The following is a 57,671-nucleotide window of genomic DNA, read 5'->3' as shown; positions in this document are numbered from 1 at the left end:
CATTATTCACTATCATTAATAGCCCCATCACCTTGTTATAGTCTTTTCGAGCAATGATCTCCATTCTTCTGGTACGTATATAAATATTAAACATGCCATCAAACCCGAGTATGAGCATGGCGCCAATTACAAAGAGTTCGAAACTGTTGGCAAAACCTGAGATAAAACCGCCTAAACTTACACAGATGAAAGCAATGATGCCAAGTTGGGTTGGTGTTGTACGATCAGAGAGCCTAACTATCATGATAAGTACTAGGATAGAGGCGAGGGCGCCAGCCGTTTGCAAACTTGCAAAACTGGCCGCCTCTTTTCCAAAGTATCCAATGACAGCAGGCGCACCAATGGCCAATAAGGTGCCATAGATAATATTTAATAAAAAAGTCGACAAGACAATTCGCTGTAGTGGCTTGGATTTAAAGAGATAGCTTTGTCCGACGCTAAAGTTAGCGGCAAGTCGTTGTTTTAATGAGAGCAAACGATCTGAAGGACCATCAAGTTTATCTTGTTTCACACCTTTTATTAACGCTAAGTTTGCAATAATAAAAATGAAGATAAAACTCGCTAAAACCCAATGAAACTCAGCAATACTTAAGGCTGCAGCAAAAATGATGGGAGCTGTTACCAGAGCGGTTTGCTCTAAACTTTGCACCTTGGCTTGAACCTTAGCGAAATATTTTGGTGCTATTAATTGGGTTAATAGGGACTCTTGTGCCATAAAATTGATGGCAAAACCAAGTCCATTGAACACTGATAAGAGCACCACAAGAGTAAAAATTACCTGGCTATTTTGTCCATCAAGAATGAATAAGCCTGTTGCGACAAGAATACTCACAAAAGCTCTAGTGATATTAACTAGGCTCATTAGTTTGATTAACGGATATCTATCGATTAATAACCCCGCAACTGGGCTAAAAAACACCTTAACTAAATACTCAATCGTGAATGCTAGGCCTGCTAGTTGTGCACTTTGCGTGGTTTGAAAAACAAATAAGGGGATTAAAAACATCAGACCATAGTCTGCTAAAGCTGTCATGAAACGATTAAGGTACAAATAGATATTCACTGACAAATCCTTGCTATAAATAAGGTTGGCAAGTCTATTTGATAACTTAAAATAGTGTAATACACTCAAGATCTAATTCACTATTAGCTTAAAGGAATTAATAGGGCGATATGTCACGACATGGAGATAAATTTCAACGGATGCGAATATTCGTTACCTTGGTTAAAGCGGGTTCTTTTGCTAAAGCGGCTGAGCATTTGCAACTTAAAAGCCCCACGGTGACTAAAGCGATACAGCTATTAGAGCAGGATTTACAAACTCAATTGGTGATAAGAAGTACTCGTACCATGTCTTTGACAGACACAGGGCGGCGCTATTTTGATAAGGCAGAATTTATTCTGAATGAACTTGAAGAGCTAGAGAACGATACAAAGCAAGCACAGGGTACGCCAAGAGGTAAATTAAAACTAACGGCACCTGTTTCGCTAGGGCAGCATTTATTGGCACCTATTATTCCTAAATTTATGAAACGCTATCCTGAGATTGAAGTGGAGCTCGATCTATCTAATCATTGGCGTGATTTAAAGCGAGATGGTTATGATCTAGGTATCCGCTCTAAAAAGCCAGGCGCTGATTTAGGCTTATATTGTTTGCCTATTAAACCTTTGTTACCTATTTTGGTGGCAAGCCCAACCTATCTTAGTGTCAATGGAACACCGACACATCCAGATGAGTTAAAAGCACACAGTGTTATTTTACATAAAGGCGGAGACAAGCTTTTTAATCAATGGAAATTTTCACATCCTGATTTGGGAAAATTTGCCTTTGAAGCCAGTAGCCGTTATATCAGTAATCATATTCCTGTCTCTATCGAAGCTGCTTTACAGGGTTTGGGGGTATTAAATACTTACTCTGTTTATGTGGAGGAGGCTCTGAATAAGGGGGATTTAGTTCAGTTATTACCTGACTTTGAACAACCAGATATTGATCGTTTTGCTTTTTACCACCAAAAGCGTGCTCTTTCGCCTAAATTGGATGCTTTTTTAAACTTTTTAGAAGAAGAAATAGGAGTGGAGCAATAACCATTTCGTTGTTTTCATCACATACTCTATTTGATTAGTATTAGGCCAACAAGGAGAGATAAATGTCATCAAGAGCTGAACTGGTAACCCGAGAGCTAACGCGTATTGATGGGGTAAAGATTACAAAAGAGGAAGCCAAGTATCAGAAAATGGCCCTGTCTCCTTTTGTGTTTTATCGAGGGTCCGCTCAACTTTTTTATGCGGATATTGCTTCTGGTACCTTACTTATCCCAAATGCTCTAAAAAACCTGCCGTTAACCTGTGTAATGGGAGATTGTCATGCGTCAAATTTTGGTTTTTTGACAGAGGAAGGCTCCCATGGAGGGCGTGTTATATTCTCACCAAATGACTTCGATGATGCCTGTATTGGGCGGCCTGAGTGGGATCTATTGAGGTTTAGTATCAGTTTGGCTTTAACGACTCAGCATTGTCGTTTAGAAGCAGATGCGACAGATGAAGTTGTGACTCAATCACAAGTTGAACAAGGGATTGAGTCTTTCTTAAAAGGCTATTTATCTATTTGCGAACTAGGTCTTAATGGCCAAGAGCATCGACACATGGCCATGGATAGAAGTGCCCTTGAAAACTTTTCTATCTTGAGTAAGCCCTTTAAAAAAGCACAAAGGCGAGCAATTGGCGGAGAACAATTTCATCTAAAAAGCACATTAGCCAAAGCGATTAAGTTTGAAGGCACGTCTTTATCTTTTAAGGATTTAGAGGACAAGTTCCTACCTTTGGATGACGCGCTTTATCAAGAACTGGCGGATACCTTTGCGCCTTACATGGATGATTATATCTGGGATATTGTTGCTCGTAAAAATGCAGGCACAGGCTCGGTGAATATGTCACGCTATTACTTTTTAATTGGCCCAAAAGGCTATAAAGGGCTTGAAGATTTAGCCTTATGTCATCTTGTTGAAGTTAAAAAGCAGAGAGAGGCTGCTCCTATCTATTTTTTTCCGGGATTGAGTCCGAACAACCGTTTAAATCCTGCTCATCTAACGATTATGTGCCAGCGTAAAATGCAACGCTATCCGGATTTAGTATTGGATGAGGTTGAATGGCAAAATGAACATTGGTTAATTCGATCTCGACATCATGCAAAAGTGGGTATTGACCCAGAAGATATTGCTCTAGGTAAAAAAGCAGCTTTAAAAGGCGGTTTTGTTGATTACGCTGTCGCTTGTGGTAAAGCTTTGGCCCTGGCTCATTGTCGCAGTGACAAGCGCTCTTTGGCTTTTGAGGAGAGTGTGGTCTTGTCTTTACCTACTTGTATTGACGAGATAAAGCTATCTAGTCTTGCTTACGCAAAACAGGTAACAGAAGACTGGTTATGGCTAAAAGACCAAATTCGAACCTAGGTTTCTAGGGCTAACGCTTCTATATATTTATCAATTCTAATGTGCTTTTTTATTAGCTCTCTATGCTTTTTAGGACTGATATTTTTGTATTAATGACTTTTTTATTCATAAATTGGCCCTGTTTTATTAGTCTGAGCTAAGTATCTCATCACCTATTCGGTCAAATGATTGGCTGTTATATTTATTATTAATTAAACGTATGGGGCGTAATATTTATATAAGTATTTGTAATTTATAGAAAAATAAATATTATGTGCTTGTCGTGAATGTTTCTTTAACTATGAAAAATCATGGATTAAAAAAGTTTTCGATCAGATGGGTATTTAAAGTCATTACTTTTGATCAGGTAGATCAGAATTAAGTTAAATCATTGAGGGAACAATGCAGATTAAAAGAGCAAGAGACGCTTATAGCCTTTATTTTCGATTTAATAATAAACGTAGCTTATCGACTATGCTTCCAAGTGAGCTAGCTATTATCGAATCATCTGGATTATTAGCTTATATAGACAAAACACGGGAATTTGATAATCAAATTTTAATTTATCAGTCTTGTGATCTGGACTATTTAACTAGTATTTATCGTTTATACGGCCATGGCTTCCAGCCTGAAATTAGTATTGAAGCAGGTTTGATGAACGACGATTTGAAACATTGGTTAGATGAAAAAGGTTATCAGCCAGAATACCAGCATGCTTTTTTGAGTTTAAATCGCTCTCGAGCAAAATTTAACCATATGAAACTGAATAATGTGACAGTTGAACGCTGGCAAGAAAACAAAGTGGATGACTTTTTAGCGCTTTTGAAAACATCAGGTGTTACTTGTACTGACCAAATTTGGAAAGAAAAAAAGTCGTTTTACTGTGCTGAATCATTCCGTACTTTTATTGCTTACTTTCATGGTGAACCTTGTGCCTGGGCGACATCTTATGTGAAAAATGATGTTGCGATTTTAGCTAATGCCTTTACGCAAGAAAGCTTGCGAGGTAGAGGTTGTCAATTGGCGCTTTTAAATGCTCGAATTGAAGATGCGCTTACGCTAGGTTCCGAATTGATTTTAACGGATGTCATCCCAGAAAGTGTTAGTCAGAAAAACTGTTATAGTATGGGTTTTAATTCCGATGGCACCCGACAAGTTTGGGTGAAAAGCTAGTCGGCTTAACTAGTTTATCTACTCTTTTTCCTGCCATTTTGTATACGAGGAGTATCAGTGGAAATACGAGCTATCAATTGGCAAGACGCTCTGCCCTTAAGACAAGAGGTCTTATGGCCAGATAAACCAATAAGCTTTTGTCAGGTTGATGGTGATGAGGACGCGCAACATTATGGCGTATACAAGGCAGGGAGTTTAGTGTGCGTCGCTTCTGTCTATAAAAATAAAGATGTGGCAAGGCTTAGAAAGTTTGCCACATTAGACGCATTTCAAGGGTTAGGGATTGGTTCTCGCTTGATAAAACACATTATGAGAGAGCTTCAACACGAGGGGATAAGGCTTTTCTGGTGTGATGCTCGTATAACGGCTGCTGGGTTTTATGAAAAGCTAGGTATGGAAAAACAAGGTGAAGAGTTTAATAAATCAGGTGTTTTATATTTTAAGATGCAGATACACCTCAAATCACAGGTTCCCTAGGGAACCTGTGATTAAGTCACCTCTTCTCAGTCTGTTTTTCTAAGGCATATGGGGAAAAAATATCACACAAGACGTTACTTTGCGTTTATTAATAGAAAGTCTGTGTAAGTACCTTTCGAGAAGTGACAACACAGGGTGTTACTTTTTCTGAAATGCCGTTTAGACATTCTTCAAAGACCCGAAGGGCGTGGTCTAAAAGCCCTATCTTTACGTTAAGGGCCTTATCAATAGAATGACTATTAAGTTGCGACCCTCGCCATAAATCTAACGGCTTTTATTCACACGCTGAGGCGGGAGGACTTATTCGCAGGTTCCCTAGGCTTTGTCACATTTTATGCCCGCCTTATGTCAACGCTTCTGTAAATAAATCAAAAAATTAACACGTTTGTCGCATTTGCAGTTATAGTAGCCCGCGCTAAAGTAGGTTCCCTTTTTTAACTGTTTGGTTTTTTGAGGGAAAAGCTTAGTAATTTGAACAAAATAATAACACTCAAGTCGTTTTAGGAGAGCAAACAGGGGAGTTTGACTACCTTTAGTTGCCAGAGACTTGTTCACCATAGACATCATTAATTTTTAGCAAGGAACGCTGTAACCATGATTAATCGTTAGATTGGACTCAAATGAAAAATAACTCTAAAGCTTCAAAACATACCGGCATTTTTAAGTATAAAGAAGACCGCTGGCCCGTTACTATCATCCTTTCGCTTACTCTCTTAGATTTTATTCTCTATTTCACTCTTGAAAGCACAGTTTTACTCATAGGTTATTACCTATTAATGATTATTCCAAAAGGGGTTATTTGCGCTTGGAATCACCACCATCAGCATTTATTTACTTTCCGATCTGATGCTTTAAATCGTGGTTTGGAGTTCTTTTACGCGCTGCATACTGGTGTGACAACAAACCTATGGCGATTACACCATGTATTAGGTCACCATATTAACTTTCTTGACCAAGAAAAGGACGAGAGCCGCTGGCAACGTAAAGACGGCACTAAGATGGGGGTAATTGGCTATACACTTGAAGTGGCTATCACTGCTTACCCAAGAGGGTATTCAGTGGGTAAACGCTTTCCCAAGCAACTTAAGCCTTTCTTAACTTATCTAGCGCCTACTTTTTTGATTGTGGGGCTACTTGTTTGGTTTAACCCTACTGCGGGCTTTTTCTTATTTGCCTTGCCTATGATTACCAGCTTACTTTTCACGGCTTATGTTACCTATGATCATCATTCTGGCTTGAGCACAGAGAATGAGTTTGAAGCTTCTTATAACAATTTAAATCGTGTCTTCAATCTATTGACAGGTAACCTTGGTTATCACACAGCTCATCACCACAGACAGGGTGTACATTGGTCTAGATTGCCTGAGTTACATGCCACGATTGCGGATAAAATTCCTGAACATCTCTACTTGCGTTCTTTATTCTCTCATAGATAGAGGTCTTCCTGTTTAACCATTAAAAGCTAACTCGGTGTACCAAGTAACAGGGTACACCGAAATCTTTAGTTAGATTTTATGAGCTGCTTTATGCAATATTTTAGGCTAAAGCTAGCCTAAAATGAGTTTATTAAGTTGTTCGTTATTTGGCAGTTTTTCCCCAATTAAATTTCCTGTTTCTGCATGATAAGCTAAGCCAGTCATTACTTTTTTAAATACACCTTTCATCATAGGGCGCATCAAAAGGCTTCCCATTAGTAAGCCAAGCGGCCCGCCTTTTACAACGAAATCTGCCGACATAAAAATCTCACAGGAGTTTGCATCGATAGCTTTAACGCTCATTTTAGCTTGCATGCTTTTAAGAGGAAGTGAGTGATCAGAAAGTAGTATGGTATAACCTTGGCCTTCCTGATATTCGATGATCTCTTCAACTAGACTAGATCCATCTTTAAAGGTGCAGTGACGTTTGGCACCTAATCCTCGATGAATATCATTGATGATAGGGGAGGAGGTAATTGTGGTCGCAAATTTCTCAACACTGGCATAGTCATCAAGTATGTTCCAAATCTGTTTTGCGGGAAGGTTAACTTTTATTGTGTTTTCTGCATGATGTGCCATGGTTATTTACCTTTCTATAAGTGAGTTTAATTTTTAATAAGTACATTATTTCGTTAAAACATTAGGTTTTATTAAGTTTGCTCTGCTTTTATGCCATTAATAATAATGACAATAGAGCGTATGAGGTTGCGCTCGAAATCAGGTTTTAACATTTGAAATTCTTCTAAGGCATAGACCTGATTAAGCGCATCGTTTTGCCTGCTACCTGCCCAATAGTTAGCGGTTGCTGCATAACTTAATGTGAGAAATTGAAATGCATTCTCACCTTCAAGAGCGGGATAAATTCTGCTAATTTCAAGCGCTAACTGATATAAAAGCCCTTTAGATTTACGTTTAAACTCAATTAACTCTTCATAGGATGAATTTGCTTCCAGTGCAATAAACATAAGGGGAGTCAGATCTAAAAACTCTGGGTGTTTTAATAAGATCTCAACCCAGGCTTGTGCAAACTTGAGACTATCTTCTTCTTGGTCAAAAGCCTTTAACTGGTTAATACAATCGTTAAACCAGTTTTCAAATAAATCCCCAAACACGTTTAAAAAGACTTCTTCTTTAGAGGTGAAATAACGGTACATATTGGACTTGGTAAAGCCTGCTTGAGCTGCAATGCCGTTAAAACTTACACCTTCGTAACCTTTTTCTTTAAAAAGTGTGAAAGCAGCCTGATAGATGGCCTCTTTCCTTTCACTTTTTTTGTCGTCTGTTCTCGCTCTTTGCCAATTCATAAGGTGTTTATCCTGAGTTGAAATATTTAAGTGTCTGTCGGTCTCTTATTTTAAGATTAAGAGACTGATGGTCTCTTGTCAAATATTTAATCTAAAATTGATGATTTTTATTATGGGGGGTTGTCGGTTTCTTCGCCTTACAGGCTTCGTTTCAGGCTGTTTTAGGTAAGATTTGCCTTGTAATCTTGGTATCATGTTTCTAAGGGCGTCTATGGAAAGGCAGGGAATGAAATGAAAGCTGAAATGGTGAATCAATTAGTTAGGATTTTCTCAACAAGAGTAAGCTTCACGCAAGATGACTGGGATAAGTTGTTAGCGGAAATGACTTTTAAGGTTTATCAGCCAAAAGATTTTATTTTTTCTTTCAATGATAAACCAAACAATATTTATTTTGTGATTGAGGGGATTGGTCGATATTTTTATATTGATCAAGAAGGAAGAGAGAGAAATAAATCTTTAGTAAGGGCTGGTGGGGCTTTTGCCAGTATTAGTACCTTAGTTGAAAATAGCCCTAGTCCTTTTTATACGCAAGCCATAACCCCATGTCGGGTTGCGGCAATAGATTATGCTTCTCTCGTAAAACTTGCACAAGTACACTCAAATATAATGGCTTTTCTTCTACAGCTTTTTGAACGCCTTGTGTTAAAGAAGGAGAAGAGAGAAGCCAGTTTTTTACTTCTATCGGCAAGAGAGCGTTATCAAATATTTTTAAAGGAATTTGAAGGTGAAAGCCATTTGATTCCCTTAAGGCATGTGGCTATGTACCTTGGTATTACAGATGTGAGCTTATCTCGGATTAGAAAAGAGATGGACTTAACATAGGTAAAGGTGAAGCCAAATATTTCCCAGTAAAGTAACTGAACACTTTATTGGAGAACGGAATGAAAAAACTACTGCCACCTATATTATTTTTACTTTTTATTGTTTTGATATTAGTTAGCTGCTGGTTATTAGGTTCGCGTCATAATTTAGCTTTCCCCTACAATTTGCTAGGCATACCTTGGATCTTGATTGGCTACTTGATGGCGATAAAAGGAAAAAACCTATTTAAAAAACGAGATACCAACATCATGACATTTGAGCGGCCAGATAAGTTGGTGACAGAAGGGCTTTATCGTTTTAGTCGAAATCCTATGTACCTTGGTTTTGTAATCGCCTTATTTGGTGTTGCACTAGTAAGTGGTGCTGCCATTAGCTCGTTCTTATGGGTAGTCTTATTCGTTATTATTACCAATACGTGGTACATCGCGTTTGAAGAGAAGGTGATGGTAGAGATCTTCGGTCAGGAATATGAAAATTACTGTAAAAGGGTAAGGCGCTGGATATAAGGGGTTGTTATCTAGCCTTTTACATTTATATGAATAGATTTTTTTAGAGGAAATATGGATATTTCATTGTTAGTAGATCATCAACAAGATGCACACCTTATTGCTAAATGGTATTTGGCAGAATGGGGACACAGTATGCCAGAAACAGTTAAAACGACGTTAACTGAGAAGGTTTTATTAGGTGCTAATAAAGACACTTTCCCTATGACTATTCTGGCACATATGGATCAAGCGTTAGTCGGTGTTGCTGAGCTTAAATATCGTGAATTAGAGCAATACCCCAACTGGCATCATTGGTTAGATGGCGTGTATGTACCGAGTGAACACAGAGGTAAAGGTGTTTCTAGCAAATTGATTCTTGAGGCCATAAAAAAAGCAAAACACTTAAAAGCTCAATCGTTATATTTGCGCTGTGAAGACCATAATATCGCACTGTATGAGAAGTATGGATTTGTCTCTGTTAAGACAGAAATGGATAGGGTTGGGAATAACGATGTTAGAAAAACTGTGATGGTGTTAACGGTCAGCGAGAATGCTTCAACAGCAAATATCGTAGCAGCTAACTTATGAGTATTTCACTGGGCCAAACTTCTTTAAGTCATGTTGCGATTAGTTGCACCGATTTAGAAAGATCGGTTAGGTTTTATACTCAGGTGTTAGGCCTTGAGGTGAATGAATCTCTTGGTCGTAATAAAGGAAATATAAAAGTAGCGATAGGTGCTGGCACCTATATTGAGTTATTCCCTTTTGAAATGTATCAGGCGCGCAACCAAGGTTCTTTAGTGCACTTTGCCCTGAATGTCAGATGTTTGAAGACTGCTATGGCATTTCTTGAATCTAAAGGCGCTCCCATTCTTAGGGGGCCTTTTGATATTAAGGGGCAAGATGAGCAAACAATTGCAAGACGTGTTGTTTTTATTCAAGGGCCTGATGGAGAAGAAATAGAATTAGTGCACAATATTTAGCTTATTAAGCATGATTCTTAATTAGCTAAAATAAGCTTTTAGTCTGATTTTCATTTGAGTTAATAAAAAATAGATTTTTAATATCAGTACCGCCTTATATAATGCCATCATAACCGCTTATGCTTTTTTGATTTGGAAAGCCTCTTTTTGGGTTTTTATATGGATGTATTATGCCCCGTTATCTCTTAATTTTAGTCTTAATGCCATGTTTGAATAGCCATGCAGATGAGAGCTTCTCTGAAGAAGGTTTTACGTCCGCCACAAGGTTTGATGTACTTTTAGGGCCTTCATTCAGTGATAGAAGTATCACTATCACTGATAAAGATAGCTCTGAGGAAGCGGCTAAATTCACAACGGATGGTATTGAGCTCGTACCCAGTATTTCACTTCGTACCAAACCTCAATATATCTGGGATGATAAGAATTGGTCCTATACTTTTTCCGCGAACTTTGTCTCATCAAAACTCGACAAACAAGTACAAACAGAGGGTTCAGCGTCCTCAAATTTAAATAATTTAGGTACAGAAATAGAAGGGTTATCCATCTATTTAACGCCCATCCTCTATTATCAGTTTGCTCGTGAAACGCCTGATACTTGGCAATATAGGGCGGGTGTAGGCATGGGGATAGGTTACCAGGATCATGAAGGCAGTTTTGTTGTCTCTAATTCTGATCATGCTAATTTTGGACAGACAGAAAAGGTGAACTACTCTGGCGTCAGTTTATCCGCAGGTATTTATTTAGAAGCCAGTTATAAACGTCATCATATTATGTTTAATGGTGATCTTATCGCAACATCGCCTTCAAACTCTGAGTATCAATACTTAGAAAACAATATCTCGTTAAAATATCAGTATCGAGTGCATTCCTTTATGCTTGGCTTTTAATTAGAGGTTAGCTTCTCATCAAGGCCTTACTTTCTAATTAAAGGTTACTCTGCTTATAGCCTGTACGATGGCTATAAGCGCTTTGATTTGAATATTAATAAATTTTTAGAATAAACCGTCAGGAAAACACTCAATATGTCCCTACTTTTTAAAGAAATTGATAGCCAAGCATCGCCTATCGGTGAAATCTCATTGCGCAGGCGACGTATTCCTGCACTTGGAGATCGGGATATTTATGAGGTGAAGCTTGGTGAAGAGTTTTTAATGTCGAGCATGTTTGTGGACGCCGAAGAGGCGTTATCAGAACTTGGACTTGCAGCAGTAAAAGGCGATGATTTAAGCGTCGTTGTGGGTGGCTTAGGCCTGGGTTATACCGCCGTCACAGCGCTTAAAGATTCACGTATTAAGGAACAGCTCGTTGTTGATTTTCTTGATACTGTGATTGGTTGGCACAAAGATGAATTAGTCCCTCTTGGTAAAATATTAAATGCAGATCCACGCAATCGTTATATTCATGGCAGTTTCTTTGATTTAGCAATTGATCCTGACAATGGCTTTGACCCTGAAGCGCCAGGTAAAAAGTTTGATGCTATCTTGTTAGATATCGACCATTCGCCAACTGAGTTCCTTGCCGCCACTAATGCCTCATTTTATTGTACTGAGAAACTAGCATTGATGGCAGAGCAGCTTAAACCACAAGGTGTGTTTGCCATGTGGTCACAAAACCTGCCTGAAGAAAGCTTTGAAACCTTGTTAAAAACGGTGTTTGATAAGGTTGAATCACATGTTGTGAAATTTGATAATCCGTTCCAAGGTGGCGTAGCGACAAACTCTGTTTATGTTTGCGTGAAGGGCTTATGAATAAGCATGCTAGTGTAAATCTTCATTTTTATAATATTTGAGAGAAAAATTTAAACGATGAAAATACGTTTTGAAAATGCAGCTGATTATAAAGCGATTGAAGCTATTACTTATCAAGCGTTTGAAAATCACCCACATCACGAACCTGGTGCCAAACCGAGCGAACACCTTATTGTTAATGGTTTAAGGAATAGCGGTGCTTTGACGCTTTCATTGGTGGCTGAAAATGAAACCGGCATAGTAGGGCATATTGCATTCTCACCTGTAAAAATTGCAGGTGAAGCTAGTCCTTGGTTTGGATTAGGACCCGTATCTGTTAAGCCTGAGTATCAAGGTAAAGGGGTTGGTAGCCAGTTAATCTTAAAAGGTTTAAATGAGTTAGTCACTCAGGGTGCACAAGGCGTTGTTTTATTAGGAGAGCCAGAATATTACGCTCGTTTTGGCTTTAAGGCAGACAGTAAGCTGACTTTAACGGGTGTACCTGCTCAATACTTTCTCGTTAAGGCGTTAACCTCATCGCCTTTACCAATGGGTGAAGTAAGTTATCACCAAGCATTCAATGTTTAAGGAACCTGCGAATAAGTCCTCCCGCCTCAGCGTGTGGATAAAAGCGCCTAGGTTTATGGCGAGGGGCGTAACTTAATAGTTATTCTATTGATAAGGCCCTCAACTTAAAGATAGGTCTTTTAGACCACGCCCTTCGGGTCTTTCAGAAAAAGCGTCACCCCGTGTTGTCCCTTTTCGAAAGGTGCCTACATTACATCAAAGTGACGCCTTGCTTGACGCTTTTTCCGAAAAGACTGAGAAGAGGTGACTTAATCGTAGGTTCCTTAATCTAATTTGATTATCTTGACTACTGTTTATATAAACAGTATTTTTTACTCATCTGTATTTTATGAGTAACTAAGATGATTGAAATTAAATCTTCCAAAGATATAACGCGACTTCGTCGTTTAGCTTTATCTGCTCAAGGTTTATTGCAAGTCCAACCATTTGGAAGTGGTAAGTTAGGCGCTTGTAATGCCATCAATCATCTTGGTTACGTGCAAATTGACACTATTTCTGTGGTGGAAAGAGCACATCACCACGTTTTGCATTCTCGGGTGCCCAAGTTCAAAGCAGAAATGACAAATGAACTAATGCTTAATGGTGACATTTTTGAGTATTGGTCCCATGCTGCTGCTTTCTTACCTATGTCTGATTTTCGTTATTCATTACCTTATAAAGAAGCAATTAAATCAGGCCAGACCCACTGGTATAAAGACCCTGATACCGCTTATATGGCAGAACTCTTAGCACGTGTTCGCTCTGATGGGCCGCTACGTTCTCGTGATATTGAGACACAAACTAAGAAACAAGCAGGCTGGTGGGATTGGAAGCCGGCAAAAAAGGCTTTAGAGCAGCTTTATATGCAAGGCGATTTGATGGTGAGTAGCCGTGAAGGATTCCAGAAAACCTACGACTTAACTGAACGTGTTTTACCTGATTATGTAAATACGAGCTTTCCTAGTCTTGAAGAGTTTGCTGAGCATTTATTGTCACAGCAATTAAGGTGTCATGGTTTTGTGTCTCTTAAAGGGCTCACTTATTTAAGACGCAATACTGGTTTGCGTAAAGCAATGAAAGTCTTGTTATCCGCAAGATTAGATCAAGGCCTTTTAGAGCAAATACAATTGCTTGATGGTGAGATTTATGTGATCGAAAAGGGGGCTTTAGAAAGTAAGCTTCCAAGATTACCAAAACGATTTAAAATATTATCGCCTTTCGATAATAGCCTTATACAAAGAGAGAGACTGAAAAGTATTTTTGGTTTTCAATATCAAATCGAATGCTATGTGCCAGAAGCAAAGCGTCAATATGGCTATTTTAGTTTACCTCTTTTGTATCAAGATGAATTTGTCGGTCGAATGGACTGTAAAGCACATCGTAAAGATAAACATTTTGAGATTAAGTTTTTACACTTTGAAGACTCTTTTATGGATAAAGTGTCAAAACAAAAAAAAGGTTATGAAGCTGAATTCGTGGTCTCTAGTTTCGCAGAAGCGATTCAAGCATTTAGCCATATTCAAAAGTGTGATAGTGCTTCTCTTACTAAAATGCAGCCAGTGCACCTGCATAATGATTTTGTTAAGGCGCTAGACATGCTTAATGGGAATCATGAAGTCTGTAAATAACAGTATTCATTAAAATAAGTCAAAAGGACTAGCTGAAATGCGAGATACATTTAGGGATAAAATTATCCAAGTATGTAATCAAAAAATAGAGAGTAAAGGAGAGAATGTTGGCTTATCGTTTTATGCCTTTTTCAAGAATAAAAATGATGATCCTGATTTGCTAATGGAAGCGGCTACATGGTGGATTCAAACCCACAAACTAGACCATTTCGAGAAGGCGACTAAAATAAAAAGCATGGTCGAAAAAGCTGATTAGCTTTTATTAAATAGGCCTTGAACGAAATTGGCTTAGAAATAAATCAAGTTGGAACGAAATGAATAAAGTGAATGCTAAAAAGCTACGCCATACTAAATGGACTGCGATTCAGCCACAAAATAAAGAAAAACACTTTCTTGTATCAGATGTTGAGTTTGACGAAGAGGGCAATGTAATTAGATGCCAGCTTGAAGCGATTATGACAAAGCGTTTGTTTGACATTAATTGGCAAGACTTAAGAGATAGTCAGGTTTGGCAGCAGGGCTGGTGTTAGAAGCCCTTTATCTTATATCAATTAAATACAGCTAGATTAAAACTAGATACAGGCAGCTTAAGCCGCCTTTATCTAGCTTATTTAAAGAGAAGTCTTAAGAGCCTTCTTTGTGTAAATGAACATCCATTTGTGGGTAAGGAATGCCAATGCTATTTTTATCAAAAGCGTATTTAACGGTTTCAAGCAGATCTGCTCTTACATTCCAATAATCTTCTGATTTAACCCAAGGTCTTAGGTTAAAGTTTACTGAGTTATCAGCAAGCTCAGCGACAGCAATAACGCACTCAGGATCTTTTAAAATACGCTCATCAGCAGCAACAATTTCTTCCATAATCTGTTTTGCTTGACGAATATCTGCGTCATAGCTGATCCCTACAACAAGGTCTAGACGACGTGTCTTTTCACGGGAGTAGTTGATAATGGAACCATTCATCATGGAAGCATTAGGTATGATAACAACGCGATTATCGGGTGTTTTAAGGTAGGTATGGAATAGCTCGATTTTATCCACTGAGCCTGACTCACCACCACCTTCAATATAATCGCCGCTTTTAAATGGTCGTAATAAGATAATAAGTACACCAGAGGCAAAGTTAGATAAGGAGCCTTGTAAAGCCAAACCAATGGCCAAGCCAGCCGCACCTAAAATAGCGATAAAGGAGGTCGTTTCAACACCAACTTGATCTAACGCCATTAAAATAACGGCAGCAAACAGAAGTGCATAGATAATACTGGTAGAAAAGCCTACTACTGCTTTATCAACGGAAGATTTTAGCATGAGGTGCTCGCACCATTTTGCTAATTTTGCTGCAACAAATTTACCTATAAAGAAGATGACAAGGCCAATGACTAAATTAGTTGCCCCTTCTGTGATGAGTGGCATCCACTGAGCGCTTTGATCAAATAAGTCCTCTATGTCCTTCATACTTTTAAACCTCAATTCCTAGAATTAATAATGATTGGTGAATTGGTTTGAATAGTAAGGCTTATACGTGAAATAGTCTTCATTAAGTTTGTTAGCAAACAATCAATTATTGTTATCTTTAAGTTAACTAAAGCCGATAAAACTTTAAATTAAGCCGTTCGAAAAATAAGGTGGGCGAAAAACACTCATTTGAATGATTTGTTAGTCAGGATATTGAAAAGACATTTAAAATTAGCTTTTTTGAATTAGATAAGTGGTTTAATACTCGTTAGATTCGATTCGTTTTCTCAATGAAGACCTAAGTTCGGGGAAAGCATAAAGGTAACATGGAATGCTAATCTAAGTTATTAATTTACAAGCAGGGATGCAAATGATTAGAAAAGCCAATAAAGATGATATAAAAGCCATTTGTTTTTTATCAAATGAAATAAATGCCGAGCACCATGAAGCTATGCCAAACACCTTTTCTGCATTAGGTGAAATAGCGCGTGATGCTGATTTTTGGCTCGCTCATATGGCAAGAGAAGAAAGTGATATTCTACTCATTGAAAGGCGCGATGAAATAGTTGGAATGGCCGCTGTGTCGATTCCAACAAGTCTCAAACCCTCTTTTCTGAAAGATAAGAAAACCTGTCATTTGACGATTATTGTTGTTGCCTCTTTTGCAAGGCGTCAAGGTTTAGGTAAAAAGCTGATTCGTGCGGTGGAGGAGCATGCTCACGAGAACGGCGCGTCTGAAGTGCTGTTAGAAGTGATGCAATTTAATCAATCTGCCATAAATTTTTATTTGTCTATGGGTTATGGTGACTTCTCAACGAAGTTGGTGAAGCCTTTGAAATAGTCTGGCAGGCTATTAATCTATTAATCTATTAACCAAACTGGATTGGATATGAATATATTGGTATATGGAGATTCACTTTCTTGGGGGATTATTCCGAACTCCAGAGACCGTTTAGTCTTTGCTAAGAGGTGGACTGGTGTTTTACAGCAAAAATTAGGGGATGAGTGTCGAGTAATAGAAGAATGCCTAAATGGCAGAACAACTATTTTTAATGATGTTACTCGGCCACAAAGAAATGGACTTGAGACAGTGAAAATGGTTCTAGAGTCTCACTCACCGATTGATTTAATGATCATTATGCTAGGAATTAATGATTTTCAGGATGTCATAGGTGCGAATGCTAAAGAGAGTGCTACAGGGCTCGCTAATCTTATTCGTACAGTACAGAGTATAAAGCCAGAACCAATGGCGAAACCGGTTCAACTTTTGGTCATTATCCCCCCAGAAATTAAACAACCTTTGGGGCAGATGGTGGTTAAGTTCTCAGGTTTTCAAAAAGGGAAGGGGTCGGAAGCTGAATACTTGAAACAAATTAAAGCGCTCAAAGTAGATACATTATTAGCTTCTGACCATGTTTCATTAAGTCAATTTGATGGTATTCATCTAGATGTGGAAGAGCATTTTGTTTTGGGACAGGTGATCGCTGAACGAGTGTTATCAATACCTAAAACACTTTTGTGAAATTCTAGAGCTAAGGAACAAGTATTTAATGAATAGAAAAACTGGAGAAGAAACAAAAATGAATTGGATCATTAGACCTGCAACCTCTGATGATGCTCAAGGGGTGATTAATATACTTAACCCTATTATTAAAGAGGCTAAATATACTATCTTAGACATCCCTTTTTCTTTGGAAGAGGAGGTGGCTTTTATCGAAAACTTCCCTGTAAATGGCATTTTTAATTTAGCGATCCATCCAGAAACTCAGCAAGTAGTGGGTTTTCAAGTGATAGAACCCTTTGCAACCTACACCCATGCCTTTGATCATGTGGGAGTCATTGGTAGTTTTGTTGATTCTGGATTTATGCGACAAGGTATTGCATCAAGTTTATTTTTAGCAAGTTTCGAAATAGCGAAAACAATGGGTTATGAAAAATTATTTGCCTATGTCAGACAAGACAATAAAAGGGCACTTGCCACTTATTTAAAACAAGGCTTTGAGCAAATAGGGCTTGCTAAAAAGCACGCAAAAATACGTGGCAAGTACATTGATGAAGTCTTAATTGAGAAGTTTTTGAACGCTAATAAAAAGTAATTGAAGCGAGTGAGGGATAAGTTAAATGTCGATACGACCCTTTATAAAAGATGACTATTCTAAGATTCTAGAAATATACGCCAAATCAAAGTTAGATGAATTACGATTTGAGAAACAAGAGTTTGATTTGTTGCCTCTTGAAAATGATGCGACAAGGTTGGTCGAGTTAACTGAGTCGGATATTTATGTATATGAAGAAGCAGCAGAAATTATTGCCTATGGGGCAGTATATGGTAATGAAATAAGGGCCTTATTTGTAAGTCCTGACGCAAGAGGTAAAGGTATTGGAAAAAAGCTGCTGGAGTATCTTTTATCTGTCGTTAAAGAGCCTATCTCTCTTTATGTGGCTAAAACAAATCTGGTAGCTAAATCATTATATAAAAACTATGGCTTTAAAGTAGTAGAAGAGTTTAAAACTGATTATAACCAAACCCCAGTTATTGCTAATAAGATGGTAGCTATTAACAGATATGAGTCTGTTGATTTATAAATATATGATTAGATATGCTAGAAAAGAAGATGCTAGTAATTTAGCTGTCCTATCTCTTAGAGTCTGGCTTGATACCTATGCGATAGAAGGGATTAAAGCGAACTATTCTGAATATGTTCTTAGTCAGTTTACGCCTGCATATTTTGAGTTATTGATTAGAGCTGATTCGCCTTGTATGGATGACAAGTTGATTGAAAGTCCATATAGAATCTTAGTTTTTGAGCAAGAGGGCGTGCTTAAAGGATATATTCTGATTAACCTTGCTTCTCATTTTGATGATAATAGTCAGTATGGATTTGAAATCGAAAAGCTCTATGTGGATACGAAATTCAAAGGTTTAGGAATTGGTCGAAGTTTAATTGACGCTGTAAAGCAAAACTTTGGACACCTTTTTTGGCTCTATACCTGGGTAGAGAATGAATCTAACCGTTTTTATACTCATCTAGGCTTTAAGCAAATTGGTCAGTTTAGCTTTAGTTTTAGTGAGCAGCTAATTGAAAACAATGTTTACCATTATTCTGAAACAGCAGATATAGCCAAAGGATAAAAATGATACGTAATCTTTCGGCCATCATCTATTTATTGATTGCTTCATTTAATTTAAATGCAGATGAAAGGCTAACTTTTCATCATCAAAAAGATACCTTATCAGGTGTATATTTTCCTCCGTTAAATCAAGACAGCGCAAAAGCAGTGATTTTGTTTGTTCATGGTGATGGTCCTCTTGCATATGATGCTGAGGGTTACTATGAGTTTGTTTGGCAACCCTTAAGACAATTAGGGTATGCAATATTTAGTTGGGATAAAGCTGGTGTCGGCAGCTCTTCTGGTAATTGGCTTAATCAATCTATGCTAGATAGGCAATCAGAAGTGAATACCGCAATTCAATTTATCCAAAGTAAATATGGATATACCAAGGAAACTACAGGGCTGTTGGGTTTTAGCCAGGCTGGATGGGTTCTTCCTGCAATTGCTGCACAGTCCAATGACATTGGATTTATGATAGGGATAGGTTTTGCTACTAACTGGAAGCAGCAAGGTCGGTATTATTCAAAAGTTAAACACACACTTGCGAATAAGACATCTACAGAAATTGAATCGGAATTAGCTAATTATGAACAAGATTTTAGCTTTTTAAAGACTCAGCCTAGCTACGATAAATATGTTGAAAGCAATGAATACGTTAAAGGCGATGACAAGCAGGCAATGTCTTACGAGCGATATCAATTTGTCTTAAAAAATATGAACGCTGATGCGTCAAAGGAATACAGCAAAGCCTCTGTACCTAGCTTATTTATGTGGGGGGAGGATGATTTAAATGTTGATGCAAAGTATGAATTTGGGTACTTAGAAGGGATTGATAATAAATGGTTAACCTTGAAGCTTATTCCAAACGCAAGTCATGGCATGCTAGATTCATCTATGTTTAATACTCAAGCCTTTGGGTTAACCCAGTGGTTGAAAATGATGTGGTATGAAGAAGACTCTTTTGCTACTTCATTTTTACCAGAATTAGTTCAATGGTTAGAGGTGGATAGGTTAGAAGTTGATAAACAAAACGTTAATCATAAGGCCAAACATTAAAATATTTGGCCTTATTCATTTATTAACTGGCGATTATCAAGTTAAAAAGGACTGTAAATAGTCTCTTGCCTTTTTAGACAAACTCGCTTTTTCATCTTCACTGATAAAGCTGGCTTCAATAGCATTAAGGGTAAATTGCGTGGCCTCTTCTTTACTCATTGGGAGTGCGTTGGCCACCGCAAGAAAATTATCTGTCATATAACCACCGAAGTAGGCTGGATCATCAGAGTTAATGGTGACACATAAGCCTTTACGCATAAGCTCTATGATGTTGTGGTCTTGCATTTTCTCAAACACTTTGAGTTTTGTATTTGATAAAGGGCAGACGGTAAGAGGTGTTCTTGTTTCTGCTAAGGCTTTAACCAGTTCCTCATCATCGGTACAGCGAACGCCATGATCTATGCGGGTGATCTTAAGTAAATCTAAGGCCTCTGTAATCCAGTTTGCTGGACCTTCTTCACCCGCATGGGCAACTGTAAGAAAGCCTTCATTAATTGCTTGATTAAATACTCTTTCAAACTTTTCAGGCGGGTTACCTAACTCAGATGAATCTAGACCGACCCCGATGATTTTATCTTTATGAATAAGTGCAGAGTAGAGTGTTTCAAAGGCAGAGGCTTCATCAAGATGACGTAAGAAGCACATAATGAGTTTGCTGCTTATCCCCAGATGAGTTTTGCCTTTTTCTAATGCTCTATGTATGCCATTAACCACGGTATCAAAATGAACTCCTCTTTGAGTGTGTGTTTGAGGATCAAAGAAAATTTCAGTATGAATGACATTATCTTCTTTACAGCGCAGTAAGTATGACCAAGTGAGGTCAAAAAAATCTTCCTCTTGGATGAGTACATTCGCTCCTTGATAGTAAATGTCTAAAAATGATTGTAGATTATGAAATTGGTAGGCGTCTTTAACCTCTTCAATACTCTTAAATGGGATACCTATCTGATTACGCTTCGCTAGTTGAAACATGAGGTCAGGCTCTAAAGTGCCTTCAATATGTAAATGAAGTTCTACCTTCGGTAGCTTTTCAATAAAGTTTTTCATGACAGAATCCTTAATAAACTAATTTATTAAGCACTTATCTTCTTAGTAAACTGAGGCTGTTTGGTTACAAAGAGAAAAGCGCATAACGCAAGACTCTTCGTAATCAGGAATTATCGGTTCCTGGTAGAGACCCCCAAACCATATCATTGGGGTTATACGAGAGGGCTTAAAACATTTAAGCTTATTTACTATTACCTGATTTTGTTGATGAGTCAATATTTTCAATCCAAATTCATTTCACTAGCTAAGCTTTTCTCTTTATTGATATCCTGATAAAGAGAAGTATTGATAAGGAATTACCATGACTAATGAGATGTTTAACCTATTTTGCCAAGGCTTCACTGGAACTAGCCATGTTGTGCAATGGGGAAATGCTGACGTGTGGAAAGTCGGAGGAAAAGTGTTTGCAGTTGGCTGGCTTAAAGAAGGGAATATGGCAATTACTTTTAAAGTATCCGATACTAATTTTGACTTTTTAGGTCAGCACCCAGATTACCAACCAGCGCCTTATTTTGCTAATCGCGGTATGAAGTGGATACAAATTATTAATAGTCACTCTGATAATGATGACGACTTAAACTACTACTTGTCAGAGTCTTATCGTCTAGTCTCTTTAAAACTGACTAAGGCAAAACAGAAAGAGTTAGGTTTAAATCAAGTTGCAAAATAGTATCTGATATTTTTTCTATAGTTGAATGCTTATATCTAAGGGAATAAGAATGAAAATTGCGGTTTTTTGTGGTTCAAGTAATGGTAACAATCCAGAATATGTTAAAGCGGCACAAGCTCTTGGACGTTACTTTGCTGAACAAGGCATTGACCTTGTTTATGGTGGCGGAAAAGTTGGCTTAATGGGAGCCATTGCTGATTCAGTTTTAGCCCATGGAGGTAAGGTTTTCGGGGTTATCCCAGAACATTTGAAAGAAAGGGAAATTGCTCATAGAGGGTTAACTGAGCTAAGGGTTGTTGCTGATATGCATGAGAGAAAAGCTATGATGGCGGATATGGCTGATGCATTTGTTGCTCTTCCTGGAGGTGCAGGAACTTTAGAGGAAATTTTTGAGGTTTGGACTTGGGCTCAATTAGGTCATCATACTAAACCTTGTGCGTTTTATAACGTGAACGGTTTTTATGACTTATTGAAAGAGATGATTAACAAGATGAGTTCTTCAGGATTTGTAAAGCCTCATTATGCCGATATGCTGATTCACTGCTCTGATACAGAATCCTTGGTTAGTTTAATAAAATCGTATCAAGCTCCGCAAAAAAAGTGGCATTAGTCACGGATTAAAGTAGGTGATTTTTAGGGTATGGTGGAGGCTCTTAAGGGTTTAATTTAGCTTTACTTTTATAGTGGGGGGAATATAGGCGACCATCCTTGATGCGCCATTCGTCGAAGACTGCTTTGATTTAATTAAGGTATTGACGACTATATTTAGACGATTTAGCGAACAGAATTGAGCAAAGTAGGCAAAAAAGTATACCAAAACCATAAACCAGCGCTTCATTCTCTATTAACTGATAAATACTAAAGAACATAACGGAGAAAACAATCACCAAAACTAGACTATGAAGCATTGGGTTATTTTTTGAAAAAATTGCATAACTTCTGAACATACTTTGATCTCATTCTTTAAAACGCGTTGTACTTTTGAAGCAACATCTACTGGCTGTTAATTAATAACAGGTATATTAGATGAAAAGTTGTTTGTTTTTTATGCTTTATCTATCAAACTCGCAAATTTTTACATAACTAATTTAAATTGGGCTGTAATATTTCGTAATAATGTTAGTTTTGTATCTTTGTGTAACTTTTATGAGCGTAATATCATGTAATTGATAAGTTGAGTTTTACTCAAGATTAATTTGAACTTGATTTTAAAATTTTTAAATTAAGTTGTTGAATTTAATGGTTTTTATATGTTTTAAAAAACTTATGTTTCTTTGATTATAGTCACTTTTGTTTTTAATTTTTATATTAACCATCTATTTACCCCTTGATTTAACGCATGGCTTTAACAATTGTTACATGAAAATATTTATAAAACGCTTTTCGCTTGTTGAAATAATGAACTATGTAAAAATTAAGGAAAAAGCCTCTGAAAAATAATCAATATCTGCTAATTAATCAGATAAATACGTTTAAGAATCGTTTGGTTTGGCATGATGAGAATAGGTACCACTTTAATTTTTGTATAAATATCACACAAAAATATTCAGTATTAAATGTTTAGTATATTAATTTATTACATTTGGTAATTTCTATTATTTGAAATTTGATATATCTCGTTTTTTTATTTAAAAATTCAATTTAACCACTCTAAGTCTAATCAGTCTCTAAATACTTGGTAACAAGTGCGCTTCCTAAAATGTTACTTAATATCAAGGATGATGATTAAGTAAATTTCTATAATGATGCTCCTATATTCAATATATCTAATAAGCTCTTTTATTCGTGTTTGATGGGGAGTAGAGCTTGATAATGGCTAGCGAGCAAAACTTGAAATATGAAAATGGAATTTAACTTTAAGGCGGCCGGTCAACGAAGGTTAGCCATTCAGCTTAGTACTATCTCTTTGTTTAGTATATTGGCTGGTTGTGGAGGATCTTCAGATACTGGCACAAGTAACAATGCCTCAAGCTCATCTCAAAGCACAGGGTCCTATATTTTTTTTCGAGATCAAGATAGTGAGGTTGCTGAAATCGGAGGAAATTTACAGCTGTTAGTTCCAGAAAACAGTTCAGAAAAAGTTGAATCAGTTTCTTTGTATTGGGCAGACTTTTCTGGTAACAGATCTGGTGATTCATGGCTAACTGTAACAGTACCAGATAGCGGTGAAATTACTATTCCTGCAAATACCTCATTGCCCAATAAGATTAATGCGTTTCTTGTTTACCCGATCAATGCTGAGGGAGTTGAAGGTAGGTCTAATCTGATAAAATTTCATGACTTTATTGGTAATTCTTTAGTATCTGGCCCTGGTGGGATAGCAGACTCTTTAAATAACTCAGGTGATGACCATCCAGACTCTGGTGACGGGTTAACTAGGAACGGCGCTTGGTATTATGGTGGATTAAGTACTAAAGATAGGCCAAAAATACCCGCTTACAGATCTAACCTAGGTGGTGGTACTTGTGTCTATGACAATGGTTTGGTTGCTATCACTGATATGGCCAATGGCAGAGATGCCTATTGGGAAGCAAACTCGTCTAACGGGAAAGCGAATATTGTGAATGAAGTGGATTTCCCCGCCTTTTCATTCTTATGCGATGAAGTAACACCAACGAACCTTTCATTTGAAGTGCCTAGAATTAAAGATGAGCACGGGGCTTGGAGCTATTCAGCTATAAATGACGCTATGTCATATGGGACTTTCGTTTACGATTTTTTCCTTAAATACCTTGGAGAGCCTCCTCTCGATGACAAAATAAGAATTCGAACCCACTATGGTCCTGAAATAAGCCCAACAGGTTATGAGACAGCCCATTGGGATGGTGCTTATGTCAATATTCATGGAATCATAGATGTAAGTAAAATGGCCACATTAGACATAATCGCACATGAAGTCGGGCATGGCGTCTTAAGTCGTATTTCACAGTTAAAAGCATTTGATAATGAATTAAGCCATGATGCCTATACATTGCATGAAGCTTTTGGTGACATCTCTGGCGTTGTTGCAAAGTTTGAGTTTGCAGGCAAATTAGATTGGGTACATGGTGCTGAATCGAGAGCTAGGGTAAGGCGATTAAATCAAATTAAAACTGAAGCGACAGCAATAGAAAGTTATTTAGATTATGACGATGCTGATAAAAATTATTATTTAAGAATCGGTATGATAACTTATCCATTTTACCTTCTTACAAATAAGTGGGGAATTGATAATAGCTATGCAGTTGTACTAGATGCCGCTAAAGGGTGCTGGACTAGCCGCTCAACATTACCTCATGCCGCAGCTTGTATCGAGCAGGCTGCAATTAACAAAGGCTTGTCTGAATCCGATGTAGAGGAAGCATTTAAAACAGTTAAAATTAAGTTGTTTGATGAGGGTGTCTTAAGCCATTTTACTTCGAATAGGAATAACCTCACCATTAATTTTAGTGATAATAGTAAAAGTACAGGCATTGTAAACACTTGGGTTTGGGACTTTGGTGATGGTCAGAATTCACACCTTATTAACCCAACTCACACTTACGCTAACGCAGGAACCTATAAAATTAAACTCACTGTGAGCGACAGCACAGGGGATAGTGATAGTTTTGAAAAAGAGATAACAGTGGGGGAATAATCGATGTTAGGTACCTTTTGGTCAGTTAGTAACAGACAAACCTAATGTATGTTTTTAATCAATAGAATCCATAGAGAGTTAGAATGTGTCCTTTGTCCTAATTCGTGAGATCTTAAAGTAAGTTTTGATCTTTACTGAATAATCTCTTTGTTTAATACCTAACATTTAACTTTATGAAAGAGTATTACAAAGCGTAGGGACTCTGTGAAAATGGATTTTTCTTCTTTTCGTTGCAATCAAGCATCATATATTTTAGTCGTTAGTATTACGCTTGTCTCTTGTGGTGGAGGCTCATCAGACAGTGATCCAGTAACGAACACTCCGATTAATTTAATCGCATCTCCCCATTATTTTAGGGATTTAGATTCATCTACAGATGAAATAGGTGGCACATTACATTTGCAGCAAACCAATGTGGCTGATGAACAAGTTACTAGTGTTCGCTTATATTGGGCGGATGCTTCAAACCATAAAAATGGTGGTGCTTGGTTAAATTCAGTTGCTTCAAATGATTTTAAAGTCAATATTCCTGACAATACGCCCATCCCAGCTAATACCAGCGCCTTTTTAATGTATCCAATAAATGAGGGTGAAGAAGAAGGGACGCCTAGTGTTATTAAATTTCATGACTTTATCGGTAATACACTCGTTTCAGGTCCTGGGGGAATAGCTGATTCTTTGAATAACCCTTCAGACGATCATCCAAACCCAGGTAACGGTAAAACAAAGGATGATGCTTGGTATTATGGCGGTTTAAGTACAAATGATAGAGAACGGCTGAGAGCTTATCGTTCAGATTTAGGGGGGGGCACATGTGTCTATGATAATGGTTTGGTTGCAGTTACTGACATGGCCCATGAAATAGACCCAGATTGGCATGACAGGTCTACTAAAGGCTTAATCAATTTAGTGAATGAAGTTACTTTTCCTGCTTTTTCGTTCTTGTGTGATGAAGTCAATCCAACCAACGCTCTCTACGAAGTACCAAGAGTAAAGGATGAGTATGGTCCATGGACTTATTCGCAACTAAACGATGCTTTGTTTTATGGCACAAAGGTTTACGAAATCTATTTAAAATATCTTGGTGAACCGCCCTTAAAGGAAAAAATACGTTTGAGGGTTCACTATGGTTTGGCAACAACGACTAAACCAGAAGCTTACTGGGATGGTGTCTATGCAAACTTTAAAGACGCGCAGGATGTCTCTTTTTTCACATCGTTAGATATTATCGCTCATGAAGTTGGCCATGGTGTATTAACTCGAATAGCAGATATGGATATATACAAATATGACTTAGGGATAGATGCGAGAACATTGCATGAAGCCTTTGGTGATATTTCTGGAGTGATAGCTAAATATGAATATACAGGGAAGCTGAATTGGAAGCACAATGAAGAGTCGAAAATGGGAATACGACATCTAGATCGAATCAAAACGGAATCTGAAGCCATCTCTAGTATGTTTGATTACGATAATACTGGTGAAAACTACTATTTAAGAATAGGCATGATTACTTACCCATTTTATTTATTAGCCAATAAGTGGGGAGTTGAAAGTACATATCGTATTGTTATTGATGCAGCTAGGAATTGCTGGACCCATCAATCCGACCTCTTAGATGGGGCCCGTTGTATTGAACAATCTGCAGTTAATAAAGGTTTTCCTGAATCAGATGTTGAAGACGCTTTTAAAGCGGTAAAAATTAAGCTTTTTGAGGAAGGTGTACTTAGCCATTTTAATACCAATAAAGATAAGCTGACTGTTACCTTTACAGATAATAGCCAAAGTACAGGAACAGTAGATACTTGGTTGTGGGACTTTGGTGATGGAACAAATTCAAACCTAGTTAACCCTGTTCATACTTATGCTATCGCTGGTGATTATAAAGTGACTTTGACAGTGAGTGACAGTACAGGGGATCAAGATAACTTTGAAAGAAGTTTAACAATCAGTACTGAATGATGCAGGATTACTCAACGTGATTTAGTTTCCATACCTTGAATATAAGTAAAAAATCATGTTAAAACTCTCCACCATTAAAGCTTAATAGAGCTTACAAATTAGCTTTATTTAAACCTGTTAGTGTAAAGGGGATGTTTTGTCGGATCAGGGTACTCATAGTAATGAGACTGAAGACGTGAGTAAGCCAATCGGTATTTTGATTTCAATTGGTTTTTGTATTGTTTTTATCGCTTTCTTTGCAGTTGTTATCATAGCAACTCAGTTTGATCTATTTCCTGCTTATGCAGCTGAAGGTTACTATTTTCAACAAACTGGCTTGTTTGTTAATTTCCTTTCAAACATGCTAATTTGCTTAGGGTTAGCTTGCTCTCTTTGTCAACTGAAAAAAGATGCCATTTACTGGGCTCTTGGTCTATTTTTATTCGACTTGGTTTCTACTAGTTATTGGGTGTTTACTCATAATTGGTTTGATATTGTCGGCTTTAAAGAGCTTGTTGCAATTTCTATTTTCTGGACAGGAGTCTGTATCATTTTTGTCTACTGTCTGAATCTTAAAAAGAAAAAACGGCTTAGTTAAGCTGTCTATCAAATGTTGTTGTTGAATTTTGCTAAGTCAGTAGCTTCTGATTCTTGCTTATTTTAGAATATAAAAAGCGTGAAGTGATAATTTTAAATATTTGATTTTAGAGAAAATATTATGCCAAAAGCCAGTGAGATTAAAAAAAATACAGCTGTTGAATATAATGGTGAAGTATATATCGTAAGGGACATAGAACGTTCTGTACCTCAGGGGCGTGCCGGCGGAAGCATTTATCGTATGCGTATGTACAATGTGGTTAACAACCACAAAATCGATGAGTCTTTTAAAGATTCAGATATGATCAATTTAGCCGACTTAGTAAGGCGTGCCTCTGCTTTCTCATACTCTGATGGTAATGAGTATGTCTTCATGGATAACGAAGATTACTCTTCATACAGTTTAGATAAAGATGCAATCGAAGATGAATTATTGTTTATCACAGAAGAGACAGCTGGCATTCAAGTAATTATGGTAAATGATTCGCCTGTTGGCCTTGAGTTACCTATTAATGTTGAGCTGACGATTGAGCAAACTGATCCATCCATAAAAGGTGGCTCAGCAACCGCCAGAACAAAACCTGCTGAATTAACGACAGGTCTTATTGTGCAAGTGCCTGAGCATATTTCGACAGGCGATAGAATTAAAATTAATGTGGAAGAGCGTAAATTTGTTGGTCGTGTAGACGCTAAATAAATTTATTATTCGCATCTTAAAGAGCAGTTTGTAATAAGACTGCTCTTTATTTGAGAGTTATTACTCTCCATCTCGTATTGTATCTTCAAAAAACTGAATAAATACCTGACTTGCTTTAGAAAGATAATGGCTCTTTTTCCAAGCTAACCCGAGTTTGAAACTCATTTTTGGGATGAAAGGAATTGCTTTTATCTCATGTTCACCAACCAGCGTTCTTGCTAAGCAAGTTGTGATGCCGACATCATTTTTAACTAAGCTTTTTTGTAATTCGATCAAGTTTGTCTCCATACGAATATCTAACTTAATTTGATTCTGCTTAGAAAAGTGGCTGACAGATTCTCTGAGGAAATAACCTTCGTGGAATAAGACAAGAGGGTAACGACAAAACTCAGCTAAATTCGTATGAGTTTTTAGGGCAAGCTCATGCGTGATTGCCATTGCTGCTACGACTTCTTCTTCCATTCTTGCTGTATAACGCAATTGATCATTTTCATGGTTACATCTGACAAGAGCTAAATCTAACTCACTATTAATTAACATGGTTTCAAGAGCATCAGTGCCCTGATCGATAAGGCGTATCTTAATATCTGGATATTTTTTCTTAAACTTTGTTAGTAGTTCAGGAAAGAAGTAAGAACCCATCATGGCGGATACGCCAAGCGATACCTCGCCTTTCATGCCACCTTTAAGTTCCTCTAGTGCTAAGCTCATTTGCTGAGATTGCTCTAACAGGGCACTTGCATATTGATAAAAAACTTTACCATCTGCAGTAAGGAGCGCATTTTTTTCAGCTCGATTTATGAGTTTTAAACCGACTTCTTGCTCTAGCTTCTGCATGGCAATGGTTAAAGCAGGCTGAGCTATGCCTATTTTTCTGGCTGTACGGGTAAAGTTACCTAATTGAGCAAGTTGGCAGAAATAATCAAGACGTTTTAAGTTCATGAATAGGGCCTAAGTAGATCGAATTTAAATATAATAAATTTATGAAAAATATAAAAACTATATATTATATTTATTTTTTGTAAGTCGGTAGACTCAAACTAAATAAAGATAACATGTCTAATTCAGGAATTAATTATGAGCAAATCACTAACACCTTTTAACTGGCAAGACCCTATGATGCTGGATGCACAACTGACAGAAGAAGAGAGAATGATTCGTGATAGTGCCCATGATTATTGCCAAGAAAAGCTTTTACCAAGAGTGTTAGAGGCAAATCGAAACGAGCGTTTTGATCGTGAAATCATGAATGAGTTAGGTGAGCTAGGTTTATTAGGTGCAACATTACCTGAAGAATATGGTGGCAGCGGTATTAATTATGTGAGTTATGGACTGATTGCAAGAGAAGTTGAGCGAGTCGATAGTGGCTACCGTAGTGCGATGAGCGTGCAATCTTCTTTAGTTATGCATCCTATTCATACCTATGGTAGCGAAGCGCAGCGACAAAAGTATTTACCTAAGTTAGCAAGCGGAGAATGGGTTGGTTGCTTTGGTCTAACTGAGCCAGACTCTGGTAGTGATCCTGCTTCTATGAATACCCGAGCGATTCAAGTGGAAGGTGGTTATCGTCTAACAGGTAATAAGATGTGGATTACTAACTCACCCATTGCAGATGTCTTCGTCGTTTGGGCCAAACTTGAGGGCGTGATTCGTGGATTTATTCTTGATAAAGGTATGTCTGGTTTATCTGCTCCAAAGATAGAGGGTAAATTTTCTCTGCGAGCTTCTATTACTGGTGAAATTGTCATGGACGATGTTTTTGTACCGGAAGAAAATATCTTCCCTGACATTAAAGGTTTGGCAGGACCTTTTGGATGCTTGAATAAAGCAAGATATGGCATTGCTTGGGGTGCGATGGGCGCGGCTGAATTTTGCTTTGAAGCAGCGCGTACTTATACCCTCGATCGTAAACAATTTAACAGACCACTTGCGGCCAACCAATTAATACAGAAAAAGCTCGCAGATATGCAAACTGATATTAGTTTGGGGCTACAAGGCTGTTTACAGATGGGCAGATTAATGGATCAGGAACAATGCCCCGTAGAGCTCATCTCCCTCATGAAGCGAAATAATTGCGGTAAAGCTCTAGATATCGCACGTGTGTCCCGTGATATGCATGGGGGTAACGGTATCAGCGATGAGTTTGGTGTTATCCGTCATGTGATGAACTTAGAAGCGGTCAATACCTATGAAGGTACACATGATGTGCACGCATTAATTCTAGGGCGTGCGATAACAGGCTTACAGGCATTTTGCTAATGAAAACGCCATTAGAGAATATTCGTGTATTGGATTTGAGCCGAGTCTTGGCTGGTCCTTGGGCATCGCAAATGCTAGCTGATATGGGGGCTCATGTTATTAAAGTTGAGCGCCCTAAAAAAGGTGACGATACTCGTTTTTGGGGGCCTCCATTTATAAAAGAGGCAAGTGCTGATCAGCCGCCACAAGCCGCATACTTTCATTGTGCGAATCGTAATAAAGAGTCGATAGCAATCGACATTCGTACCCAGCAAGGTCAAGCCGTTATTAAGTCTTTGATTGCCTGTTCTGATGTTCTGATTGAAAACTATAAAGTCGGCGGACTGGCTAAGTATGGGTTAGATTATGAGACTGTTCATAAACTCAATCCTAGACTTATTTATTGCTCTATTACCGGGTTTGGCCAAAGCGGCCCCAGTGCTCATAAAGCTGGGTATGATGCCATGATACAAGGCGAGGGCGGCTTAATGAGTCTGACAGGTGAGCCTGATGGTGAACCAATGAAAGTAGGCGTTGCACTTGTAGATGTGATGACTGGCCTCTATGCATCAAATGGAATACTCGCAGCGCTAATGGCCCGTCATACGACGCAATTGGGGCAGCACTTGGATATAGCCTTGTTAGATGTACAAATGGCGACATTGGCCAATCAAGGAATGAACTATCTTGCTAGTGGTGAGAACCCCAAGCGACAGGGTAATGGTCACCCTAATATCGTTCCTTATCAAACCTTTGCAACACAAGATGGTAATGTGATTCTCGCTATTGGGAATGATGAACAATTTGCCAAGTTTTGTATTCAAGCTAAGCTTGGCTCTCTACTCGATAATGATAAGTTTAAAACCAACGAACAAAGAGTCATACATAGGGATAAACTCATTCCTATTATTGCAGCCAGATTAGCTGAAGAAACCATGTCTTTCTGGATTGAGTCCTTAGAGCAGGTTGCTGTGCCCTGTGGTGCGGTTAATACACTTGATAAGGTATTTAACCATCCACAGTTAAAACATAGAAAAATGGTAAGAGAACTTCCTGATAAAAAAGGGGAAAAGTTTGCCAGTATTGTATCGCCTATTAATCTGTCATCAACGCCCCTTTGCTATAAAAGTGCACCGCCAGATTTAGGGCAAGATAGCCATAAAATTTTGCAACAAACCTTGGGTTTAGAGCAGGATGAGATTCAAGCCCTGTTTGAGTCTGGCGCAGTGGGTTAATTCAAAACATCTGGCTAGCCTTTATGGTAAGGATTTAAAGGCTAGCCATAGTCCAAAACTAGCTTAACCAAGGGCTAACGAGATTTATGCTTTTAGTATTAAAGTTATCTAATAAATAGTTTCAATTTGCTTACCACAGTGTTTTTCAAAAAGTCATGGTCATTCTAAATGACACTCGTTACCTTGCCTGACATTCATCTTCCTTGTTGAAATCAGTTACCTATGAGAATTGAATTAAAACTTAATTTGCCTGTCTTTATAAGGCTCCATTTTCAATCAACCTCTAGAACAGAGTAATTTATGAAACGCAGGAAAGGATATCCAATGCAAAAAAGACTAATATTTCTATGCTTAATAAAAAGTGTGTTTTTAAGCCAATTAACCTTTGCAGGTAAGCTTGAAAATACCGCTTATACACTTGAACGTGATGACGAATCTAGCATCACTTTTTATCTAAAAAAACAAACTAACCCAGCTGAAAACTTACTCTTAATCATTCAAGGGTCCGACTGTAATAGTGTTTATCACAACAACACTATTAATAACGTTTTCTCTGCGAGTTTGAAGGATAAAGATGTATTAACCATAGAAAAATATGGCATTGATAAGAGTCTTAAGTGGCGAGTTGATAATGAGAGACAAGACTGTCCACAAGACTACATAGATCAAGATTCTCCATCTCAAAGAGTAAAGGATATTAAACACGTTTTAGAGCATGTTATGGCCGCTAAACAGTATAAAAACTTGGCTGTTTTAGGCGGCAGTGAAGGAGCCTTGGTAGCAAATATCTTATCAGCTCAATTTGAGAAGGTTACTCATACCATTGCCATTAATGGTGGAGGAAGATGGTTTCTAGATGATGTTCTTTATAATATTGAACACACTTCGATGGATGGAAGTGATGAGTCACAGAAACAGGGCTTTATAGGTTTTACTCAACATATTTTAAATAGCCCTAAATTTGATCTAACTATGAGTGGTCATGGCTATCGCTGGTGGCGTGAAATGCTTGAAATAGATCAAACTGAGGCGATTAGGCAGATAGATAATCCTATATTAATTATTCAAACTGAAGATGACCAAAATGTATCTCCAAAACTTGCTTTGCAACAAACTCAAATTTTAATGGCAACCAAGGATAATATCTTATATAAAGCCTATCCAAATTTAGATCATGGTTTTAAACGAGCAAGCGGTGTGTCAGAAGCCCATCGTGTCGTTGCTGATATACAAGCTTGGCTTAATCAAACTCTTGATTGAATAAAAGCAGTTGAAAACAAATTTAAGGATGAAGGAAGTGAAAGAAGGTAAGGCGTTTTTAGAGTCTAAAAGACTGAAACTAAGGCAATGGCAAGAAAGTGATTTAGTCGCTTTTGCCAAACTCAATAGCGACCCCAAAGTCATGAAGTTCTTTCCAAACCCATTAGGTAGAGAGCAAAGTGATAAACTGGCAGAGCGATTAAAGGCGAATATTAGTGAAAATGCTTATGGTCTTTGGGCTTTGGAGCTATTAGAAAGCAATACTTTTATCGGCTTTGTTGGATTAAATAAAGTGGAGGTAGGAACAGGAATTCCAGATGCTCCTATGGTTGAGATAGGCTGGCGTTTAGATGCAAGTCATTGGGGCAAAGGGTATGCACCGGAAGCTGCGAAGTTAGCATTAGATTACGCTTTTAGAGAACTAAAACTGGATGAGGTATATTCCTTTACCAGCTTATTAAATGAACCTTCTCAAAGAGTGATGCAAAAGATTGGTATGCAAAATACGAATCAAGATTTTGATCATGGGATGTTAGAAGAAGGGCATAGACTAAGGCGTCATTGCCTTTACAGAATATCATCCGATGATTGGCTATTAACAAAGTAATTTTTTAGGCTTTAAGTGATTTAGAAACAAAATTAGTAAATTAAAACATTAACTTGCCAGCATTGTGCTAGCCTTAGGTGAATCGATTGCTAGGGGGATGTTGATGAAGTACCTATCTTTAGTTTTAATGCTATTTTTTTCTTGGCCACTTTTTGCTCAAACTCATGAAACATTAGATTTAACTCAATCCTGGGTAGGTTATACCGCTCTTGGAATATTTACTTGCGCCTATGTGTTCGTCATCTTAGAGGAGAAACTAGGCTTACGAAAATCCAAACCCGTTTTGATTGCGGCGGGTTTAATTTGGATTCTATTGGCTTATGTATACAAGAATGCGGATAAATCAGAACATATTGAAGATGCCATCCGCCATAATTTTTTAGAATACACTGAGCTATTCTTCTTTTTATTGGTCGCAATGACTTATATAAATGCCATGTTAGAAAGAGGGGTATTTGCCCAACTGCGTAACTGGCTTATTAATAAAGGCTATTCTTATCGGTCTTTATTTTGGGTAACTGGCATACTTTCCTTCTTCATCTCACCTATTGCAGATAATTTAACCACAGCCTTGATTATGTGTGCTGTGGTGATGGCCGTTGGCGAAGGGCATAGTAAGTTTATCGGTGTTGCCTGTGTCAACATTGTTGTTGCGGCAAATGCTGGTGGTGCTTTTAGCCCATTTGGTGACATAACCACACTTATGGTTTGGCAAAAAGGTGTCATTGCCTTTACTGGCTTTTTTGACTTGTTTATTCCCTCTCTTGTTAACTATCTTGTGCCTGCCTTTATTATGCAGTTTGCAATTGCTAAAGGTTGCCCTATGTCTTCCGTTACCAGTGAAAAGGTGATGAAGTTCGGTGGGAGCACAACGGTATTACTCTTCCTTCTCACTATATTGACCGCCATTTGTTTGCATAGCTATCTTCATATACCGCCTGTTTTTGGCATGATGCTGGGCCTTGGCTATTTAAAACTTTATAGTTTCTACCTAATACGTAAATCGAACCAATGGACGTTGCAAACAGAAAACCCACCAGGTTCTGAAGATGACCCTTACAACTTCGATGTATTTGATAAAATAGCTCAATCTGAGTGGGACACTTTATTCTTCTTCTACGGCATTATTCTCGCTGTTGGTGGTTTAGGTTTGATTGGTTATTTAAGCCTTACGTCAACCTTTTTATATGGGGAGTTAGGAGCAACGCAGGCCAATATTCTTGTGGGTATTTTGTCTGCTATTGTCGATAATATTCCTGTCATGTTTGCCGTTCTGACTATGGCGCCAGATATGTCATACAGCCAATGGCAGTTAGTTACTTTGACCGCGGGTGTTGGCGGGAGTTTATTATCGATAGGTTCAGCAGCAGGGGTGGCTTTAATGGGTCAGGCTAGAGGCCAATATACCTTCTATTCCCATTTAAAATGGACACCTGTGATTGCGTTAGGCTATGGGGCGAGTATTTATTGTCACCTGCTAATAAATGGATAAAGCCCAAATGACTGGGCTTTATCCATTGGTTTAAATGCTTTTAGACCTTAAAACGCATAACAAGCTGGTTTAACGCATGAGATAACCCCGTTAAATCCTGACTACTGTCTGAAAGTCCATTTGCCATATCTAGGCTAGCGTCTACAGAGCTTTGTATTTCAGTTGCATTGCGACTGATTTCATTTACTGCAATAAGTTGTTGCTCAGTTGCCACTGCGACCTGATGGTTAGTCTCGTTCATTGATACAATCTGTTCCGCAATTTTATTAAGAGAGGCGGTTGACTGCTGAACTGACTCGGCTCCTTCAACCGCTTTAGAGCGGCCATTTTGAGACGCTTTAAGTGCCTTGCTTGCCTCAGCTTGTAATTGATTGATCATCTCTTGGATTTCATCTGTTGACTGTGCCGTCCTTTGAGCTAAGGCTCTTACTTCGTCTGCGACAACTGCAAAGCCTCGTCCTTGTTCACCAGCACGAGCTGACTCAATCGCAGCATTTAAAGCAAGTAGGTTAGTTTGCTCTGATATGTTTCGGATTACCTCTAAAATGCTACCAATCTGATCTGTCTTTTTAGCAAGCTCTGAAACCGTCTGGTTAATTTGGTCACTTTCATCAGCTAAGTTCTCTATGATGTTCTTAGCTTCTGACGCAAGTTTTAACCCTTCGTTTACTTCGGTATTAACCTGACTCGCTGCCTCCGCGGCGTGAGAGGCATTATTTGAGACTTCACGTACTGTTGCTTCCATCTCAGTAATGGCTGAGACGACCAATAAGGTTCGATCACTTTGCAATTTAGCATCTTCACGAATTCTGTCAGAAGTGGCAGAGATACCTTGTGATGCTTGGTTTAACTTATCACTATCTTGCATCACTTGTTTTACAAGGTGCTGAATCATTTGCACAAAGTTATTAAAGCCTTTACCTATATTGGCAATTTCTAAAGCACCATCTGTATTTAATCTATGGCTAAGATCCCCATCACCTTCTCCAATTTCTTTTAAGTTGTCTGCAACGGCCCCAAGTTGGAAAACTAACTTAGCGGCAATGATTGACGCGGCTAGGGCACTGATAGCACTTAAGGCAATACCAAGTACGAGCAAAATTTGTCCCATACTGGTTACAGGGCCGTAAATTGAATCATTGGGGATCTCGGCAATAAGGTACCACCCCATAGAAGGAAGGTAGTTACTCGCAATAACACTATGGCCATTGTCTAAGATATTGAGCTCATTCTTGCTTAATAATTTGGTGCTTATGTTTGTATCATATAGGCTGGTTAAATCTGCTTTTTCTAGCAGTTGAGTGTCTTTATGAACTTTTACTTTACCGTTTTCATCAACGAGGTAAACAAAACCTGAATCGCCAATTTTGAAGTTTTCCAAGTAGTCTGTCATATGGTCTAGCTTCATTCCAAAGCCAGCTAAGCCACGTCCATTTAAATTTTGGTAGTTAGCAAATAAAATGACGCTATCACCACTCTCACTTCTATCAACATTCATATTTGAATCAAGACCTGATTGAGTGAAATTGAAAAACCATTGATCTTTATCTTGTCTCATTTTTCTGAGAAAGCCATTCTGATCCCAGTACTTACCTGTTTCTCTATCGGCCCAAGAGGCTACCTCAAGGTTAAACTGCTTTTTAATGTCTTTAAGTAAGTGAACTAAATTTTGCTCCTCACTTTCTGGAAACCCTCTTTCAACCCAGTTAAGAATGAACTGGTTATTGGCTAAGGTTTCAGCCGTTGCGGTTAGCAGTTCAATTTCACTGTCTATTTCGCTTTTTATCTGAGCGATTTGAGCAGGTAGTTCTGACACCATAACTCGCTCTAATAGAACGCTTCTTGCTTGATAAAAACTAAGAAGCCCCATTGTCATTGTGGTGATAATAACTGCAAGGACAAAAGCTAAAATTAGTCTGAGTTTTAGGGTCATAATGTGCTCCGAGGAATAAAGAGGCTGACCATAAAAATTCTAAAAAATCACAAAATCTGATTTAGGTCATTGAAAATTATGGCTGATGAGGTTTTAAAGCATAGCGATAATAATAAATTAAAACAATCTGACCGATTGGTCCAACTTTGAAAGAAAGAGAAAACGAAACCATTTAAATCATAAATAATGTTTAAATATCAATGGTTTATGTCTTATTTCAAGGTGGAACGTAAGAAAATGTAACTCATCCGAATAGATGTCAAAATGCATAGCATTTTGCTTAGTAAATAAACTCTCTATCTGGAAGGCTTTTCGTGTTTGGTGTTAGGAATACAATTTTATCTGTAATCAGCTAAGAGTTAAATCGAAGGAGTGTATGACAGCTTTGACTCGATTTGATTGATAGGTTTATTCAAATAGTGACTTTTAAAAAGTAAAGGTTTTCGTAAAACATGCTTTTTGTCATACAAAATGAAAACCAAAATGTGAGCTTTTTGCCATCAAAACTGTCTAATTTTTGAGCTTGTTTGATAGTGAGTCCTGTTCAGTAGTAATTCAAAAAACCGTCTTTTAGAGTAATTAGCAGCTTTTTATGACGACCTTTTTTAGATCTGTTAGATCTTATTCTTCTTTAAGTGAAGAAAGTATTAGGGCATCAGAACAAGCAATTAAGCGAATAAATCTAGATATTCTTTACTCAAAAAGTAAATGGAATTTTGGGTTTAAATATTCAAACCAGATGGATAGGTAGTATCAAATGACACTTAATAAAATAACAGCTGCGATATGTACTTTACTGGCATGCAACCTTTATGCAGAAGAACAACAGTCTTGGATTGTGACTGATGGAAGTAATGAAAAGACAGTAACACAAATGAAAATCATGGACTCTGCGTCAAATATTGAAAGTATAGCGAGTCAAAAAGGCGTTAATATTTATAAAATGAACAGCTCGGATGCTGCGACTTTTTCTAAAATGTTACATCTGAATAATCATAGATGTGGTGGTTATACTCGCCATAACAGCTTAGCTGAAGCTGAAGCTGCATTGGCTCAAGTGCAAGCATCTGAAGCAGATACGCTAATTGCAACCAGTTATAGTATTAATAATGCAGCAAACGTTACACCTATGGTTGATGCTGTAAATGCTTCTAATATTGCAATGACAATTGAACATCTATCTACTTCATATACTAACCGTTTTTATACAACAAGTTCAGGGTTAGAGTCAGCACAATGGATTCATGATAATTGGGCTTCTATAGCATCAAGTCGTAGCGATATTTCTGTTGAATATTTCGAGCATGCCAGTTGGGATCAACCATCCATCATTTTGACAATTAATGGTACTGACGACACTGATGAAGTGGTTGTACTAGGTGCTCACATTGATTCGACTGTAGGTAGTTCAACCGGTGAAGGTACCTATGCGCCAGGTGCCGATGATGATGCTTCTGGTGTTGCTGTTTTAACAGAGGCCTTAACCGTTCTTGTCGATCAAGATTATCATCCGCAAAAAACTATAAAAATTATGGGTTATGCAGCTGAGGAGGTAGGTCTTTTAGGTTCTGATGCCATTGCCAAAGATTATAAGGATCGCGGTGTAAATGTGATTGGTGTCATACAGTTTGATATGACCAATTTCCATGGTTCGTTTGAAGATATTACCATTTTTACAGATTACACTAACAGTTCGCAAAATAGCTTTGTTGTAGATCTAATTGAAACTTACCAAAACATTGAAGTCGGCTATTCTAGCTGTGGTTATGGTTGTTCTGATCACGCGTCTTGGTATCAGCAAGGTTTTGCTGCTTCCATGCCATTTGAAAGTAGTATGAGTGATATTAACCCTAATATTCATACTTCACGGGATACCTTAGCTAATAGTGATGCGAACGCGACGACCTCTGTGCCATTTGCTAAGTTAGCCTTGTCCTATATGGGGGAGCTTGCAAAAGGGAGCATTGGTAATAATCCAAACCCTGAAGAGCCAGAGGTTGAAGTCGTTAACTTCTCAGGTTCTGTGAGTCGTAATGAAGAAGCTCAGCTAGGTTCAGTTCCAGCTAAAGCGGGCACAGATGTGATTGTTGAAATGACAGGTACCAATGATGCTGATTTGTATGTGGCCTTAGGTAGTGAAGCGTCAACTAGCAACTGGGAATGTCGCCCTTATGCAAGTGGCAGCTCAGAAAGCTGTACTGTGACAGTGCCTGCAAATGGTGATGAGCCATATATCATGGTGAGAGGTTATAGCAGTCGTTCCTCAAGCTACAATATCAGCGCAACATATACACCAAAATAGTTTAACTTATTCGCATTGAGATCTCGCTTTTTAAAGCAATAAAAGACTCTTATCAGCGAAAGTAAAACCTGAAGAGCACCTTATTTTGTAAGGTGCTCTTTTTGTTCAGGTTAAAGACACTTAGCAAGTTCTGATGGTTAGTTTGGCAGAACAGTGAATTGAATTATGTTTAGCTGAAACAGGATAATTGAATTAGCTTGACCGAAGTTACAATTGCGTGGAGACTTTCTGCAACAATAATGCAAAATAGGAGCTTGTTTGGTGCATAAAGAAACCATTAATTGGGATGATGTTAAATTCTTTTTAGCTTTAAGTCGTTCTGGTAGTGCGAGGGCAGTGGCAGAAGAATTCGGCATGAGTCATTCAACGATTTCTCGTCGTATTGATCAGTTAGAAAAAAGTTTAGGTAGTAAGCTTTTTAATCGTAATGTTTCTGGCTATCAGATGACAGAAGATGGTTTAGCCTTATCTCACTATGCCAAAGAAGCAGAAGAGGCGATGAGAGGTGCAGAACAAGTTCTAATGGGCAAGGATGCCAAACTGGTTGGGAATCTGCATTTAACCACGCCTGATGTAATTGCTAATAAACTTCTTATGCCGGAGCTTGCACGTTTTAGCAAAGAGTTTCCCCAAATCAACTTGAATATCACTGTTTCTAGCAACCGCTTTGATTTATCTCGTTATGAAGCCGATATTGCTATCCGTTTTATTGAAAGAGGTGCTGTACCTCCAGAAAACTTAATAGGACGTAAGTTATCAGATGTTGCAACCTGTTTATATGCAACGCCTGCCTATTTAGCTGAGCATACTTTGCAAGGTGAAACTATTACTGCGCGTTGGCTAGGTTGGACCGCAGAAAAGCAGCCTGATTGGGTGTTGAAGTCACCTTACCCTGATGTTCCTTGTATTCATACATTTAACCAAGGTTTACTTCACCTTGAAGCCGTTAAAGCTGGGATGGGAATGGGGATGTTCCCTTGTTTTTTAGCTGATAAATGTTATGAATTAATACGTATTCCTGATGCTAAACCACAACTTAATTATGAAATTTGGCTATTGTCTCATCCAGATTATCGAGAAGTAGCAAGATTAAGACGTTTTAAGCAGTTTATCTTGGAAGTTTTTGCTAGCAAACAAAGCACCTTGGTTAATTACAGCTAATAAACAACCACCTTGGCTTGTTATTTGCTGAATCCTATAACGTGTAGTTTTTAGGAGAAGCATAATGAAAATTTATAATGTGCTGTCAGAGACTAATTATAAGCAAATGGTATCAAGCTCATTTGTTTTTGGCTTGGTGAGTGTCACTATTTCGACACCTGTTTTTGCTAGTGATTTTTTAGATGACTGGCAAGATCAGCTCAACGTGCGAACTTATACTGATGCTAGAACGGACGATAATGCAAATGAAGGTGCGAGTTTATGGAATATAGATTTAGGCGCGGATAAATACAGAAAAGAGCTCTACGAGCGACCTACCTCAACGATGAATAGCGAATTAGGCGGTTTGCCAGCTGCTGAAACTTATTATGAGTTTTTAGATATTTCAACGGCAAGTGTGGCCCTTGATAAAGAGAATGAACATGCTTATTTCTCTATCGATTTGGTAGGTGATTCTTCTATTAATTCGGGTGTTTCTACCTTAGAAGGTTTCAATGAAACTTATAGGGTAAGGGTTTCTTCTCGGGATAATTTTGCCGCTTCTAATAATGAATCAGTAACGGGTTATATGTTTGCAGTAAGTGGCGCTGGAGATAGCCTAACGGATTCATTTTTAAGTGAAAATGCTTTTGATAATACCCAAGCTTGGTACGACGATCCACTTGATGGAGGGGTCACGGGCACAGGACTTACCGTCACTGATGAAAGCACATTCGGTTATTCAGAATTAACAAGTTTGGGTGGTTCATCTGACATCAGTGCTCGTCTAGTTGATAACTCTATTCAGCTAGCAATTGATTACGGCAATTTGGATATCGATAAAAGTGTTTTTAGAAACATTTTATTTGAGGCTAATAGTGGCGATACAGATCCTTTAAATGCCTTTTTAAATGATGAGTATAGTGAGATAGAAGCAGGGTCTCCTTATGAGTTAACGAATATCCCAGATAGTATTTATGAGATTGATACACTTAAAGGTTCACGAGGAGGTGGTGGGTTAAAAGGTGCTCCAGCAAGCGCGATTGGTTCCGGCTCTACTGCTATTATGCTTTTCATTAGTCTATTTATTTCAGCTCGACTTAGGTTAAAAAAACTAGGTATTAAGTGTAAATCTCGTTTTTCAATATGACTCTTATAATGCTACTTATTTTGCGTAAGTCTTAATTTGAGAAAAATATGAAGAAAGATTAGCTTAGCGTTATAGCAAGTTTTCTAAATGAAACTAGGTTGGATAAATTCAGTGCTATTACATATATTGATGACAGGTTTGTCTCTTTTGCAGCATAAATTAGATAAAACTGATTCATGGTAACTGCACATTATTGATATATGCTTCGAAAATAATTAATCAAAATAAGGTTTTTGGTTATAAAAAAACCTTATATTTTAGCCACTGATAAATTCATAATTCTGGGGAGCCCAATTATGCCGACCACAGGAACAAGCATGACATTAACACCCTTGTATGGCGCTTTGTTAGAAGTGTTTTCAAGTAGCAAACTGGTGTGTGATGAGCGAACGCCAAGAGAAAAAGTGCAGGAGGAATTACTACCATTAGCATGTGATTTTGGTGGTAAGGCTAATGATTTATACGATGGTATAAGTAATCTGGCAACCGGAAAAGATGGTTATATCACCCAAGGTGTCGATTTTGTTACGGCTATTATTTCCAAAATCAAAGAAAAAATTGTTTCTTATATTGATGTGTTAAAAATAGGCGAAGCATGCAGTGCTTTTTTAGATAGAATTTGTCAGGAAATATTTAATTTAATTCCTGAAGCGGTAAAAAAGGTCATTGGTGAAATTGCACCAGGTATTGGTGATCTCAAAACCGCTGCTGGAGAAGCTATAAAAGCCTTAGACAAAGTCTTTATTCGTATTAAGACGGAACGTTTGTCTGATCTAGCTAAATACCCAGTTGCCAGTGACGTTATTGAAAGAATTCGTTCAGAAATTGCAAGTGTAGCCATTGAATCAGGTGGCAGAGCCTTATTTAGTACAGTAAAAGGTGCTGCTGCTATCGCAACAGCGGGCGGTTCTGCTGCTGTTTCTGCTGTTGTTACGGCTGTGGTTGAGCTATTTCTATTCTTTAAAGGCATTATCGATAAAGAGAAAATGCGTGAGAAGTTCAGAATGTTTGTGCTTGACTGCAATAAAATGAAGCATAAAAATTTGGTAGATCAGACATTTAGAATATGGTTCAGAAAAGCCATCACAGATATGCCTGTTTTAGCCTCCTATGTGGTTTGTATGCCGTCTTTCGGCTCTCCTTATAATTTTATTAATTTGATTGAGGCGAAAAAAGCTAAACCCACTAGAGCCATGAAAATGGGGTATTCGATTAAAAAAGCGAAAGCTTGGGTAAGGCGCAAGAAGGTCGGCAATTTTAATGAGTACTGTCAGAAATCAACTTACAGTGCTTATCGTGATTTACAGTCTGAAGCGAAAGCATTTATCGCTGAAGGCATTCAAATCACCAGCAAAAAACCAGGTGCTATGCAGGCTTTAAATGCGGCGAGAGGGGAAACCAACTTTATCCCAGGCACAGACCAAGAAGCATTTGAAGCAGCGGTTAAGAAAATTAATCGTGAGAACTTAAAAAATGGGACAACCATTAAAAACTTTATGGGTGATCAAATCAAAGGGATTCCAGGCAAATTAGCTGGTGCTGTTGCTGAGGGCGTGGGTGATTTGTTAGTACCTGAATAGGCGTTTATCAAAGCTATTTGAGTTTCATCTCATTTTAGCCCCTTGTTGCGAGTTAAACCGTAACAAGGGGCTTTTTTATATTCTGAATTATGGTTCAATTTAGTCAGGTGGAGATGCTTTCAAGGTTCGCACCTTAGCTAAGTTAATGTTATCTTTATCATTATTGAACTGAATGTGACACGATATTTAAGGGAGTAAATATTTTGTATTACCGTATTTTCATTGCTATCACTGCAACTTTAGTGATGAACTCACTTGTTCAAGCTAAAACAATACGCCTTGTTACTCTCGAATACCCTCCTTATGAATATACTCAAGATGGCCAGCTTAAGGGGCTGGCTGTTGATGTTATTCGACGTACTTTTAAAGAGATGAATCAGCCAATAACCATTGAGGTGTTACCTTGGGCTAGGGCAATGCGTTATATCAAAGAGGGGAGTCGTGATGCAGTCTTTACTGCCTTTAAAACCCCTGAAAGAGAGCGCTTTGCAGATTTCTCAAATCAGGTTTTGATGCAACAGGCCGTGTCCTTATTTGTGAGAAGAGACTCTAAGATAGCATTTGATGGAGACCTTAGGGAATTAGATACCTATAGCTTAGGCGTAGTACGCAAGATAAGTTATGGCTTAAAACTTGATAATGCCATAAAAACTGACACCTTTAAGCGGGTTGAAGAAGCGAATGAAGGTACTCAAAACTTTGGGCTCTTATTGAAGAAGCGAGTAGATATGGTCGCTAGTACCAAGTACGGTGGCTATCACATCCTAAAAAAACTCGATAGGGAAAGTGATGTTAAAGAGCTTCCTATTAGTGTTCAAAACTTGCCAAGTTACATCGCCTTCTCTAAGGAGCGTAAACTTACTCAATTAAGAGATGAGTTTGATAAAACATTGGGCCGCTTAAAGCAAAGTGGCGAGTATCAAAAAATCATTGATGATTATTTCGCAAGGCAATTATAGAAGAAGCCTTTCTGTTTATCCTGAGTATCAAGGGCTTATGACTAAATTCTTACGCCTTAGTGCGTGAGGAAAAGTGCTTGAACTTATAACGAGATATGCACTTTGATTTTAGGTTCCCCATGTGAAAAGGCTAAGTCTTGTATTATGTTATCGAATCGATAGAATTGTGAACGCATTTAAGCTCATGGGTTGCTCGTTTATTTTAAGTAAACCCCCACCAATCCAATACGAATTTTTTTCCTATTTGATGTGACAAAAACATCTCAATCAACCTAAGCGAGTAGCTATGATTAATATAGAAAATACCGGTCTAATTATTGTCGATATTCAGGGTAACCTTGCTGAGCAGATGTATGAAAAGGAATCCTTGTTTAAGCAGACAAGCATTCTAATTCAGGGTGCAAAACTGCTTGATCTTCCTATTATTTGGGTTGAGCAAATACCAGAGAAACTAGGAGCTACTCATCCTGATATTGCAAAACACTTAACAGACGTTGCTTATGCTAAATCAAGCTTTAGTGCATTGGGTTCTGAAGAGATTAAAGAGGCAGTTTTAGAAACAAACAAGACGGATTGGATAGTTGCTGGAATTGAGTGTCATATTTGTGTGTATCAAACTGTTCGAGACCTGTTAGCAATGGATTTAAAGGTGCATCTAGCAACCGACTCGGTCAGCTCAAGAACCATGGAAAACAAACAACTTGGGATTAATGCAATGCAAGCGGCAGGAGCAAGATTAACTGGCTCTGAAATGGCTCTGTTTGAACTGCAGCAAAAGGCTGAAGGTAGCGTCTTTAAAGAACTAATTAAGTTAGTCAAATAACCAGTTTTTACTGACAGTAAATAAGATAAACCCGCCCCAGGCCAATGGAGAGCAGCCCAGGCTCTCCATTATTGATATTCCATCTGACATCTAGGTTTAATTTTATTCAAGAGAAAAGGCGATTTGACCCAGTTCTAAAGCTAATTCCAAGAATGAAACTAAGCGTAAATTTTCTGAAATTCCCTTATTAAAACTGGTTAATAGTTCACTTTTTTAATAGAGTTAATGGTGCTTGATCTTTTCGTTAGCCTAAGGAAGACCATGACTTAATTCGTCATATAAGCTCGCTACACTATTCTTGTTTTTGAATTACAAAAGGTAAGCAAGATGCATAGAAAGGGAATATTGCTATTTCTTATGTTTGCTCTATCAGCGAATACTTTGTTAGCAGATACGCTTAAAATTATTGGCATTCCAGGTGCACCTTATCGTTTTTACAATGAAGACAATAAGTTAACCGGTTTTGACATTGAAATTCTCGATGAAATTATGGGTAAACTGGATCTAGATTACCAAGTTGAACTTGTTAGTTCTTCAACCCGTTTGACCAAAATGTGGCAAGATTCAGATGTTGATATGGTATTTACCTTATCGAAAAAGCCTCAGCGATTTAACCTATTAACCTATGCTGAAGAGCCTCATATTAATCTCAATTGGAACTTCTTTATCCGTAAGGAAAGTATCGGGAAAATACATTACAACTCTTACACTGATTTAGCTGGTTTAAGAGTGGGGGCTACAAGTGGGTTTGCTTATACTCCTGGTTTTTGGAAAGCTGCCGAAGAGGGAGTATTTACCCTAGATACAGTAGTAAATAATAATCTTAATCTTAAGAAACTGGTACATGGGCGCTTTGATACCTATGCCAGCAATACCGTTGAAACCTTGTATAAAGCAAAATTAGAAGGTTATTCAGATGATATTGTCTATTTAGAAAAACCTTTAAAACAAAAGCCCTACTACAACACCTTTGTTAAAGCATCAGATTACAAAGGCTTAGAAAGGGTGATGAAGGGTTACAATCAAGAGCTTAAAGCGATGAAGCAGGATGGTCGCTATCAAGCTATTTACCAGTCATATTTCGGTCAGATTAGTGGCTTACAGTGATAACTAGTTCATATAAAAAACTTCTATACTTTGGACTTTTATTTAGCGCTTCTTTACCTGCACAAATATGGTTTCAAATCGGTCTTGGTAACACTGAACTTAGTTGCCCTGATCAAATTCATATTCAAGGTAATACTTATCAAATCAAAAATGAATGTTACGGAAAAGAAGCTTACGACTTTCTGTTAGAGAAGGGGCTGATAGCCTTATCAAAAGACAGTGTTGAGTTTAGAGAACGCAATATAACACAGCGTTCTTTTTTACAAGAGAAGTCTAAAACTATGACATTTCGCTTTAAAACATTATCAAGCGGTGAAGTCCAATTAGAACAAGGGCAAAGAGTTTTCTCCTTTATTCCTGTCGATCTTTGACTTCACAGAGAGCGTTTTATCTTAAATTTGGAAGTTTATGGATGTAGAAATACATTTCAAATACTCCTACATCCATGGCTAAATAAGCTACTAAGCGCTTTCAGTTTCAGCACTGATTTGCTCTAGTGCTTGTTTAAAGGTTGCAGCCGCTTGACCACCACTAATGGCATACTTGTCATTAATGATAAAGGTAGGGACTGAAGAAACACCTAACTCTCTATATTTTTGTTGCTCACTTCGCACAATGTCCGAGAAGTCGCTATTAGCAAGAAGTTGTTTGGCTTCGTTTAGAGGTAAACCTACCGACTCGACAATTCGTAATAACTCAGTCTCATCATTTAGGTAAACCTTGTCACTAAAATGTGCTTTAAAGAGTGCTAGTTTCAGCTCTGTTTGCTTGTTAAAGCCTTTTGCCCAAGTTAGGAGTCTGTGACAATCAAAGCTATTAATCATTATGCTGTTTTCATCAAAGTTAAAATCAAAACCAGCATCTTTACCAAGCTTAGTAAGATGAGCTCTGTTTTCTACACTTTGCTCCTTAGTTTGACCATACTTTTGCATTAGATGTTCTGATAAGTTTTGACCTTCAGTTGGCATGTCTGGGTTAAGCTCAAACGCTTGCCAGCTAATGTCGGCAGTTAATTTAGGCGATAGCTCTGATAATGCTTTTTCTAAATTTTTATAGCCCACAACACACCAAGGGCACATTACATCTGATACGATTTCGATTTTCAGTTGAGTCATTTTCTTTGCTCCAAAAATTTGCTTTTTGCTAATAGCCATTGAATAACCAATATTCTAACGCCAGAAAATGTTGAAGAATTAGATTTAAATATGAATTCTTGTATTACTAAGTGCATTTATATAGGCTTCTTGCTTATTTAGCGGAGCTAATTATGGCAACCCCAGCAAGACGAGATATCCAAATTGGTGCTCAAGTTAATATTGTTCAAAAGCAAGATCAGGGTAGTGGACAACTAACCCAAGGAAAGGTGCAAAACTTACTCACCAAATCTCCTAGTCACCCACATGGCATCAAGGTGCGTTTAGAGACTGGTGAGGTAGGTAGAGTTCAATCTCTTGTTTAAGAGATTAGGCTGGAAAGGTAGCCATTTCTCGCTTTAAAGAAGGTTTCTAATCTTTCTGGATAATCCATAGCGACAGCGGTTTGCACGGACGCTCTTTGTGATAAGGCATGTCGCCATGCACTTATTCTTGGAAGAACTTCAAAAAAGCTGCAATCGACATACTTCTCTAAGGTATTGAAATACCTAAAGATAGGGCTGTAAACTGCATCTATAACCTGAAATGTATCACCCGAAAAGAATGGGCCTTGGCTTAATTGCTTCTCTACCTGGGACAATTTGGTTTGAATACTCTGTAAGCTTTGCTCAAGCCCTGCCTTGTCTGTAGCGTTATACACACCAACAATATCGCCTAAAATACCTGAACCAAACTCTATCCAAGACCTGTGATGTGCTTTTTCGTAGGCATTGTCCGGATGCATACTGGATGTGTTGATTTCATCTAGGTATTCACAAATCACCTGAGACTCGAAAAGGCTGTTTTTGCCCTCAAGCATTAGTACTGGCACCTTACCTAAAGGGGATACTTTGGCGAACCAGTTAGGTTTGTTGGCAAGGTCAATATCTAACCTCTGGTAAGAGGTTCCTTGCTCCTTTAATATAATGACTGAGCGTTGTACGAAAGGGCATAAGACATGGCTTATCAAGGTGATTTCGGCATCGCTTACATCTAAGTTTTGCTTATTTAATTCTGCTAAATGCTGAGTCATATTCTTCTCTCCAACTAATGCGTTTTATTCTTGGATACTATTTTTGAGTGATATACCTTGAGTGGTATTATGTTTAATGCACCTTTGCATGAAAACTAGCAAAATATGCAAAACCAATTTGCGCATTTGCACAGAGACTTTGAGTAGTGAGATCGAATACTCTTAAGTTGTCTAACTTTAGGCAGGTGTAAGGCACATGTCTTAGCTTGAAAGTGTTAGTAAGTCTTTCACTCAAGCCCCGAACCAAGATGGAGTAGTATTAATGGATTGGAATGCATTTAAGGTATTTTTAGCGATTGCTAATACAGGGTCTTTATCTGCAGCAGCAAGGCGTTTATCTGTGAATCACTCAACTGTGTTTAGACGCTTAAATGCATTAGAGAAAGAAATGGGCGGTCGCTTGTTTGAGCGTTTTCAACATAGTTACCAACTAACTGGTTTGGGGGAAGAGGTTCTTGTCTTAGCGAAAACAATAGAAAGCGCTTTTGATGATATAGAACGCCATATAGCAGGTAAGGACTATCAACCTAAGGGAAAGGTAAGTATTACCGCACCTAATAATATTGCTTATCACTATTTACCTGGTTATTTAGCGAGTTTTAATCAGGCTTACCCTGATATTGACGTCGAGGTATTAGTTGGGAACCTTGACTTTGACTTGAATAAGCGAGAAGCCGATGTTGCGATTAGAGCTAATGCGCAACCTCCTGAAAACCTAGTCGGTAAGGTGGTTGCGAATATTCCCTGGAGTGTTTTTTGTGGCGTTAACTATCTTGATAGTAAAGGGGGAAATAAAGTCTCTCCTAGAACAATGCAAGAGATGAAAAATCATTCGATTATAGGTGCTAGTGAGTTCCTAAAAAAAGTAGCTCCTTTTCCATTGTTGGATAAAAGCTTTTCAGAGCAAATTTTTGTGCGTGCAAATGACTTAAATAGCATGTCTTATTTGGCGGAAGCAGGGCATGGATTAGCGATTCTACCTAATGACCAGGAGCGACAAGGTTTAATTAAGTTGTTTGAGGTTCAACCTCAAGTTACAAGCAAACTTTGGTTGTTAACGCATCCAGACTTAAGGAATCAGACGCGGATAAAATTACTAATTAAGCATTTAACCGATTGTTTTGAAAAAGAAAAACGCTTAATTTAACCTTGATTACTCATTTATAAAAGTGAAGGAGAAAGTTTGAGGTCTGTTATAAAGGTCACTCTTGTTACAGTGCTGGTATTAAACCTAGCTGCATGTGCTTTTGTACCTAAAGTTGAGCATAGCCAAACCTATGCAAAGAACTGTGAGATGTATACTAAAGAGTTGACCTTAGATGCTATTTCTTTAGGTGGATTGGATTGTGGTGGAAATACCAGTTGTGTTGCCGTTGCTGGCCTCATCCCGGTTACAACATTTTTAGTTTCTGGCAGTATCGTACTGGTAGGCAATACAGTTCATTGGCTTGAATACCAAGGCAGTTGTGATGAAGGATTAGTGCAGTCGGGGATAAATAAATTTATTCCAGAAGATGAAATTAAAACAGACGCTAAAACTCAAGCCGAAGAAAAACCTTTGATACTGTTAGATGACGTTTCTTTCGATCCACCTTTAGTCGATGAAACAAACGCTACTGCAGAAACATCTTCAGAATTAACAGAAGCCGAAGTAGAAGTAGAAGTAGAAGTAGAAGTAGAAATAGAAGAGCAAGAAAGCGAACCATAAGCTTGATTTATGATTGCCAGCTTTGGTTCAACATGTTAATTTAGCCGCGAAATTGCTTCGTATAATCCCAATGATATGGTTTGGGAGTTTCTACCAAGAGCCTTAAATTCTTGATTATGAAGTCTGTAACTTTATGGCCAATACCTTGCTTATTACTCAAGGGCTTGTGCGTTTGTATTAAAGATAGAGACTCATATGAATTATTTAGACCTGCCAAAAATTGATCTTCACTGTCATCTAGACGGAAGCGTTCGTCCCAGTACTATAATTGATCTTGCTAACAAGCAAGGCATTAGCTTACCTAGCCAAGATATCGAGCAAATCAATCAGCTCATGATAGCGCCAGAAACTTGCCCTAATTTGCCTGAATATCTTAAACGTTTTGAGTTGCCACTTTCTGTTATGCAAACAAGTGATGCCTTAGAGCGTATCTCGTATGAGCTATTTGAAGATGCCGCGAAAGAAAATGTTACTTATATGGAAGTGCGATTTGGCCCTCAGCTACACCAAGAAGCGGGTTTGAGCTTTGATGACATAATGGCCAGTGTTGTTGCAGGTATGAAGCGTGCTGAATCAGATTACAATATCAAAGGTAATTATATTCTATCCATACTCAGAACCTTACCTAAAGATAATATCAAAGCGGTTTTAGATGCAGGGGCAACTTATTTAAATAGTGGCATAGTAGCCTTTGATTTAGCTGGTGCTGAGCTAGAAGGTTTTTGTCATGAGTTTGTTGAGCATGCCGATTATGCTAAATCGCTTGGTTATCACATTACCATTCATGCGGGTGAGCAGGGTGTTGGCCAAAACGTTGAAGACGCCATACATTTATTAGGCGCAGAACGTATCGGACATGGCATAGATATAAAAGATCATGAAGTTGCTTATAAAAGTGTTAAACAGGGCGATATTGCCTTAGAAACTTGCCCTAGTAGTAATATTCAAACTAAAGCTGTAAAGAGTCTAGAAGAGCATCCAGTTCGTGATTTCTATCTAGATAAGCTTGCGGTGACTATCAATACGGATAACCGTACAGTATCTAATACCACTATGACCAAAGAGGTACAGAAGGTAATGGAGACATTTAATTTAACTGCAGAAGATTACCAGGGTATTTATCAGATAAGTGTCAATAAAAGCTTTGCAAGCAATGAAATAAAGCGCCATTTATTAGCTCACTTATTGCCTTAGTCAACTTTCATATTCTTTAAATGCTGCTTGAAAATAGCGCATTCAAAACAAGAATAGAACCAAATACAGCCTGGACACCTTGTCCAAGCTGTATTTATCCGATGATTTATTAACTTCTATTGAATTTCAAAAGTACGGCTTTTGCCTGAATAGCTGTTAATTGAGCCTGTCCAACCACTTTTCCAGTGGCCTTCGTGGCGAATACGGTATCTGCCTTTGTCCATATCACTTGCGATATTCCATTCTAATTGAGCGTATGAACAAGCAAGACAATCAGCATCCGTATCTCGTATCCAAACGAATAGGGTATCTTTGTCATTCTCGGTTAGAACCGTTTCCCAGCTACCATTGACTTCTTTTTGAACTTTGAAAAAAGCATCCATAGTTTTAAAGTTATTTTGAGGGTGTCCCGATCTAAATTTTACAGTGACGGTATCACCTTGTTTATAACTTGAGTTAGCGTCTTTTTCCGTTTCCCCAAAGGATTCCCAGAGTCGCTTATCATCATATACGACACCCAGCGCATAAATGACTTGTTCGTTTTCTCGATTCACGGGTGTTGGGCCTGCAGTCACTGGGCTATCGTTTACCATAGCAGTGGCTAAACCAGAATAAATCTGGCGGTAAGCGGCTAAGGTATCGGGACCATAAATGGTATGACCACCTTCATAGTATTGTTTATCAAATTCTTCATTTGTGGTGATATAGCCAGTATAGGCATTTGCCAAACCTGCCATAACAACATGTTCAACACCTTTCGCGGCAAGTATCGTTTCAAGGTCTGCTCTTAATCTGCGTCCAGACATGGTCGTCATTTCACCAGGTATACCTACCAAAGCTAACTTGCCAATTTGGAAGATCTGGAAGGGAAGGGTGTCAGAATATAAATGGAAGGACTCATTTAAGTCAGCATTTACAAAAGTTGGTTTAGGGTACTGGCATTCATGATGCTCATCTGAGCCTGTCGTAATGTTTGAAAAGGCATCTAATAAACCTAAAAGCGGGTAACCAGCCATCACATTACCTAACAAGGTATCATTTTCGTTCCAATAGGTACCTTCGTTATCCTGTGTCATACCTTCTAACACACCATCCATGTTGGTTGGGCCATCCCAAGCTGCACCTGCGACAAATGACCAACCAACCGTTCCTTCACATACAGTTTTATCGCCTTCACCTGTATATTGTGATGACACTTGATAACCCGGCATTTTTACATATTGAAAGCGGTAATCTAGGATGCCAGAAAGAGAGTCAGTCGTGTTTTCATATAGACTTAAAGCTTTATCGAACTGTTTAGTCGCGGATAATAAGACGTTTTCTTTAGTGGTTTGCATACAACCATCTTGTGCCCCACATACATTAGGAGACACATCGCCTTCTTCACTATTAGCAAAAGCCGCAACAAAGCCAGTATTAAAAGGAGGTTGAGAGCCCTTTAAGCTCTCAAATAACTGGCTTGCCATCTCTTTGTTATCGCCACTGATATAACGGTATGTTTGAGGAGCTGATACATTATGTACTGCAAACCAATCTATCATGCCAATTTCAGTACCATCATCTTGCACTAGTTTAAGCACTGTCATTGTATCATTTACATTAGAGTCATAATTTTTTGCATCCGGGTTAGCATCATAAATGCTAGGGTTACGGTTAATGCTAGCATCTGTCAGCTTGCCTTGCGCAAACTCGATATTACCTTGTGTTCTAGTATTAAAGGCTTTGACTATGGACTGATAAATTCCCTCAACAGCCGCTGCGTAATTGTCTTCGTCGTATCCTAAGGCGCTCAGGTTAAGCATGATGTTATGGTCATAGCCCCCAGGCCCTACATGGGTATGAGTGGCTGTCAGCATAATATTTTGCTCGTTTAGATAGGGTGAGAGGCTATCGTCAGCAGCAACTTTTGCCATGACCCCTTGATGGATACTTTGAGTAATGCTTTGTAGATCAGCGCTCACAAAGATAACAAAATTATCACCTGAAGCATTGCCAATCGTAAATGCACGTGACCAAAGTCGAGTAAAAATCCCTTGAGTAGTTTGGCCTGTATCACCATAGCCTACCATGCCACGATCAGCTGCTGGACCCGTAATGTCATATATACCACTACCTACCATCCAGTCACCTGCGTGGGCGAGGTTTGGTATAAGACTGGTAGTTAGCAGTAAGCTACTCATTGCGATAGGTTTAATGAGGGAAGGTATTCGATTCATAAAATTTCCAAAGGCATTCGCCATTTATTGTTATTAGAATTTGGAGAGAGCGTGTTAGCGCTTCCAGTTTTGACGCCATTTAATTGTTTTGATGTTTCTAAAAATCAATCAAATTAATGCTGGCTTTTGGAAAAGTACGGGACATGAATAGGCTTAGATATTACCTGACATTACAAAATTGTAATATCATATTGGTGGTGTTATTTGATTTGGTGATATTTGTTTTTTCTAGTTAGAAGTCTGTCTTTTTGTGGGTAAATGATAAAAAAGAGCTAATTTACAGATTGCTGGCAACTAAATGGCTTTTTAAGACTCTTAATTGACAGAATAGCTAATATTTATTAGCTAAATTTATTAGTTTATATAAGATCAATAGTCTACGGATAACTAAGGTCGATTATGTTTAATTCAATTTCTATTTCACGCTCATTGCAAATTACCTTTTTGGTTTTATTTTTGTCTATTGTTGCTTTGGGGGCTTATACCTCAGGTGCAATCAATCAAGTCAAAAACCAATTTACGAATGTCGTTGAAAGAAACATTACCTTGCTTTCAACTGTTTCTGATTTGCGTTATTACACAGTAACTTATAGACGTTTTGCACTGGACTACGGCTTGACTGAAGAAAAAGCCGAGCATATGAAAATTCTCCAAACCATAGCTGAAAATGAAGCTGCGGTAGACAATGCATTAAAAGACATGATGGGACTAGCAGTAGATCCTTATGTGCATGAATATGTCGAAGAATATAGAGATTTAATAACTAGCTATAAGAAGCAGCAAGAGAATTACATACGCTTAATGGATGAAGGTATGGTGATGGAAGCAAGAGAGTCCATGTTAGGACCTATGCTAGCGCCATTTAATGAAATAGTAGATCTTCTAAGTGATATGCAACTTTATATTGCTGACGATGCCTTTGAAATTCAGCAACAAGAAACGCAGAACCTAGATGATGCCACGAATGTCATATTAATCATTTCTGGTGTCGTGCTTATTTTAGTCTTAGTGCTAGCGAGAAGCATCATCCGTAAAGTGACTCAGCCTTTGAATGTGCTAAACAAACAAATGGAGCAAGTTGAAAAAGGCGATTTAAGCCAGCAGCTTGATCTTTCAATCTTTAAAGCGGATGAGTTAGGCCACGCAGCTCAAGCTTTTGTTGCCATGCAGAATGGCTTGATCAATTTGGTTGAAAGTCTTTGCATTAGTGTTGACCAATCAAAGCAAACTTCTATCGAGCTAACTGGTCAGGTGCAAACCACCTTGTCTGGTGTAAAACAACAGGACAATGAAATTTCTACCGTTGTTGTTTCTGTAGAGCAGATTCGCAATAGTGTCGTCGAAGTTGAAGATAATATTTCTCATGCTGCCAATAGGGCAAAAGAGTCTTATGAAGTTGCTACAAATAGCCAAAGCATAGTGCTAGAAAGTGTTGAAGAGTCCAATAGTATGGCCACTTCGATTGCTAAAGCCGCTGATGTTATTGAAGCTTTAAGACTGGATACAGAAAATATCACGAAAATCTCAGAAGTGATTATGTCTATTGCGGATCAAACTAACTTGTTAGCTTTAAATGCTGCAATCGAAGCGGCTAGAGCGGGTGAAGCAGGGCGTGGTTTTGCGGTAGTAGCTGATGAAGTAAGACAATTAGCGCAAAAGACCCAGTCTTCAATTGATGAGATCAACACAACGATTTCTTCCTTGCAGGGCCGTTCTTTAGAGGCGGTAAATACCATGACACTCAGTCGTGATCAGGTAAGTCGAGGTGTCGATAAGATTAACACTGTTGCTGAATCTATAAATGACATCATGCAAGCATGTGCAGAAATCTCAGATATGAATGGCACAATCTTAGGCGCAACTCAGCAGCAAAACCTAGCCATAGAAAATTTGTTTAATTCATTTACTGGGATCAAAGGAGCGTCTAAAGAAATCTCTGATAACGCGCATGCGATGGATCATAGCTCCCACAACTTGGATAAAAACAATAACCAACTTGGCGATGTGATGGCTTTCTTTAAACGACCTATTAAGGTGAATGAAGAAGAGTCAGATTAGGTTTATTGAGTAGAACTTTCTTAAGCTCGGTAACCCTTGGTTATCGAGCTTTTTTGTTGGTAATAAGCAATAGCAGGAGGCAAGATGAAATACTTAATTTTAACGGATATTTTTGGATTAACGCCTTGGACAGATTCACTAAAAAACAAACTTGAAGACCTAGGACATCAAGTTCTAGTGCTAGATCCATACCAAGGTGAGTACCTCAATCTTGCAGATGAAACCGCTGCTTATGCTGCATTCTGTGAAGCCTCAAGCCATGATGGCTATTATCAAAGCGCTTTGACCTTAGCCAAAGCACATTTACCCGATACTTTAATTGGCTTTAGTGCCGGTGCAAGTGCAGCTTGGCGCATTGCCAGCAACAAGGGGTTAAACTTCAAGAGCATACATTGCTTTTACCCGTCACAAATTCGTTATTACCATGATCTAAGCCCTAAATACCCTTGTCAGCTTATCCTGCCTAACTATGAAGGAAGCTTTGATGTGGCCGCAATGGGAGAGTATTTACAAGGTAGAACCAATCTTGAGATAGAGATGAGTCAGTATGGACATGGCTTTATGAACCCATTATCCGCTCATTATAATGAAAAGGCGGAGGCGTTAGCTTTGAGGCTGCTACTTTCTATAGCTTCACTCCAATAAAAAATTATTTTTCATGTGTTATTACTTTCACTCTTAGGTATCTAATTATTAGTTGCGGTTTCTTTACTCCACTTTTAAGCCGAGTTTGATAGCAAACTTGGCTTACTCTTTTCCAAATATTGAATGCTAATTCGATATCTTTTACTCCTTCCAAAATTAAAAATGACAGATCTTGTGAATTTTTAAGAGATTATGGCGAAAATCAAAAAATTACATTAAACTTGTTTTTTGTTACATATAGTTACTTAAGTTAATGAAAGTTCAAAATGTGAGGGTGTATGAATATTCAAATGACACTTATCAGGAAGATAATTTATATAACAACGACTTGTGTAAAATTCCTGCTGTTGATTTTGAGTGTTTCATTTGGGTCTGTTTATGCCAATCAGCTCAAATTTGATCCGAGTGAAAAGGTTCATGGTTTGTGGCAAGTATCTGGTACAAAATACTGTGTTTATGATTGTGGCACCTCTCACCCTGACTACGACCCCGGTATTGGTCGCATTTTAAGCTTTAACTCAAGTTATGCAGACAACGGCGAAGATAACTGTACAGATGTAAACTATTTGGTTCGCTATATAGACAGAGACGCTTGGAAAATTGAAGACATTGCCAGTGGCGAAATCATCAAACTCGCTGAAAAACATATTCCAACTGTGACCCTGCATTGCGGAGTGCGAAATAAAAGGTGGGATAAGTTTGGGACTTGGATTACTTTTTTAGACAATAATACTATCCTTTTAAGTTATAAGGGATATGCGATACAGGCAAAGCGTATTTAGTACTGACAGAATGTTTTATACGGAATTAAGTAAAAATGGGTTATAGCCATCTGCAAAAATTAGGGTTTGGCATGGTGCTCGCGCTGCTGACTTTCAATACCTTGGTTGCTCAAGATATTGACGAATTAAAAGTTGAAGTGCTAGCTAAAACAACACAAAGCTGGAACCAAGATACTCTTCCAGCCTACGGAGAAGGACAACCTGAAGTGACAATTCTACGTATTATTATTCCTGCAGGAATGCAATTACCTTTACATAAACACCCAGTAATTAATGCAGGGGTTTTGCTAAAAGGCGAACTAACCGTCATTACAGAGGGCAAAGATAAACTCTATATGAAAGCGGGTGACTCTATTGTCGAGCTAGTAAACAAATGGCATTACGGTAAAAATGAAGGTAAAGAGGCAGCAGAAATTATTGTGTTTTATGCTGGCAATAAAGATAAGGCTATTACCTTAACTCACTGATGCTTTACTCAAAAAACTGTCTAGTCTGACAAATTTTAATGCAGCTACTGACTTGTATGCTTTCTTTGTTTTTATGATAACTCCTTTGTTTTGCTGAAAGTCCCTTTGTTTTTTTGATAGTCCCTTTGCTTATCTGATAGCTACATAGTCTCTTCTATGGTTGGAAATGCTCATTTTTTATTTCAATACTATTTATCTAAGTAAGTCCTTTCTTAAGTATTGATTCTTTTAATAATGTCCCCATAAATCTAGGGAGCCTGCGAATAAGTCCACCCGCCTCAGCGTGTGGATAAAAGCCGCTAGATTTATGGCGAGGAGCGTAACTTAATAGTTATTCTATTGATAAG

Annotated in this window: 58 protein-coding genes and 2 riboswitches (1 of these 60 running past the window's edge); of the genes, 48 read left to right on the top strand and 10 right to left on the bottom strand. The window is 38.1% G+C overall.

The window, feature by feature from the left end; genetic code table 11:
* Positions 1–1,063 carry the 5' portion of an MFS transporter gene (locus TW85_RS17465; RefSeq protein WP_046018420.1) on the bottom strand. The gene continues 164 nt to the left of window position 1, outside the view, so only the first 1,063 of its 1,227 coding nucleotides appear in the window; it begins with the start codon at positions 1,061–1,063; its stop codon lies off the left edge, out of view.
* 140 nt (positions 1,064–1,203) lie between these two features.
* On the opposite strand from TW85_RS17465, the gene TW85_RS17460 reads away from it, so the two are divergent.
* The 5 genes from TW85_RS17460 to TW85_RS17440 all read left to right on the top strand — a co-directional run bounded on the left by TW85_RS17460 (position 1,204) and on the right by TW85_RS17440 (position 6,511).
* On the top strand, positions 1,204–2,085 hold the full coding sequence (locus TW85_RS17460; protein ID WP_052702272.1) for a LysR family transcriptional regulator: 882 nt from the start codon (positions 1,204–1,206) through the stop codon (positions 2,083–2,085).
* 62 nt (positions 2,086–2,147) lie between these two features.
* Positions 2,148–3,446 carry a DUF2252 family protein gene (locus tag TW85_RS17455; RefSeq protein WP_046018418.1) on the top strand — a complete coding sequence of 433 codons (1,299 nt, stop codon included), beginning with the start codon at positions 2,148–2,150 and terminating at the stop codon, positions 3,444–3,446.
* Between the two features lie 381 nt (positions 3,447–3,827).
* The gene (locus TW85_RS17450) at positions 3,828–4,598 is read left to right on the top strand and encodes a hypothetical protein (RefSeq protein WP_046018417.1); all 771 of its coding nucleotides are present in this window, start codon (positions 3,828–3,830) and stop codon (positions 4,596–4,598) included.
* Positions 4,599–4,655: 57 nt separating this feature from the next.
* The gene (locus TW85_RS17445; protein WP_046018416.1) at positions 4,656–5,075 is read left to right on the top strand and encodes a GNAT family N-acetyltransferase; all 420 of its coding nucleotides are present in this window, start codon (positions 4,656–4,658) and stop codon (positions 5,073–5,075) included.
* Positions 5,076–5,695: 620 nt separating this feature from the next.
* Positions 5,696–6,511, top strand: coding sequence for a fatty acid desaturase (locus tag TW85_RS17440; RefSeq protein WP_046018415.1), 816 nt, complete (start codon positions 5,696–5,698; stop codon positions 6,509–6,511).
* Between the two features lie 111 nt (positions 6,512–6,622).
* On the opposite strand, the gene TW85_RS17435 is transcribed toward TW85_RS17440, so the two are convergent.
* Together TW85_RS17435 and TW85_RS17430 are read right to left on the bottom strand one after the other, a co-directional pair.
* A complete protein-coding gene (locus tag TW85_RS17435) occupies positions 6,623–7,129 on the bottom strand; it encodes an SRPBCC family protein (RefSeq protein ID WP_046018414.1) in 507 nt (168 codons plus the stop codon).
* A 71-nt stretch (positions 7,130–7,200) separates the two neighbouring features.
* The gene (locus tag TW85_RS17430) at positions 7,201–7,854 is read right to left on the bottom strand and encodes a TetR family transcriptional regulator (RefSeq protein ID WP_046018413.1); all 654 of its coding nucleotides are present in this window, start codon (positions 7,852–7,854) and stop codon (positions 7,201–7,203) included.
* 231 nt (positions 7,855–8,085) lie between these two features.
* Here TW85_RS17430 and TW85_RS17425 point away from each other — a divergent pair, with 231 nt between their 5' ends.
* The 10 genes from TW85_RS17425 (at position 8,086) to TW85_RS17380 (ending at position 14,599) form a co-directional block, all read left to right on the top strand.
* A complete protein-coding gene (locus TW85_RS17425; RefSeq protein ID WP_046018412.1) occupies positions 8,086–8,676 on the top strand; it encodes a Crp/Fnr family transcriptional regulator in 591 nt (196 codons plus the stop codon).
* Between the two features lie 59 nt (positions 8,677–8,735).
* Positions 8,736–9,182: an isoprenylcysteine carboxylmethyltransferase family protein gene (locus TW85_RS17420; RefSeq protein ID WP_046018411.1), complete on the top strand. Its 447-nt coding sequence runs from the start codon at positions 8,736–8,738 to the stop codon at positions 9,180–9,182.
* Between the two features lie 54 nt (positions 9,183–9,236).
* Positions 9,237–9,752, top strand: a complete 516-nt coding sequence (locus TW85_RS17415) for a GNAT family N-acetyltransferase (protein WP_046018410.1) — start codon at positions 9,237–9,239, stop codon at positions 9,750–9,752.
* A complete protein-coding gene (locus tag TW85_RS17410; protein WP_046018409.1) occupies positions 9,749–10,147 on the top strand; it encodes a VOC family protein in 399 nt (132 codons plus the stop codon). Before TW85_RS17415 ends, TW85_RS17410 begins: the two co-directional genes overlap by 4 nt.
* Positions 10,148–10,317: 170 nt before the next feature.
* Positions 10,318–11,034, top strand: coding sequence for a hypothetical protein (locus tag TW85_RS17405; RefSeq protein ID WP_046018408.1), 717 nt, complete (start codon positions 10,318–10,320; stop codon positions 11,032–11,034).
* Positions 11,035–11,169: 135 nt separating this feature from the next.
* Complete coding sequence (locus TW85_RS17400; protein WP_046018407.1) at positions 11,170–11,895, top strand: spermidine synthase; 726 nt, start codon at positions 11,170–11,172, stop codon at positions 11,893–11,895.
* A gap of 57 nt (positions 11,896–11,952) precedes the next feature.
* Positions 11,953–12,462, top strand: a complete 510-nt coding sequence (locus TW85_RS17395) for an N-acetyltransferase (protein WP_046018406.1) — start codon at positions 11,953–11,955, stop codon at positions 12,460–12,462.
* 341 nt (positions 12,463–12,803) lie between these two features.
* Positions 12,804–14,069, top strand: coding sequence for a crosslink repair DNA glycosylase YcaQ family protein (locus TW85_RS17390; RefSeq protein WP_046018405.1), 1,266 nt, complete (start codon positions 12,804–12,806; stop codon positions 14,067–14,069).
* Between the two features lie 37 nt (positions 14,070–14,106).
* Complete coding sequence (locus TW85_RS17385; RefSeq protein WP_046018404.1) at positions 14,107–14,325, top strand: DUF6500 family protein; 219 nt, start codon at positions 14,107–14,109, stop codon at positions 14,323–14,325.
* A gap of 58 nt (positions 14,326–14,383) precedes the next feature.
* Positions 14,384–14,599 carry a TIGR02450 family Trp-rich protein gene (locus TW85_RS17380; RefSeq protein WP_009835857.1) on the top strand — a complete coding sequence of 72 codons (216 nt, stop codon included), beginning with the start codon at positions 14,384–14,386 and terminating at the stop codon, positions 14,597–14,599.
* Between the two features lie 94 nt (positions 14,600–14,693).
* On the opposite strand, the gene TW85_RS17375 is transcribed toward TW85_RS17380, so the two are convergent.
* On the bottom strand, positions 14,694–15,524 hold the full coding sequence (locus TW85_RS17375) for a mechanosensitive ion channel domain-containing protein (protein WP_052702271.1): 831 nt from the start codon (positions 15,522–15,524) through the stop codon (positions 14,694–14,696).
* Between the two features lie 370 nt (positions 15,525–15,894).
* Here TW85_RS17375 and TW85_RS17370 point away from each other — a divergent pair, with 370 nt between their 5' ends.
* Genes TW85_RS17370 through TW85_RS17345 form a run of 6 tightly spaced genes read left to right on the top strand, consistent with a single transcriptional unit; the run spans position 15,895 to position 19,694 of the window.
* Entirely contained in the window at positions 15,895–16,365 is a 471-nt protein-coding gene (locus TW85_RS17370) for a GNAT family N-acetyltransferase (protein ID WP_046018403.1), read from the top strand.
* Between the two features lie 48 nt (positions 16,366–16,413).
* Complete coding sequence (locus tag TW85_RS17365) at positions 16,414–17,046, top strand: GDSL-type esterase/lipase family protein (protein WP_046018402.1); 633 nt, start codon at positions 16,414–16,416, stop codon at positions 17,044–17,046.
* 28 nt (positions 17,047–17,074) lie between these two features.
* Positions 17,075–17,620, top strand: coding sequence for a GNAT family N-acetyltransferase (locus TW85_RS17360; RefSeq protein ID WP_238326244.1), 546 nt, complete (start codon positions 17,075–17,077; stop codon positions 17,618–17,620).
* Positions 17,621–17,645: 25 nt separating this feature from the next.
* On the top strand, positions 17,646–18,110 hold the full coding sequence (locus tag TW85_RS17355) for a GNAT family N-acetyltransferase (protein WP_046018401.1): 465 nt from the start codon (positions 17,646–17,648) through the stop codon (positions 18,108–18,110).
* The gene (locus TW85_RS17350) at positions 18,091–18,657 is read left to right on the top strand and encodes a GNAT family N-acetyltransferase (protein ID WP_202904878.1); all 567 of its coding nucleotides are present in this window, start codon (positions 18,091–18,093) and stop codon (positions 18,655–18,657) included. Before TW85_RS17355 ends, TW85_RS17350 begins: the two co-directional genes overlap by 20 nt.
* 2 nt (positions 18,658–18,659) lie before the next feature.
* On the top strand, positions 18,660–19,694 hold the full coding sequence (locus tag TW85_RS17345) for an alpha/beta hydrolase (RefSeq protein WP_046018400.1): 1,035 nt from the start codon (positions 18,660–18,662) through the stop codon (positions 19,692–19,694).
* A 36-nt stretch (positions 19,695–19,730) separates the two neighbouring features.
* Here TW85_RS17345 and TW85_RS17340 read toward each other — a convergent pair whose 3' ends face one another.
* Complete coding sequence (locus TW85_RS17340; RefSeq protein WP_046018399.1) at positions 19,731–20,741, bottom strand: adenosine deaminase; 1,011 nt, start codon at positions 20,739–20,741, stop codon at positions 19,731–19,733.
* An 80-nt stretch (positions 20,742–20,821) separates the two neighbouring features.
* Positions 20,822–20,921, bottom strand: a riboswitch (purine riboswitch).
* 121 nt (positions 20,922–21,042) lie between these two features.
* Between TW85_RS17340 and TW85_RS17335 the strand changes: the two genes are divergently transcribed.
* The 6 genes from TW85_RS17335 to yeiP all read left to right on the top strand — a co-directional run bounded on the left by TW85_RS17335 (position 21,043) and on the right by yeiP (position 28,262).
* On the top strand, positions 21,043–21,411 hold the full coding sequence (locus tag TW85_RS17335) for an MmcQ/YjbR family DNA-binding protein (RefSeq protein WP_046018398.1): 369 nt from the start codon (positions 21,043–21,045) through the stop codon (positions 21,409–21,411).
* Positions 21,412–21,460: 49 nt separating this feature from the next.
* On the top strand, positions 21,461–22,021 hold the full coding sequence (locus tag TW85_RS17330; RefSeq protein ID WP_046018397.1) for a TIGR00730 family Rossman fold protein: 561 nt from the start codon (positions 21,461–21,463) through the stop codon (positions 22,019–22,021).
* 1,233 nt (positions 22,022–23,254) lie between these two features.
* The gene (locus tag TW85_RS17325) at positions 23,255–25,027 is read left to right on the top strand and encodes a PKD domain-containing protein (protein ID WP_046018396.1); all 1,773 of its coding nucleotides are present in this window, start codon (positions 23,255–23,257) and stop codon (positions 25,025–25,027) included.
* A gap of 210 nt (positions 25,028–25,237) precedes the next feature.
* Positions 25,238–26,989, top strand: coding sequence for a PKD domain-containing protein (locus tag TW85_RS17320; protein WP_046018395.1), 1,752 nt, complete (start codon positions 25,238–25,240; stop codon positions 26,987–26,989).
* Positions 26,990–27,125: 136 nt separating this feature from the next.
* On the top strand, positions 27,126–27,566 hold the full coding sequence (locus tag TW85_RS17315) for a hypothetical protein (protein ID WP_046018394.1): 441 nt from the start codon (positions 27,126–27,128) through the stop codon (positions 27,564–27,566).
* A gap of 120 nt (positions 27,567–27,686) precedes the next feature.
* A complete protein-coding gene (yeiP, locus tag TW85_RS17310) occupies positions 27,687–28,262 on the top strand; it encodes an elongation factor P-like protein YeiP (RefSeq protein ID WP_009835867.1) in 576 nt (191 codons plus the stop codon).
* A gap of 60 nt (positions 28,263–28,322) precedes the next feature.
* Here the strand turns inward: yeiP and TW85_RS17305 are convergent, their stop codons facing one another.
* On the bottom strand, positions 28,323–29,204 hold the full coding sequence (locus tag TW85_RS17305) for a LysR family transcriptional regulator (RefSeq protein WP_046018393.1): 882 nt from the start codon (positions 29,202–29,204) through the stop codon (positions 28,323–28,325).
* A 135-nt stretch (positions 29,205–29,339) separates the two neighbouring features.
* Between TW85_RS17305 and TW85_RS17300 the strand changes: the two genes are divergently transcribed.
* The 5 genes from TW85_RS17300 (at position 29,340) to nhaD (ending at position 35,094) form a co-directional block, all read left to right on the top strand.
* Entirely contained in the window at positions 29,340–30,521 is a 1,182-nt protein-coding gene (locus tag TW85_RS17300) for an acyl-CoA dehydrogenase (RefSeq protein WP_046018392.1), read from the top strand.
* A complete protein-coding gene (locus tag TW85_RS17295; RefSeq protein WP_046018391.1) occupies positions 30,521–31,735 on the top strand; it encodes a CaiB/BaiF CoA-transferase family protein in 1,215 nt (404 codons plus the stop codon). Before TW85_RS17300 ends, TW85_RS17295 begins: the two co-directional genes overlap by 1 nt.
* A gap of 324 nt (positions 31,736–32,059) precedes the next feature.
* Positions 32,060–32,995: a prolyl oligopeptidase family serine peptidase gene (locus TW85_RS17290; RefSeq protein ID WP_046018390.1), complete on the top strand. Its 936-nt coding sequence runs from the start codon at positions 32,060–32,062 to the stop codon at positions 32,993–32,995.
* Positions 32,996–33,023: 28 nt separating this feature from the next.
* On the top strand, positions 33,024–33,602 hold the full coding sequence (locus tag TW85_RS17285; RefSeq protein WP_046018389.1) for a GNAT family N-acetyltransferase: 579 nt from the start codon (positions 33,024–33,026) through the stop codon (positions 33,600–33,602).
* 97 nt (positions 33,603–33,699) lie between these two features.
* Positions 33,700–35,094, top strand: coding sequence for a sodium:proton antiporter NhaD (gene nhaD, locus TW85_RS17280; RefSeq protein ID WP_084616409.1), 1,395 nt, complete (start codon positions 33,700–33,702; stop codon positions 35,092–35,094).
* A 40-nt stretch (positions 35,095–35,134) separates the two neighbouring features.
* Here the strand turns inward: nhaD and TW85_RS17275 are convergent, their stop codons facing one another.
* Positions 35,135–37,027 carry a methyl-accepting chemotaxis protein gene (locus tag TW85_RS17275; protein WP_046018387.1) on the bottom strand — a complete coding sequence of 631 codons (1,893 nt, stop codon included), beginning with the start codon at positions 37,025–37,027 and terminating at the stop codon, positions 35,135–35,137.
* Positions 37,028–37,784: 757 nt separating this feature from the next.
* Here TW85_RS17275 and TW85_RS17270 point away from each other — a divergent pair.
* The 8 genes from TW85_RS17270 (at position 37,785) to TW85_RS17235 (ending at position 46,459) form a co-directional block, all read left to right on the top strand.
* On the top strand, positions 37,785–39,329 hold the full coding sequence (locus TW85_RS17270; protein WP_046018386.1) for a M20/M25/M40 family metallo-hydrolase: 1,545 nt from the start codon (positions 37,785–37,787) through the stop codon (positions 39,327–39,329).
* 261 nt (positions 39,330–39,590) lie between these two features.
* Positions 39,591–40,490, top strand: a complete 900-nt coding sequence (locus TW85_RS17265) for a LysR family transcriptional regulator (RefSeq protein WP_052702270.1) — start codon at positions 39,591–39,593, stop codon at positions 40,488–40,490.
* A gap of 64 nt (positions 40,491–40,554) precedes the next feature.
* Positions 40,555–41,619 carry a hypothetical protein gene (locus TW85_RS17260; RefSeq protein ID WP_046018385.1) on the top strand — a complete coding sequence of 355 codons (1,065 nt, stop codon included), beginning with the start codon at positions 40,555–40,557 and terminating at the stop codon, positions 41,617–41,619.
* A gap of 296 nt (positions 41,620–41,915) precedes the next feature.
* Positions 41,916–43,199 carry a hypothetical protein gene (locus TW85_RS17255; RefSeq protein WP_157196973.1) on the top strand — a complete coding sequence of 428 codons (1,284 nt, stop codon included), beginning with the start codon at positions 41,916–41,918 and terminating at the stop codon, positions 43,197–43,199.
* Positions 43,200–43,402: 203 nt separating this feature from the next.
* Positions 43,403–44,158, top strand: coding sequence for a transporter substrate-binding domain-containing protein (locus TW85_RS17250; RefSeq protein ID WP_084616405.1), 756 nt, complete (start codon positions 43,403–43,405; stop codon positions 44,156–44,158).
* A gap of 286 nt (positions 44,159–44,444) precedes the next feature.
* Positions 44,445–44,981 (top strand): isochorismatase family protein, encoded by a 537-nt coding sequence (locus TW85_RS17245; protein WP_046018383.1) that lies wholly within the window; start codon positions 44,445–44,447, stop codon positions 44,979–44,981.
* Positions 44,982–45,308: 327 nt separating this feature from the next.
* Complete coding sequence (locus tag TW85_RS17240; RefSeq protein WP_046018382.1) at positions 45,309–46,088, top strand: ABC transporter substrate-binding protein; 780 nt, start codon at positions 45,309–45,311, stop codon at positions 46,086–46,088.
* On the top strand, positions 46,085–46,459 hold the full coding sequence (locus tag TW85_RS17235; protein WP_046018381.1) for a hypothetical protein: 375 nt from the start codon (positions 46,085–46,087) through the stop codon (positions 46,457–46,459). Before TW85_RS17240 ends, TW85_RS17235 begins: the two co-directional genes overlap by 4 nt.
* Before the next feature lie 90 nt (positions 46,460–46,549).
* On the opposite strand, the gene TW85_RS17230 is transcribed toward TW85_RS17235, so the two are convergent.
* Positions 46,550–47,203 (bottom strand): DsbA family oxidoreductase, encoded by a 654-nt coding sequence (locus tag TW85_RS17230; RefSeq protein ID WP_046018452.1) that lies wholly within the window; start codon positions 47,201–47,203, stop codon positions 46,550–46,552.
* A 152-nt stretch (positions 47,204–47,355) separates the two neighbouring features.
* On the opposite strand from TW85_RS17230, the gene TW85_RS17225 reads away from it, so the two are divergent.
* Positions 47,356–47,547: a YwbE family protein gene (locus TW85_RS17225; protein ID WP_046018380.1), complete on the top strand. Its 192-nt coding sequence runs from the start codon at positions 47,356–47,358 to the stop codon at positions 47,545–47,547.
* Here the strand turns inward: TW85_RS17225 and TW85_RS17220 are convergent.
* On the bottom strand, positions 47,544–48,254 hold the full coding sequence (locus TW85_RS17220) for a glutathione S-transferase family protein (protein ID WP_046018379.1): 711 nt from the start codon (positions 48,252–48,254) through the stop codon (positions 47,544–47,546). The two genes, TW85_RS17225 and TW85_RS17220, sit on opposite strands and share 4 nt — an antisense overlap.
* Before the next feature lie 262 nt (positions 48,255–48,516).
* Here TW85_RS17220 and TW85_RS17215 point away from each other — a divergent pair, with 262 nt between their 5' ends.
* From TW85_RS17215 to add, 3 genes are all read left to right on the top strand, one after another.
* Positions 48,517–49,401 (top strand): LysR family transcriptional regulator, encoded by an 885-nt coding sequence (locus tag TW85_RS17215; protein ID WP_046018378.1) that lies wholly within the window; start codon positions 48,517–48,519, stop codon positions 49,399–49,401.
* 36 nt (positions 49,402–49,437) lie between these two features.
* Positions 49,438–49,962, top strand: a complete 525-nt coding sequence (locus tag TW85_RS17210; RefSeq protein WP_046018377.1) for a hypothetical protein — start codon at positions 49,438–49,440, stop codon at positions 49,960–49,962.
* A gap of 37 nt (positions 49,963–49,999) precedes the next feature.
* A riboswitch (purine riboswitch) is annotated at positions 50,000–50,099 on the top strand.
* A gap of 58 nt (positions 50,100–50,157) precedes the next feature.
* Positions 50,158–51,156, top strand: coding sequence for an adenosine deaminase (add, locus tag TW85_RS17205; protein WP_046018376.1), 999 nt, complete (start codon positions 50,158–50,160; stop codon positions 51,154–51,156).
* 116 nt (positions 51,157–51,272) lie between these two features.
* On the opposite strand, the gene TW85_RS17200 is transcribed toward add, so the two are convergent.
* Positions 51,273–53,372, bottom strand: coding sequence for a neutral/alkaline non-lysosomal ceramidase N-terminal domain-containing protein (locus TW85_RS17200; RefSeq protein WP_238326243.1), 2,100 nt, complete (start codon positions 53,370–53,372; stop codon positions 51,273–51,275).
* A gap of 399 nt (positions 53,373–53,771) precedes the next feature.
* Between TW85_RS17200 and TW85_RS25620 the strand changes: the two genes are divergently transcribed.
* The 4 genes from TW85_RS25620 (at position 53,772) to TW85_RS17180 (ending at position 57,324) form a co-directional block, all read left to right on the top strand.
* Positions 53,772–55,430 (top strand): methyl-accepting chemotaxis protein, encoded by a 1,659-nt coding sequence (locus TW85_RS25620; protein ID WP_052702268.1) that lies wholly within the window; start codon positions 53,772–53,774, stop codon positions 55,428–55,430.
* A gap of 84 nt (positions 55,431–55,514) precedes the next feature.
* The gene (locus TW85_RS17190; protein ID WP_046018374.1) at positions 55,515–56,075 is read left to right on the top strand and encodes a dienelactone hydrolase family protein; all 561 of its coding nucleotides are present in this window, start codon (positions 55,515–55,517) and stop codon (positions 56,073–56,075) included.
* A gap of 353 nt (positions 56,076–56,428) precedes the next feature.
* A complete protein-coding gene (locus TW85_RS17185) occupies positions 56,429–56,857 on the top strand; it encodes a hypothetical protein (RefSeq protein WP_157196972.1) in 429 nt (142 codons plus the stop codon).
* A 35-nt stretch (positions 56,858–56,892) separates the two neighbouring features.
* Entirely contained in the window at positions 56,893–57,324 is a 432-nt protein-coding gene (locus TW85_RS17180; RefSeq protein ID WP_231871587.1) for a cupin domain-containing protein, read from the top strand.
* The last annotated feature ends 347 nt before the right edge of the window (positions 57,325–57,671 follow it).

It is taken from the genome of Marinomonas sp. S3726 (assembly GCF_000967665.1).
Lineage (GTDB): Bacteria > Pseudomonadota > Gammaproteobacteria > Pseudomonadales > Marinomonadaceae > Marinomonas.
Note: the sequence above shows the minus strand (reverse complement) of the source record. Positions and strands in the feature narration are given on the sequence as shown.

What these genes read in the sequence shown, in the direction of transcription:
- TW85_RS17460 (WP_052702272.1), top strand. Translation starts at nt 1,204, where the DNA reads ATGCGAATATTCGTTACCTTGGTTAAAGCGGGTTCTTTTGCTAAAGCG.
- TW85_RS17455 (WP_046018418.1), top strand. Translation starts at nt 2,148, where the DNA reads ATGTCATCAAGAGCTGAACTGGTAACCCGAGAGCTAACGCGTATTGAT.
- TW85_RS17450 (WP_046018417.1), top strand. Translation starts at nt 3,828, where the DNA reads ATGCAGATTAAAAGAGCAAGAGACGCTTATAGCCTTTATTTTCGATTT.
- TW85_RS17440 (WP_046018415.1), top strand. Translation starts at nt 5,696, where the DNA reads ATGAAAAATAACTCTAAAGCTTCAAAACATACCGGCATTTTTAAGTAT.
- TW85_RS17435 (WP_046018414.1), bottom strand. Translation starts at nt 7,129, where the DNA reads ATGGCACATCATGCAGAAAACACAATAAAAGTTAACCTTCCCGCAAAA.
- TW85_RS17430 (WP_046018413.1), bottom strand. Translation starts at nt 7,854, where the DNA reads ATGAATTGGCAAAGAGCGAGAACAGACGACAAAAAAAGTGAAAGGAAA.
- TW85_RS17425 (WP_046018412.1), top strand. Translation starts at nt 8,086, where the DNA reads ATGAAAGCTGAAATGGTGAATCAATTAGTTAGGATTTTCTCAACAAGA.
- TW85_RS17420 (WP_046018411.1), top strand. Translation starts at nt 8,736, where the DNA reads ATGAAAAAACTACTGCCACCTATATTATTTTTACTTTTTATTGTTTTG.
- TW85_RS17415 (WP_046018410.1), top strand. Translation starts at nt 9,237, where the DNA reads ATGGATATTTCATTGTTAGTAGATCATCAACAAGATGCACACCTTATT.
- TW85_RS17410 (WP_046018409.1), top strand. Translation starts at nt 9,749, where the DNA reads ATGAGTATTTCACTGGGCCAAACTTCTTTAAGTCATGTTGCGATTAGT.
- TW85_RS17405 (WP_046018408.1), top strand. Translation starts at nt 10,318, where the DNA reads ATGCCCCGTTATCTCTTAATTTTAGTCTTAATGCCATGTTTGAATAGC.
- TW85_RS17400 (WP_046018407.1), top strand. Translation starts at nt 11,170, where the DNA reads ATGTCCCTACTTTTTAAAGAAATTGATAGCCAAGCATCGCCTATCGGT.
- TW85_RS17395 (WP_046018406.1), top strand. Translation starts at nt 11,953, where the DNA reads ATGAAAATACGTTTTGAAAATGCAGCTGATTATAAAGCGATTGAAGCT.
- TW85_RS17390 (WP_046018405.1), top strand. Translation starts at nt 12,804, where the DNA reads ATGATTGAAATTAAATCTTCCAAAGATATAACGCGACTTCGTCGTTTA.
- TW85_RS17385 (WP_046018404.1), top strand. Translation starts at nt 14,107, where the DNA reads ATGCGAGATACATTTAGGGATAAAATTATCCAAGTATGTAATCAAAAA.
- TW85_RS17380 (WP_009835857.1), top strand. Translation starts at nt 14,384, where the DNA reads ATGAATAAAGTGAATGCTAAAAAGCTACGCCATACTAAATGGACTGCG.
- TW85_RS17375 (WP_052702271.1), bottom strand. Translation starts at nt 15,524, where the DNA reads ATGAAGGACATAGAGGACTTATTTGATCAAAGCGCTCAGTGGATGCCA.
- TW85_RS17370 (WP_046018403.1), top strand. Translation starts at nt 15,895, where the DNA reads ATGATTAGAAAAGCCAATAAAGATGATATAAAAGCCATTTGTTTTTTA.
- TW85_RS17365 (WP_046018402.1), top strand. Translation starts at nt 16,414, where the DNA reads ATGAATATATTGGTATATGGAGATTCACTTTCTTGGGGGATTATTCCG.
- TW85_RS17360 (WP_238326244.1), top strand. Translation starts at nt 17,075, where the DNA reads ATGAATAGAAAAACTGGAGAAGAAACAAAAATGAATTGGATCATTAGA.
- TW85_RS17355 (WP_046018401.1), top strand. Translation starts at nt 17,646, where the DNA reads ATGTCGATACGACCCTTTATAAAAGATGACTATTCTAAGATTCTAGAA.
- TW85_RS17350 (WP_202904878.1), top strand. Translation starts at nt 18,091, where the DNA reads ATGAGTCTGTTGATTTATAAATATATGATTAGATATGCTAGAAAAGAA.
- TW85_RS17345 (WP_046018400.1), top strand. Translation starts at nt 18,660, where the DNA reads ATGATACGTAATCTTTCGGCCATCATCTATTTATTGATTGCTTCATTT.
- TW85_RS17340 (WP_046018399.1), bottom strand. Translation starts at nt 20,741, where the DNA reads ATGAAAAACTTTATTGAAAAGCTACCGAAGGTAGAACTTCATTTACAT.
- TW85_RS17335 (WP_046018398.1), top strand. Translation starts at nt 21,043, where the DNA reads ATGACTAATGAGATGTTTAACCTATTTTGCCAAGGCTTCACTGGAACT.
- TW85_RS17330 (WP_046018397.1), top strand. Translation starts at nt 21,461, where the DNA reads ATGAAAATTGCGGTTTTTTGTGGTTCAAGTAATGGTAACAATCCAGAA.
- TW85_RS17325 (WP_046018396.1), top strand. Translation starts at nt 23,255, where the DNA reads ATGGAATTTAACTTTAAGGCGGCCGGTCAACGAAGGTTAGCCATTCAG.
- TW85_RS17320 (WP_046018395.1), top strand. Translation starts at nt 25,238, where the DNA reads ATGGATTTTTCTTCTTTTCGTTGCAATCAAGCATCATATATTTTAGTC.
- yeiP (WP_009835867.1), top strand. Translation starts at nt 27,687, where the DNA reads ATGCCAAAAGCCAGTGAGATTAAAAAAAATACAGCTGTTGAATATAAT.
- TW85_RS17305 (WP_046018393.1), bottom strand. Translation starts at nt 29,204, where the DNA reads ATGAACTTAAAACGTCTTGATTATTTCTGCCAACTTGCTCAATTAGGT.
- TW85_RS17300 (WP_046018392.1), top strand. Translation starts at nt 29,340, where the DNA reads ATGAGCAAATCACTAACACCTTTTAACTGGCAAGACCCTATGATGCTG.
- TW85_RS17295 (WP_046018391.1), top strand. Translation starts at nt 30,521, where the DNA reads ATGAAAACGCCATTAGAGAATATTCGTGTATTGGATTTGAGCCGAGTC.
- TW85_RS17290 (WP_046018390.1), top strand. Translation starts at nt 32,060, where the DNA reads ATGCAAAAAAGACTAATATTTCTATGCTTAATAAAAAGTGTGTTTTTA.
- TW85_RS17285 (WP_046018389.1), top strand. Translation starts at nt 33,024, where the DNA reads ATGAAGGAAGTGAAAGAAGGTAAGGCGTTTTTAGAGTCTAAAAGACTG.
- nhaD (WP_084616409.1), top strand. Translation starts at nt 33,700, where the DNA reads ATGTTGATGAAGTACCTATCTTTAGTTTTAATGCTATTTTTTTCTTGG.
- TW85_RS17275 (WP_046018387.1), bottom strand. Translation starts at nt 37,027, where the DNA reads ATGACCCTAAAACTCAGACTAATTTTAGCTTTTGTCCTTGCAGTTATT.
- TW85_RS17270 (WP_046018386.1), top strand. Translation starts at nt 37,785, where the DNA reads ATGACACTTAATAAAATAACAGCTGCGATATGTACTTTACTGGCATGC.
- TW85_RS17260 (WP_046018385.1), top strand. Translation starts at nt 40,555, where the DNA reads ATGAAAATTTATAATGTGCTGTCAGAGACTAATTATAAGCAAATGGTA.
- TW85_RS17255 (WP_157196973.1), top strand. Translation starts at nt 41,916, where the DNA reads ATGCCGACCACAGGAACAAGCATGACATTAACACCCTTGTATGGCGCT.
- TW85_RS17245 (WP_046018383.1), top strand. Translation starts at nt 44,445, where the DNA reads ATGATTAATATAGAAAATACCGGTCTAATTATTGTCGATATTCAGGGT.
- TW85_RS17240 (WP_046018382.1), top strand. Translation starts at nt 45,309, where the DNA reads ATGCATAGAAAGGGAATATTGCTATTTCTTATGTTTGCTCTATCAGCG.
- TW85_RS17230 (WP_046018452.1), bottom strand. Translation starts at nt 47,203, where the DNA reads ATGACTCAACTGAAAATCGAAATCGTATCAGATGTAATGTGCCCTTGG.
- TW85_RS17225 (WP_046018380.1), top strand. Translation starts at nt 47,356, where the DNA reads ATGGCAACCCCAGCAAGACGAGATATCCAAATTGGTGCTCAAGTTAAT.
- TW85_RS17220 (WP_046018379.1), bottom strand. Translation starts at nt 48,254, where the DNA reads ATGACTCAGCATTTAGCAGAATTAAATAAGCAAAACTTAGATGTAAGC.
- TW85_RS17215 (WP_046018378.1), top strand. Translation starts at nt 48,517, where the DNA reads ATGGATTGGAATGCATTTAAGGTATTTTTAGCGATTGCTAATACAGGG.
- add (WP_046018376.1), top strand. Translation starts at nt 50,158, where the DNA reads ATGAATTATTTAGACCTGCCAAAAATTGATCTTCACTGTCATCTAGAC.
- TW85_RS17200 (WP_238326243.1), bottom strand. Translation starts at nt 53,372, where the DNA reads ATGAATCGAATACCTTCCCTCATTAAACCTATCGCAATGAGTAGCTTA.
- TW85_RS25620 (WP_052702268.1), top strand. Translation starts at nt 53,772, where the DNA reads ATGTTTAATTCAATTTCTATTTCACGCTCATTGCAAATTACCTTTTTG.
- TW85_RS17190 (WP_046018374.1), top strand. Translation starts at nt 55,515, where the DNA reads ATGAAATACTTAATTTTAACGGATATTTTTGGATTAACGCCTTGGACA.
- TW85_RS17180 (WP_231871587.1), top strand. Translation starts at nt 56,893, where the DNA reads ATGGGTTATAGCCATCTGCAAAAATTAGGGTTTGGCATGGTGCTCGCG.